A 57,671-nucleotide genomic window follows, 5' to 3' on the forward strand; every position below is an offset into this window, starting at 1 on the left:
CTTTAAAAATGATGACCCAAGCTATGCTTTTGCTGGAGCAAATGATATGCAAGCTGGGCAAGCAATTCATGCAAACTTTGCAACAGACTATGCCATTACTGAACAGTTCCGTTTAGGACTAAATGGTTATTGGCTAAAACAAATCACCGACACCGAAGTCGATGGTGAAAAAGTCAAAGGTAGACGTGAGCAAGTGTGGGCAATTGGCCCGGGTGCGATGTATAGTTTTTCTAAAAATGATCACTTGGTTGCAAATGCTTATTTTGAGCAAGATGCTGAAAACCGCCCAGAAGGTACGCGACTACAAGTTCGTTATGTTCATCATTTTTAAGTCATAAGAAAAGCCTTTTATATCAACAAATATAAAAGGCTTTTATCTATTTTTAGTTTACGAAAAAATTGAAGTAATTAAGCCTGAACCTTCAATGTGACCAGAACGGCGAGTAGACGAAGGTAACTCACCATAACGGCGTTTATATTCTTGAGAAAAACGACCTAAGTGAGTAAATCCCCATTTAAATGCAACGTCAGTGACAGATAGATTTTCATTGTGCATCAGCTCTAAATGAGCCTGTTCAAAACGTAATTCTTTAAGATAAGACATTGGGGTTGTCCCCAAATAATTTTTAAAACCAGTAAATAATGTTCTCACACTCACGCCTGCATGTTCAGCTAAAATTTCGACATTAAGTGGCTCATGTAAATGTTCTTTAATATAGGCTTCTGTACGTTTCACGAAATAAGGAGAGACGGTTTTTTCTTTATAATGATCAATTCTATGTAATGCACTATTGGGTTGACCATAAATAAGTGCATTAAATAGATTTGACTCAAATTGTTTAAAGGCTAAAGGATGATGAAGCGGGTGTTGCTCACATGCTAAAGCATCCATCAGTGTTCTAACGAGCTGTAAAAAGTAGCCTCCACTTTGTGTAGCAAAGTCTAATTTAGGATCAAAAACGAGTAAGTTATTTTCTGAATCAGCAATGTGCTGACGGCAATGGTAAGTAAAATCATCCTTTGAAACTTTTAGAATGAGCTGTGGTGAGTTCGCATGCCAGCGCATACGTAAAGATTGCTGTGGAGAAATAAGAGAAGCAACTTGAGAATAAGAAATAAACTTTTGTGAACCAAACTCGATTTCTGCGTAGCCTTGAGTTGGAATTTGAATTAGGTAAAAGTTATCAAGCTGATCTGGTTCAATAATGACATCTGCGCCATATTCCAAGCGACTAATAGACAGTGCGCCTGTTTTAACATGGTGCATGGTTGCACTGAAATCTCGCTTCTGCTGAGAGATTTTAAGATCATGCGGTTTAAAAATTTGTCCTACATTTCGGCAGGTTTCGCTTAAATCATGGTGATCAAACACCAGATTATGATTGGTAAAGATAGACTCATTTTGAAAATGACGCCCACTGAGTTCTGGGGAGTTGGCTTGGTTCATATTTATCCCTTTTGGCTCACTCCTGTATTTACTGTGCAAAATGTGTGAAGCCTTAGCTTTGCAACACGTAAATACGGCACTTAAAAAATTAAGTTACTCGCAAATTACAATGAGATATAAGCAAAATACAGACCAATTTAACCGCTAGTTAATGTGATTTTCTCAAATTTTTACGTCGGATTTTGTCCATCCATTTAATACATTCGAGAAATAGAATAGAGGGATACAAAAGGTGCTATAAGTTAATCTCATCATGATCTTATTCCTTAAGATCTATCAAAATTTATAGCAAATCCGAGTGAAGCGGTCAATTTATTTTATCGGAATTACTTATTTTATGTGATTGAATGTAAAAGACTTTTATTTTTTAAAAATAAAAAAACAATATACCCTTTACAGAGTATATTGAATGAGTTGGCTTATAGTAGTTTAGCGAACAACCTTAAAACTTTTAGCGTGATGTATTGCTTTGTAAAAACTTTTCGCTGTAAATACGATAATTTTGCAAAGATTGTTCATCTAACCAATTTTTCACGGCTTCAATCATTGGCGGTGGACCACATAAATACATATCAAAAGCCTGTTCAGCCAGTTGATCTTTATTCAAGTGCTCATGAATATAGCCCGCTTTGCCTTGCCAAGCTTCGGTTGCTTTAGTCACAATCGGGTGATAACTAAAGTTTGGAAGCTGCTCCGCGTAGGCATGTAAACGCTGTTGTTCGCATAAGTCGGTTTCATTATTTACGCCGTAGTACAACTGAACGGCAGGTGAGTTAGGCTGCTCAACCAAGTTATCAAGCATTCCCAAGAAAGCAGATAACCCTGTTCCACCAGCTACAAAAACCAGTGGTCGCTGTACTTCACGTAAATAGAAACTACCAAGCGGTGCTTCAATAAGTAGGGTTTGCCCGACCTGACAACGATCACGCAAATAATTACTCATAACACCGTCTGGCAAAAGACGAATTAAGAATTGCAATTGATTGGTTGCATTTGGTCTGTTTGCAAATGAATATGAGCGCCAATCTTCAGTATCTGGAATTTGCAAACGAGCATATTGACCCGGTAAAAACTGAAGTTGTGCAGCATGGCTGCTTGCATCAAGATGCAAAATTGCTGTTGTTTCAGAAACCAGCTCAACAGCGGTCACTTTGGTTTCAATTTTTAAAGTATCACCAGTGTTACAGATCGCAGAATCATGATCGAAATAAAAAGCTGCATCTGATTTCACACGCGTCTGGCAAGCTAACATTTTACGCTCAGCCAAATCACGCTCACTTAATGCATCTTCATCAACATATTCTTGTTCATAAATTCCAGTTTCACACTGCCCCTGACAGGTACCACAAACACCTTCACGGCAGTCTAGCGGTAGGTTAATTCCTTGGCGAACTGCTGCATCAAGCAACAATTCGTCGTTATTTACCGAAATGAAAAAGGTTTTACCATCGGCAAAGTTAAGTGCAACTGAATGTCCCATTTTCATTCCCCTTAAACGTGATAGAAGTCTAAAACGGAATCAATTTTGTCATTAAGCAAAATGCTGTGCTGACGACGAATACGGAAACCATCTGCTGTTTGGCGTAAAAGATAAGTGGTATGCCCATAAAAACAGCCTTCTAAGCCTTGACGGTTATAGAGCGTTTGCCATGCAACTTTTGCTTCAATTAGTCCGTCATCCAGTGTTTTAACTCGAATGTTGTTTATGCTGTGCAAAGTACGTGGTAACGGTGTTGCAGACGCAGCTTTACCTGTACGAATACGGAATACGCGGTCTTCGAGTCCAGTACGGTCCGCATAATAAATATAAGACAAGCCCTGATTTGGATCTTGAACATAGTTATGGTCATCAATCCACTGAGGAATATGATATTCACTATCTTCATCGTAAAGCTCTAGATAAGCATCCCAGTCATAAGCATCACAAAGTTCTGCTTTTTTGTACAAAAACTGAGATACAGCAAAATTAAGTTCTTGTGACATGGTTACACCTCATCCATTAGGGCATTGTTTTCAAAAGTAATATCTTGCATTTTCAATGCTTTCTTGTTTAATCCGTCGAGCATCAGACGTTGCCAGTGTCCATGCTGGTTTACATAGAGTCCTTCATGGGTAAACTCTCGGCCAGTAATGACGGGTTGAATGCCTAAATCTTGTGAGTTTTTGGTTGCACCGTATTCCCAAGACTGACAGCCACGAGAAATATCGCTCCAACGCTCAAGTCGTGCCTGAAAACCTTTTTGTTGCTCACGGAATTCAACTAAATCGTCTGGTGTACCAAGGCCCGACACATTAAAGAAATCTTCAAACTGGCGAATACGGTTACGGCGTGCTTCAGCAGATTCACCTTTAACACCAATACATTGACTAATGACTTCGGTTTTATTCCATGCCACTGGACGAACAATACGAAGCTGTGAACTAATTTGATCCATAAAGAATAGACTAGGGTACAAGTTTAAGTTCCTTAAACGATGCATTGCCCATTCAGCATATTTGTCACCATATTTTTCGACCATATATGGCATAACCGTGCTGTAGCCCGGACGAACAGTTGGGTTCGGCATGTCACTAAACAATACGCTATGACCATTTTTAAAACTAAACCAACCATCATCAGTTTCTGAGTCACCGGCACCTAACTTGCTATAGTCAAGCGTATCGAGTTCTTCACCTTTTGATGCATTGACTTGTTGACGGTGTTGGACTGTAGAGACATAGTTATAGTGAACAGTACTGACATGGTAGCCATCTAAGCCATTTTCATTTTGTAGCTTCCAGTTACCTGCAAAGGTATAAGATGACTTGCCTTGAAGTACTTCGAGTTCACCTGTTGGCGACTGATTAACCATTAAATCAAGAAACAGTTTTGCATCGCCCAAAAAGTCTTCTAGAGAATCTGTTGCTTGAGTATCAAGGCTTACAAATACAAATCCACGATAGCTGGCAATACGGCCTTGTTTTAAGCCTCGGCTTGATTTATCAAAATCTTCGCAATATTCACCAGGTGCTTTGACTTTCACCAAGCGGCCATCTGACTTGTAGCACCATGCGTGGAATGGACAAGTGAATGTAGATTGGTTGCCTTTAGCAACACGGGTTAAGGTCGCGCCGCGATGCTCACAAGCATTGACCATGGCGTGTAATTCGCCTTTACCATCACGGCTCACAATAATCGGTTGACGACCAATTTGAACTGTTAGGAAATCATGATTGTTTGGAATCTCACTTTCGTGACATGCATAAATCCAAACCTTTTCAAAAATAAGTTCCATTTCCAAGTCAAATAGTTCAGGTTCAGTAAACATATTTCGTGCAATACGAAACACGCCATCGTTAGGACGGAAGTCGATACATCCATCTACAAAATCATTCCATTGTTTTAAATTAGATGAGGTCATTTGCTCAATCCTATTCATTCAGCTTTTAACTGATTGAACCGCGATTAGGTTTTGGGCTCTATCCGTTTTTTCCAGATCTTTATCCACTTTGTGCAGTTTTGATTTTTTAATAAGACTATTTTTAAGAGCTAATCGAGATTTAAATTTGTATATGTCTTAGCTTGTTAAACTTCCCTATAATGTTAGCGAGCATAAAATAAACTTTTGTGAACTAAGTCTATGAAAGAACAAAACTTAAAATTAAAGATTAGAATTCTTTTAGAGCAGAACATTGCGTTTGGTCCAGGTAAGGCAGACTTACTTGAAGCAATTGAGAAAACGGGTTCTATCTCACAAGCCGCAAAATCTATGAATATGAGCTACCGCCGTGCGTGGCAGTTGGTAGACACCATGAATCAGTGTTTTGAAACAGCTTTAGTTGAAACTCAAACAGGCGGAACACATGGTGGTGGGGCAGCCGTTACAGCTTTGGGAGAGAAGGTTTTACAGCATTACCGCCAAATGGAAATCAATGCTAGACAAGCCTTAGAACATGACTATCAAATTATGAGTAGCTATTTAAAGAAATAAGATGAGAAATATTTTATAAATCAAAGAATTTAAGAGCGAATCAGTTTTGCTTAACTATAATTTTTAACTGCTTAGAAAAAATATCTATCTTTATAAATAATTTCTACTTTTCATCGTCTATGCTTATCGCTATATTCTTGAGTATATATCGCTGCAAAAAACGACAAAAAGGTAAACATAATGGTAAGTGATACGAAGATAAAAAAGTTGGCTTTAGCCTGTTCAGTCCTCAGCATAGGATTAGTCTTTAATGTTCCAGCCAAAGCTGAATCGGTTACCGTTTATGCAGCAGCGAGCTTAACGAATGCGATTAACGATTTAGAAAAAATTTATGAAAAACAAAATAAAGTAGAAGTTAAAACTTCATATGCAGGCTCATCGACATTAGCCAAACAAATTGAAGTTGGGGCACCAGCCGATGTATTTATTTCAGCAGATACCCAGTGGATGGATTATCTGCAAAATAAAAAACGAGTTGCAACAAATGACCGTATAAATTTATTAGGCAACCGTCTGGTTCTAATTATACCTAAAGGGCAGTCACTAAATATAAAACTAGATAAAACGACCGATCCCAATAAAGTATTTACAGGCAAGATTTGTACAGGGGATACCAAAAGTGTGCCTGTAGGCAAATATGCTAAACAAGCTTTTACCAATTTGGGTTGGTGGAGTCGTATTGAACCAAAGTTAGTTGAAACAGAAGATGTTCGAGCTGCATTAAACTTTGTTGCGCGTGGTGAATGTCAGGTTGGCATTGTCTATGCAACCGATGCTGCAATTAGTAAAGACGTAAAAGTAGTTGGTGTATTTCCAGAAAATACCCATTCGCCAATTACTTACCCTGTAGGGATAGTTAAAAAGAATCCAAACTCAACAAAGTTCTATCAATTTTTACAAAGCAACCAAGCCAAAGCTGTTTTTAAAAAATATGGCTTTAGCGTATTGGCTCCAGCAAAACCATGATGTTCTCTTTAACCTCAGAAGAACTCAGCGTGCTACAACTTTCTTGTAAGGTAGCGGCAAGTTGTCTTGTGGTCAGCATTATTCCTGCAATTTGTGTGGGATGGTTTTTGGCACGTAAAGAGTTCTGGGGGAAGTCATTCATTGAAACATTGGTGTTTTTACCTTTAGTGCTACCGCCGGTCGTTCCTGGTTATTTGTTATTACAAGTTTTTGGGAGCCGAGGCATTATTGGACAATATTTGGCACCGCTCGGAATTGATTTTGCATTTAACTGGAAAGGTGCCGTTCTTGCTTCAGCAGTAATGGGTTTTCCGCTATTGGTACAATCTATTCGATTAGCGATTGAACTGGTCGATCAACGTTTAGAAATGGCAGCAAAGACATTAGGTACCTCATCTTTAGGGGCATTTTTTCATGTCACTTTACCGCTTGCCAGCAGTGGTATTTTAATTGGTGCCATTTTGTGCTTTTGCCGGAGTCTAGGTGAGTTTGGAGCCACTATTACTTTTGTAGGTAATATTTCAAATGAGACACGCACTTTACCTTTGGCTATGTATAGCTTAATGCAACAGCCCGATACAGAGGCCGCTATTCAACGGCTTATAGTTTTATCGTTAAGTGTGGCTTTTTTAGCTCTATGGTTTGCACAGTGGTTTCATCGTTATCAAAAGAAGCGTTTAGGACGGTAAGGTTATGTTGATTGATTGCCGTTTTCAGCTACAGATGGGTCAGTTTCATATTGAACCTAGTTTCCAGTCAGATGCTGCTGTTATTGGATTATTTGGTGCCTCTGGATCAGGTAAAACATCAATTCTACATGCCATTGCAGGACTGAACACACCGCGTAGTGGACTCATTAAGATACAGGACCAAACATGGTTTGATTCAAATCAAAACATTAACTTGAGTATCCAAAAGCGACATGTTGGATTGGTTTTTCAAGATGCTCAGCTTTTTCCGCATAAAACGGTAAAGCAAAACTTATTATTTGGTCTTAAGCATCTTTCCCAACAAGAACGTCACTTTGAAGCAGATTATATTATTGAGTTATTAAAGTTAGACCACTTATTACAACGTATGCCTATCAAACTTTCAGGAGGTGAAAAACAGCGCGTGGCACTGGGTCGAGCATTGTTATATTCACCTAAGCTGTTATTACTTGATGAGCCATTATCTGCACTAGATGCGAATCATAAAGCTGAAATTATTCCTTTTTTTCAGAAAGTAAAAGAGGAAATAAAAATTCCGATGATTTATGTGAGTCATGATATTCAAGAAATTAAACAACTGACCGAAACAATGTGGATTTTATAATTTTTCATATTTCACACATTATTTCAGTCTAGTTAGTTCATGGTTGTTAGTTAGCCCATAAACTGCCTGTTGGAGCAGATTTTCGGCGATCTTGGGCTTGTTGATAAAAACGCCAAAAAGCAAAAGCAAAAATGATAGCTAAGAAATCAACCACTAAGATTTCTCCGCCATGTACCCATAAGCCACTTTGAGGAATGAAGTAGGCTAAAAGGGATGTAAGCGGAATCGCAAATAACACCAAAACCAAGATTAACAACAATTGTGGTAAAGCTTTTGCATAGCCAATCACAAAGGTATAAATCAAACTCAGTAGGAAAATCGCATAATAACCATACATAAAGAGGTGATTCATGCTTTCAATGTTGAGCGCTGCGAAAAGCCAACGACTAACCAACATTGTGCCTACGACAGCTAAAACACACCCTAAACATGCACCTATAGTTAAATTCGCAAGGAACACTACATCTTTACGTTGAACAGGAACAGGATCTTCAGCGCGCTTTTGTTTACGTGCACGAGTTTCAACCCAAAGAATATTGCCCGTATAAAATAAGAAAGCACCACCGACACCTAACACAAAATAAATCCAACGTATGCCTGTACCACCAAAACTTCCAAAATGTAGGCTAAACATGGCGTTGATTAACTTATTCCCAGCATCAGTCTGTGTGTTAATGCCTTTATGATTAAAGTGCTCAACCGCGTACGGATTCATACGCATAAAGTCTTGATTCGCACCGCGTAACATCTGATCTGAACTATATAAAGCTATACGTGCATTGGCTTTTTCGGGTTTATCTAAGCCACTGAACTGGATATAGTCAACTGAATATTCAGGCGCAACTTTTTTGGCTTGAGCTAATATTTGCTGCACATCAATTTGTGTTTGTTTTGGTTGAATAAGCGCGGGAGGCGAACGTTGAAAAACAGGTTGTCCTTTGAGTGCAAGTTGTCCAATCGCATCATAAAAAAAGTCATGAAAAGCAAAGACAATCACGCTAATACTAATAATGATGTGGAACGGTAGGCTGGTAATTCCGATTACGTTATGGGCATCTAACCAAAAGCGCTTTTTATTCTTACCAGGGCGAATGACAAAGTAATCTTTCACTAATGTTGGTAAAAGTATAATTACGCCCGAAAGCAGAGCAAGAAAATATAAAATCGAAACGACACCCATCACATAGAGACCTAAACCATGATGGCCTGCCATGCCTGGTATACCTGCTGTTTCATGCAGCTGTTCTATCAGCCAACCTGCTTTAGATAGATTTTCTTGGGCAACAATTAACTGACCTTTTTCGTCTAAGCTTGCCATCCACGTGGACTGAGCAGTATTAAAACCATCTCCACGCTCATGTTCACTCCATGTAATGGGTGCATAGTGAAATTCGTTCGAAGATAAATTCAGTGTGAAGTTCTTTTGTACAGCAGGATAAGCAGTCTGTATTTTTTGGATAAGCTCATTATATTGGTCGGGTGAAACTTTCGGTAAAACTTGCTGCGTTGGCGTGGCCCATTTACTAATATGGTGCTGAAACATGCTGAGGCCGCCAGCAAAAAAGCAGATAAAAAGCAAAATCCCTGCACATACACCCACCCAAGTATGCATGCTTTTAGCTAGTTTCATGATGTCCGAACGTACTTTCATGTTTAACCCCGTAATACAAAAACACAGCTATACGCTAGAACATTAGCAATGAATAAATAGATAACCGCTTTTCGTCCAGTCGTAAAAAAATAACTGCCAAACATAATGAACATCCATGACCAAGGAACACTCCACATACCCAATTGCACCAATAAATCCATAGCAATATAAGGCTGGCCGAGTAAAACAAGCAGATTGCCAATCGCGATAGAAAGACTTAGACCTAGAACACCACCAGCAAAAGTTTTACTCCACCAGTCTGGCTGAATAGGAGACTGAATTTTAGCTTTCATGAAACCAGTTTCCGTTTAAAAAGCGCCATAAAAGGAAGGAAGGACCACGCAAAAATGATAAGCATGAACCAACAAAAAGCGGCAACAACTTTCGGTAAGCTTACAAAGAGTGCAATTAATCCTATGCCTAGCAATACTAGACCTAAATATTTAAAGAGAGCAGGAAGATGTTGAGATAACAGGCTTTGGTTGCTATGACTACAATAGATACTGACCGCTCCCAACAAGGTCAAAAAAAGTCCTATAAGTTTCATAATCGATGTTTATAAGTAAATTAAAGTCAAAATTTACCCAACAGTGTAAGTAAATAATAATTATTATCAAATGATAAATATAATTATTTATCTATTTGCAGTGAGTAAGTTAAGATAGGAGATAACTCATTAAAAATATTTATTTTGAAGTCGAATACAGTGAGTCATTATCTATATATTCCTGAACAAATCAGTACATCAATTTATGAAATTTCGAGCCCTATTTCTTTTACATCAGAGCTATTTTGTTATGGGCTAGATTTATCAAAAACGCAACATTTGCATATAGACCAACAATTAGAGCAACCCCTAAAAATTGCTCAAGCGCGTGTCGAACGTAAAAATGAGTACTTATGTGGCAGGGTCTTAGCTCAGGCTGTTTTAAATCATCATTTCGGTTTAGATCAGCCAATAACCTCGATGTACGAACCTTTGCCCATTTGGCCATCCCATGTTTTGGGGAGTATTAGTCATTCACAAAATAATTTAATTGTTGCGTTATCTTGTAATGCGATTTATTTGGGAATTGATATTGAGCACTGGGTGACCCCAGAATTTGCTCAAGAGAGTGCGCATCTTATTTTAACGCCATCTGAGTTTAATTTATGGAAAAGTAAAGCCTGCGAGTTTTTTGATTTTTCCCGTTATGTGAGCTTAATTTTTTCTATAAAAGAAAGTCTATATAAAGCGGTTTATCCCACTGCAAAGCAATATATCGATTTCTTAGAAGCATCTATCGTTGATATTAATTTTGAAAATCAAACATTAACGCTAACTTTTTTGCCAGAAATTCAACAACGCTATCAACTCTTAGAACAATATCAAGGTGGCTGGGCTGTAGAACAAGACTATATTATGACTTGGGTTTTTCAAGCACATCATTCTGCTTAAAACAAAAGAAGGCAACGAATTGCCTTCTTTTTTATTTAGGGTTTAATTTTCTTGTAATTTAGGATCTTGGAATCCTGTTTCACGCATATCTTGAGAGTTGAATAAGAACATAAACCCTACTGCAAAGCTTAGTATGCCAAAGAAGAGGATACTTCCTGATATTGGTAAAAAACGAGTTAAAAGACCCAAAGTTGTAGTGGCAATCGAATCACCTAACGCATCTTGTGCGAGCCAGATTGCATTAATACGCCCTAGATATTCATCAGGTGTATGTCCTTGCACAATGCTGTATTGAAGCAAGTTGGCAATCGACATCAAATATCCAAACACACATAAAATGGGTAAAGTCACGATTAGCCAAGGTGAAAGTCCAATCATAATCATGCAGCTAAAAACACCTAAGCACGTATAGAGCATGACTAAGCCGGGTTTGAGTAACCTTGTTGTCCATCCACTCAATAAGGCGCCTAAAGTCGAGCCTAACGGAACGGCCGAATACATAAGTCCCAGTTCAAATGCGCCGCCGTGAAAAATTTCATCTGCCATTTGCGGAAAAATAATGCGAATAGCACTGCTAAAACTGAGCAATGTTCCAATTAAAATGGTACTACCGACTACTTTATTTTTAAAAACAAATTTAAACCCTTGAGCTAATTGGCGAAGAGGACTTTCGCCATTTGATGCATGTTGTGGTTTAAGCGCAGGTAGCCCCATCAATAAAAACACAGTAAGTAAAGTACCCACCGTTGAGACCCAATACACGGTCGCAACACCGCTAGCAGCAATTAAAATACCGCCGATTGCTGGTGAAATAACGGTTGCAAGACGTACGGATACCATACTAATTGCACGGGCTTGTACAATATTTTCGCGCCCTACAATCACAGGCATGATGGACATCATTGCCGTTACACCCAGTGCACCAAAGAAACCATCCCATGCCGATAAAAAATAAATAGCATAGAGCGACGGGTGCTCAAACATGGCGTTGATGGCGAGGCCTGCAAAGCCTAAACCACACACACCACGTGCCAATAAAATCAGCCATTTTCGGTCTTTGCGATCTGACAGCAAACCACCAAGTAACAAGCCAATAAACATGGCAATGCCTTCAAAGGCCATTGCAACGGCAACATTTAACGAACTACCTGTAATGTCATAGACTTGTTTTGGAATAGCCACGACTAACATGCCAATCGTTAACAATGACAATGTGCGGGCAATAAATACATGTCTGAAATGGGCATTACGTTTTAAAAGACTAAAATCGGTCAATAAAGATTTGAAACTCATGGTGTACGCTCCTCTAAACCGCGCGCCTGACAAATCATGCGGTTTAAAATCGGACCAAGTGTTTCAAGCTGCTGCGGAGACAAGATATCGGTATGGTCCGCTTCACTTAGTCGAACAATATTGAGTTTTTTAACTAAAGGCGACCATTGTTGTTCTGGTTGGATATATGGCAACAAGTCTTTTTCAGCAACAACTAAGTGTAGTTCACCATCAAAGTGCGGCATTTTATAAGGTTTTAATAAACGGACGGCATCGCGATAGTTTGCAAAAATATCCTCTTGTAAACGGCGGGTTTCTTCATTTAATGCCGTATCTGCATCGGCTAAAATATCATTGAAGAATTGAAGCTGTTCTTGTTCAGCTTCAGCATTCATTTCCTCGACAGATAAATCTAACCACTGATGAATTTCAGCAGGGTAAGTGTCTAATAAGCCGAGATAATCAACTTTTTCACCTTGTTCAGTTAACTTCGCTGCGACCGCATAAGCGACTGTGCCGCCCAGTGAATAACCTAATAATGTATAAGGTCCTGTTGGTTGTTGCTTGCGAATAATCTCAAGTTGTTTTTCAACCAACTCATCCATATCAGTAGTATTTGCCAATAGACCATCTGGTCGAGGGGACTGCAATCCAATAATGGGTAAATCAGAATGCAAATAACGATTTAGCACCGTATATTGCCATGCTGAACCAGAACCTGGGTAGAAACAGAACAATGGATGCCCCGAACCAGAACGGATTGGTAAAATAGGTTGCATGCCAGTTTGTTCAACTTCTGCCAAACGTTCTTGTGTAAGAAGTAAAGCTGCTAAACGTTGAATTGTGACATGACTCATCAATTGACCAATTGGAATAGTCCGCTTAAATACTTTTCGGATTTCAATTGCAAGCTTCATCACCAAAATGGAATGTCCACCAATCGCAAAGAAATCTTCGTTAACACCAATATTTTGATCGGTGTTTAAAACTTGCTGGAAAATACGTGTCAGTTCATGTTCAAAAGCAGTGGTGGCGTACTGTTTTTCTGTATTTGAAGGAGTAATTTGTGGTTGCGGCAGTGCTTTACGGTCCAGCTTACCATTATGACTTAATGGAAATTGCTCGACCAACATATAGTGTGTCGGCACCATATATGCAGGAAGCTGTTTCGCCAATTGTTTCTTTAACTGCTCGATGTCCAAAGGTGCTGTTGTTTGCAAGTAAGCGACCAATTGAACATCTGCTTTATTTTGCTCAGAAGATATAGGATGTATAACCACATCAAGACCGCTGAGTAAGCATAATTGTTGTTCAATTTCACCCAGTTCAATACGTTGCCCACGTATCTTTAACTGGTCATCAGCACGGCCCACATATTGAATACTACCGTCTGCATGCCAACGGGCAATATCACCAGTGCGGTACATGCGTTGACCTGCTGCGAATGGGTTTGCGACAAAACGCGTTGCTGTTAAGTCTGCTCGATGCAAATAACCCATGGCCAATTGATGACCTGCTAAATAAAGCTCACCGTCCACTCCAACAGGGACAGGGCGTAAGTATTGATCTAAAATATAAAGCTGCGTATTCCAGACTGGATATCCAATCGCAACGCTACTTTCTTCCGGATGTAGTCCCAGTGTTGCATCCATATAACTCACATCTACCGCAGCTTCCGTTGGGCCATATAAATTATGTAGCTCACAGCTAAAGTGCTCGGTAAATGATTTTGCTAAAGCCGTTGGTAATGCCTCACCACTACAGAACACTCGGCGGATTGGCAAACTTTGACGCTGAGCAGATGACAAAATTTCGGTAGCAGCATTTTCAAAAACAGCCAACATTGACGGTACAAAATGTAATGTTGTTACTTGGTATTTTTGAATGAGGCTTAATAATGCCAATGGATCACGGTGTGCATCCACAGGTGCCATAACCAATCGTGCACCCACTAAATATGACCAGAAAAACTCCCATACTGAAACATCGAAAGTACACGGTGTTTTTTGCAAAATCGTATCGTTGGCTGACAGTGGATATTCTGATTGCATCCATAAAATACGGTTCACAATGGCTTGGTGAGAAACCATGACGCCTTTTGGCTGACCTGTTGTACCCGATGTATAGATTAAATATGCCGGATGCTGTGGGGTAATCACTGTCGTTTTATAGCTGCTTAAATCAATCTTTGTTTCATCAAACAATTCATTAAAAGCAAAGATGGCTATTGATGGAGGGGCAATAGTAGCTAGATCTTTTTGTTCACCAATCACAAGTTTAGATTTGGCATCCTGCAACATAAATTTGATGCGTTTAGACGGATGTTGTAAATCAATAGGTAAATAAGCTGCACCTGCTTCAATCACCGCCAAAATAGCGATACTCAATTTGACTGATCTTGGTAGGGCAACGGCAACAATATCTCCAGCCTGTACGCCTGCTTTTTGCAATTGCTGTGCTAAAGCACAAACTTGCAAACGTACTTCACTGAAACGGAGCTGATGATTTTCATCTGATAACGCCGTTTGTTCAGGAGTAATTCGAGCTTTTTCTCTGAGTAATTGCTGTAACGTGCTCTGGCGAACATAGTATTGGGTTTGATTTGTCTTCTGGATTAAATCGTGTTCTTCGGGTAGTTGTAATCGATATTGACCTAGAGAAGTCTCTGGTTCATTTAATGCAATTTCAATCAATTGAACCATTCGCTCAAGGAAGTGTTCAGGCTGATCAATTACACCACGCTGTTCGAGTAATAGCTCAATTTGATGATCAGGAATAACCAACAAAGCAAGCGGGTAATGGCTATAACCACGATTTGTGAGTTTTGAAATTGCAGCATCACCAAGTTTTTGCTGTAAATACTGGTTATCAGGGTAGTTTTCTACGACTAACAAACTATCGAAAAGATTGCCTTGCCCCACTAGTTGCTGAATTGCGCCTAGTCCTAAACCATCATGCTCTAAATGTTCAACATGTAAGTGTTGTAACTGAGTCAATTGTTCCCAAAGTGTTTGCTGCATGTTGAGCTTTACACGTACTGGAATCGTATTTAAAAACAATCCGATCTGCTGATCTAAGCCATTGATAGGTGCTGAACGCCCAGAAACAGGAGTACCAAACACAATGTCTTCTCGGTGGGCATAAATATTTAAAGTCATTGCCCAAATCATTTGCATGAAGACATTGAGTGTGATGCCTTGCTGGCGTAATTTGTGTTGAAGTTTCGCGCCCAACTCAGCACTTAAACGATATGAAGTTTCCTGTACAGCTTGCTGTGGTTGATTAAATAAAATAAGTGGCTGTAAATCTGCTAAATCACGTTGCCATATAACTTTTGAGGTTTCATGGTCACGTCCAGATAAAGCTTTAATCACTGTTTCATAACTATATTCAAGCACAGGTAATTGCTGATTAGTTTGCTGATAGGCTTTAATAAAGTCTTGTAAAAACAGCGGAGTTGACCAACCATCTGTTAATAGATGATGCACTATAATCAATAGTTCTGACTGTTCAGGAGCATATTGAATTAAAGTTGCCCGAATCAGACCATAAGGTTGGTCGAGGTGAATCGGTTGCTGTAATGCTTCTTGAATAGTTTGCTCAAGCAAATCGGGAGTGATCGAACAAAACTGAACTGGCCAAGCTTGAGTAGGATGTAATGAATAGATAAAAACAGGTTCTTCAGCTAATTCACTATCAAAATGCCCACCTAATTGAGGGTGACGTTTTAATACGGTAATCAAGGCTTGCTGTAAACGTACTGGATCAATGTCTCCATTTAAACTAAGACGAGTAAAGGCATTATAGTTCGATTGATTTTCTACTTGAGATAAGAATAGCATACCTTTTTGCAAAGGAAGTAAAGGTAAAATGGTGCTGTTTTTGCCATATTTTTCTTGAAATTTTTGTTCTAGATCTGCTGAAAATAAAGGTTTTGAAACGGCCGCTTGTTGTTCATCTAAACGGGTGAGTTGCGGTGCGATAGCGGCGACTGTTTTAAATTGGAATACATCACTTGGTCTTAAGCCGTAACCACGTTGGCGTAATTGAGTACAAAGCATAATGGCCGAAATACTATCGCCACCTGTCATAAAGAAGTCGTCATCAATCCCAATGGCGTCAAGCTTAAGAACAGATGCAGTAATTTGACATAAAAGTTGTTGTTCAGACGTTTCGGCCATTCGGCTATGGGTACGAATTTGAGGCTTTGGCAGTGCTTTTTTATCGACTTTGCCACTTACATTTCGTGGAAATTCGGACATAACAGTCAGGGCAGATGGCACCATATATTCAGGTAAGTTTTGACGTAACTGACTTAAATATTGCTGACTTAATTGCTCACTGGTTTTTTCATCAAGTTCAATGTCTTTGACCACACAATAACCGAGTAAACGATGACTGTTGTTAATCGGCTCTGCAATCACGACTGCGCTTTCAACAGTGGCTAAAATCGAAAGTGCATTTTCAACTTCACCAATCTCAACTCGATAACCACGAATTTTGATCTGGTCATCACAGCGCCCCATAAATTCAAGTTTACCCGCGTTATTCCAACGGACTAAATCACCCGTGCGATACATGCGCTGTCCATGTTCAAATGGATTCGCTACAAAACGGGCAGCACTTAAATCAGCTCGACCTAAATAACCATTGGCAATACCAAAGCCAGAAATATAAAGCTCACCAATTACGCCAGTCGGACATCGTTGCAAGTGGCGATCTAGTACATAGGCTTGTGTATTACCAATAGGGTTACCAATGACAGGGCGAGCTGTCTGCTTTAATTCTGCTCGGAAAGTATCAACCGTATATTCTGTTGGGCCATATAAGTTATGAGCAAAAAGCGCTGGCTGAGCATTGAGTTGCTGCCATAAAGCTAACGGTGCAGCTTCACCACCAATCAAAATAAGACTTGGTTGATGTTGATTTTCAGCAAATAAACCATTCGTCATCATTTGCGCACAAAAAGATGGTGGTAAATCAAGTGTATCGATTTGTCGTTGCTGAATTTCTTGCACTAAACCAAATGCATCTCGACGCATTTTTTCATCAAAAATATGTAGCTCTTGGCCCAATACCATCCAGAAAACTTGCAACCAAGATGAGTCAAACGAGAAAGAGTGTGTATGCGCTGCACGTAACGGACGCTCAGGGAAACGCTCATTTACAGCTTCTAATACTGGCCAGTAAATGGTTGGTTTATGTGACAAAATGAGGTTGAGTAAGGAACCATGTGTGTTTATTACCCCTTTAGGACGACCAGTACTACCTGAGGTAAAAATTACATAAGCAACATCTTGGAAATCAAATTTACGATTTTCGGCAGGAATATCGCTTGCATCTTGCTTTCGAATTTGTGTTTGGATGTCTTCATTATCAAGATATAACCGCTGAATATTTTGTGGTAGTTGCTGTGCAAGTGCTTGTGTCGTTAATACAAATAATGGATTGGCATCTTCACACATCATCTGCATACGATCGATTGGATAATCTAAATCGAGAGGCAAGAAACTTGCACCAGAATTGAGTACAGATAACATCACCACAACTGAGTCAATTGAACGAGGAATAGCTCCAGCAATCACAGTTTGCTTTTTGGCTCCATTTTCTTGTAAAAAACGAGTCAGTTGATTCACTTTTACTGCAAGCTCAGCAAAACTGAGATGCCGAAGGTCTAGACGTTCACCACTCACAATGGCGGTACGTTCAGGATATTTTTTCACTTGCTCATAAAAAATATCTAAAACATTATTATATTGTTCAGGGTGACTAACACGCGGACCAATACCACTTTGAGTTAGGGCAGCAAGCTCTTGTGGTGTCGTAATATTAAAATTGCTACATGCCTGTTCTGGACGAATTAGAGCCTGTTCAAGCAATAAAGTTAAGCGTTGACCATGGTTAAATAGTTCATCTTGTGTATAACGCTGCGAATCTGCACGTAGTTCGATAATGAGTTCATGATCTTGAACAATAAAGGAAAACTCAAAATCATCAATTGGTCCTGTAGAAATATGGTGTGTTTTGACCTTTTCACCATCTAAGATCAAGTCTTGATCAAAAGCTTTATAGTTTAAAATAGGACCGTACATTCGTTCATGAATATCGATACTATTTAAATCTCTTAAAATTTGTTCAGCATCGTATTTTTGATGTGGACGAATTTGTCGTAATTGCTCTTGTACATATTGAGCCAAGCTTACCCAACTGTCTTTTTCAGCAACTTTAAACTTCACAGGCAAGACATTTACCGTCGGTAAGGTTGAGCGAATCGCCTTTGAACCTAAACGACGCATAAATGGAATACCGTTAACCAAATCGGCTTTATCGGTCATTTTGTAAATATAATGTAATGACAATGACATCATCATGTCATTCAAAGCTAATTTAGATTGCGCAGCTAAAGCCTGAATTTGCTCTAAAATTCCTGTCGAAAAACGGAGTTGATGCTTAATAAATGTCGCTGTGGTTTTTGCCGCTAAATGATGAGTACTTAAACTAACCGGACTAGGTAAATCCTCACAGTAAGCTTTCCAGAAAGCTTGGTCTATTTTAAATTGATGGCTATTTTCATAAGCCTGACGCTCAGAAATAACATCATTGACGCCAATGAACGGAGAAGCTGAAAGGTCTTTTTCTTCTTGTAATTGTTGATAGAGTTCAACAATACGTTTGGTCAGGTTAATCATGCTAAAGCCATCAAGCATGATGTGGTGATAGCGTTGATACCAATACACTTTATCATGCGTCGTAAATAACACCTGACGAAACAGTTGAGATTCACCCGTTTTAAGTGATTTAGCACATTGACGATCTGATGGCATCCAGTCCCATAAACGTTGCTGAGCTTTTTTGGGAGTTAAATGACAAAAATCAAATTCTTCAATTTTAAACTGAATTTGGTTGCTAAGCTCAATAAACGGTTGAGATGGGTCAGATGAATATGAAGCAATGACCGTATCAGCTTCACTCAAGCCGATTTGAATTGCTTTTTTAAATATTGGGAGGTCGACAGTTTTTGGTAGTTCCAAACAATGCGCAATGGTATATAAATCTTCAATTGAACTTAAATGATCGGCAAGAAAAATACCGAGCTGAGTAGATGCCAATTCAAAGCGAGCTGGTTGAGAAATATCTGGAGTAAATTCATTGTTTAATGCTTGATTCATGACAATACTCCTTTACGCTTGTTGAAAGGGGTTAATAGCAACCCAATGCTTTTCTACATATGCAATACACGAAGCTCGTGTATCCGGTCCATGCTGAATATCCCACCCCGATGGCACCTGATGTTGAGCAGGCCATAAACTGAACTCACCTTGTTGATTTTTTAAAACCTGAAAAGACAAACTTTCATTATCGAAAGGATTAATATAGTTTTCCTGTAAGTTGCTCATGATATTGTTATCCTTGATGAAACAAATGGTTATAGTGAAAGAGTTTTTTGCAATGCCTTAAGCAAGTCAGTACGCCAGTTCACCGCATCATGTCCGCCCTGAAAAGTGTGAAAACTCACTTGATTGAATGATTGCAATTGTTGATAAAGCTGAAGGGCATCGTCCCGCATATCGGTTTCATACATGCCGGCACTGATATAAATTTGAGTTGTTTTTGATAATTGATGAGATAGGTTTTGAAGCAGTTCTAAAATATTACCTTTATGCTTTTGCCCTAAAAAACTGTTTGAAAAATCTGACCACCAATAAGATCCAGATTGCAAAATCAGGGAAGTAAAAATGGTCGGGAACAACAAAGTACTATGTAAAGTGCATAAACCACCTAAACTTTGACCACATAACGTAATGTCTGTTTTAGAAATAAAAGAATATTTTTTTAAGAGCGGTTCAATAAGTTCATCCACCAACGCCTGACTAAATACATCATTGCAACCATAATGTTGTTGGCGTTGTTGACTATTTAAACTATGAACAAAAACATAAATTGCTGGACGAATCTTATTTGAATCAGTCAAATTTTGAATTTCGGGCAGAATTGAAAGCTCTCGACTCCAGATTTGTCCATCAAGCAAAATAACTAATGGCAGATTTTGTTCTGCTGATTCACCACTAATTAAAATATCGACCAAATAGTCCTGTTGGCATAAATGACTTGACCATTGAAATGTCTTTGTAATTGGGCAATCGTCTATGAAAGATTTTGTGTTTTCGAGTTGAATCTGATTGATATATCGAGCCAGATGGCCCGTGTAAAACTGATGTTGATTAAATGAGTCAATTTGAGCATTTTGTTTAAGCTGGGTTTGCCACCACGCGCGTCGCGTTGCTGCACAATCTGTTTCTGGGGCTTCCTCACTAGATGTCACGACCACGTAACTACCAGCCCAAGCTAGAGGCAGCTCTATTTCAAAGAAGTACACATCTGTCCCTGCTATATGGCTAAAACGATTCCACTTTTGATAGATAGAAGGGCTCTGTGAATAGATATCAATATAAACAAAGGTACTTTCTTTAGGCTCAGGACTACGCCAAACAAAGATACAGAGCGCTTTATTTTTTTGTAGATTAACTAGCGGACTACCTATTTTTTTTACGGTATTCCACCAGACCTCACTCCCAACATTGAGTTGTTGAAATAGGGGATGTAAGGGATGAAAAAATGGCTTCATTTTGAGTCCATCTCGACAAGAAAGCGCGGTCAAATTATCAAAATGATTCGCATTAGTAAATGAAAACAATTATCATTATAATCAATAAAAAAAGACGGGTTTTCTTAAAATTATTAAAAATCAATCAAATAGATCGGATTCTTGGTTAATAAATAACTTGATTTAGATTGTAATCTTATGTTTGATATTTATCGCACTTGATAATAATGATAATTATTTGCAATTATGTGGCAGAATTTACTATTCGAGTCAAACTGGAGTAAAACATGAGCTCTACCATCGTAGTCACAGGTGCTGCAAGAGGTATTGGAGCTGCTATTACAAAAAAATTATTGCAGCAAGGGTATCAAGTGATCGGCATCGACCGACAGGAAAATCCCGAACAATGGGAAATCACACAAAAGATAGAAAGCAGTGAAATATCGCGTTGGCAAGGCTTTCAGCAAGATATTACTGATCAAGAAACAACAGCGAAGCTCATTACAGATATTTTAAACAAACATAGCGTAACGGGTTTAGTGAATGCGGCGGGCGTTTTGATTATGCGTTCTATGCTTGAAGCAAAAACAGAAGACTGGCAAACACTTTTCGCTGTAAATGTCATGGCACCCATTGCGATTAGTCAACAACTTGCTAAGCATTTTTGTGAAAAAAAGCAGGGAAGTATTGTCACGATTAGCTCGAACAGTTCACGTATGCCACGTATACAACTTGGCATGTATGCAACGAGTAAAGCTGCACTGAGCCATTACTGCCGTAATCTTGCACTTGAAATCGCACCTCACCAAGTAAGGCTTAATATTGTTTCACCAGGCTCTACTCTAACTCAAATGCAGCAGCAGCTTTGGACAGATAACTCACCTCCACCTGCGGTAATCGATGGAGATTTAAGCCAATACCGTACAGGCATTCCTTTAAGAAAATTAGCCCAACCTGAAGATATTGCGAATACGGTCAGCTTTTTACTTTCTGATCAAGCTGCACAAATTACCATGCAAGAAATTGTGGTCGATGGAGGAGCCACTTTAGGCGTTTAAACATTCATTACAACAAAATAACTGTATAAGGAGTTGCGAGATGTCGGCACAGCATCCGTATTTTATCCAACGAGAAAATTTTACTGAAAGTCGCGTTGCACTAGCTCAAGAAATTTTAAATTGTGGAAATGACGCTGGTTTTATTTTTACCACGCCAGAATACACCATCAATAGTCATCAAAAATTAAGAGATATTCAGGTTACTAAAAATAGCCTTTTAAAAGATTGGTTAGATGAAGCGCGAGCTCAATTACAACTCGCACTTAATGACGGTTATAAAGACGTCAAAATTATGGGTGGATTACCATTTTGCTCTGCGACAGACGTTAATTTAATGCTGATGCAAAATGCAAAAATCTATCAAAAAGTGATTTACGCACAGTCTGATGTTGATTTTGGCTCTTTGTTTTTAAAAAAGGCGGATTATTTTCCTTTAGGTGAACATTATCAGCAGCAAGTTGAGTATTTAGTTCAGCAAATGCAGACAAAAAAACTGGATAAAGCCGTACTTGCTCGTATTTTACAACTTGAATTTGAACAAAATATTCCAGTCTCGGACTTATTTTATAATTTAGCGAAGCATAATCCTGAAGGCTATAACTATGCAGTCGCCAGGCATCCTCAAAGTGAGGGATGGTTTGTCGGTGCAAGCCCAGAACTTTTAATTGCAAAGCAAAATACAAAAATCTGGAGTAAACCCGTTGCTGGTACATTGGCTCGTGATGACGATCCAACCCTAGATCAAAATAACGCCAGAGCTTTACTTGCCTCACAAAAAGATCAACATGAGCATGCACTCGTAATCGAAATGATTGCCGATGAGCTCACACCTTTTTGTAAGGAGTTAAAAGTACCTAAGCAACCATCCCTCATTCGTACTAAACGCCTTTGGCACTTGGCATCACACATTACTGGCGAACTTAAGCAAGCCGATACTCATGTTTTTGACTTAATTGAACGCTTGCACCCAACACCTGCAATTTGTGGGGAGCCTAGTCCGATTGCTAAAGAATTAATTCAGCAACTTGAACCATTTAACCGTGAATTATTTGCAGGAACGATGGGCTGGGCAGATGAACAAGGTAACGGTGAATGGTCGGTGACTGTGCGCTGTGCTCGTATTTATCAAAACATTGCCCGTTTATTTGCCGGTGCAGGAATTGTTGAAGCTTCTCGTCCACAAGCTGAACATGCTGAAACTGCCGCTAAATTCCGTACTGTGCTGGATGGCTTTCAAATTTCACCAGACCAATTACTACGATAAGGAATAAATAGATGAAAACAAAGAATTATTTAGAGGGCGCTGTGCCATATCCAGCAGAATTTGCTGAGATTTACCGTGAAAAAGGTTATTGGCTTGGACAAAACTTGAGTGATTTCTTGCGTGAAAGTGCTCAAAAATACCCGCAAAATATTGCGGTATATGATGGTGACAAAGCCGTTAGTTATGTTGAGTTTGATTATTTAGTCGACTGCTGTGCGAGCCACTTATATCAACATGGACTAAGAGCAGGTGATAAAGCGGTTGTACAAATTCCGAATCACTATCAGTTCTATATTTTATTTTTTGCACTAATTCGGCTTGGTGCTTTACCTGTGATGTCTTTACCTGCACATCGCTATGTAGAACTCAGTAGTTTTTTCAAACAAACTCAAGCAAAAGCTTATTTCTGCGCTGATTTTGGTGCACAAAAATTTGACTACCGAGAGCTTGCCGAAAAGCTTCAGCAAACTGCTCCTTGGTTACAACATATATTTGTCCTTGGAAATGCAGGCAAATTTATAGCCATTCAAGATCTATTAAAAGAAACCAGTATTTTGGATGAAGCGATTTCGCCAACTACGGCAGATCAGGTTGCTTTCTTACAACTTTCAGGTGGAAGTACCGGTGTTCCTAAACTGATTCCACGTACCCATGACGACTATCTATATAGCGTACGTGAGAGCGCGAAAATCTGCCGTCTTAATCAGTCATCACGTTTACTCATGGTTTTACCTGCGGCACATAACTTTTCAATGAGCTCGGCAGGTTCTTTAGGTATTTTTTATTCGGGCGGGGCTGTGGTTTTAGGAACTGATCCAAGCCCTGAAACTGCTTTTTCATTGATCAAAAAACACGGTGTGACTGATGCTTGCTTGGTTCCTGCTTTGGTTCGCCCATGGATGGATAAAGCGGCAAAAGATCAAGATCCAATATTGTCGACTCTACGTTGCTTACAAGTTGGCGGAGCGCGTTTACCCGATGCAGTTGCCACACGCTTGATTGATGAGTTTAAGGTCAATCTGCAACAAGTCTTTGGCATGGCTGAAGGGCTGGTGAATTACACCCATTTTGACATGACAAAAGAGCAAATTATCCATACCCAAGGTTTAAAAATCTCACTAGATGATGAAATTTTAGTGTTGGATGATAATGATCAGCCAGTAGAAGCGGGAGAAGTGGGGCATTTGCTGACGCGCGGTCCCTATACCATTCGCGGCTATTATCAAGCACCAGAACACAACGCTCGTTCTTTTACAACAGATGGTTTTTATCGAACAGGCGATTTAGTACGTATTTGTGAAGATGGTTGCATTGTTGTGGAAGGCCGTTCAAAAGAACAAATCAATCGGGCTGGTGAAAAAATTGCGACCGAAGAAGTTGAACAAGCTTTATTAACTCATCCACAAATTCGCCTAGCAGCATTGGTTGCTATGCCTGATGAAATCATGGGTGAAAAAAGCTGTGCCTTTGTTGCATGGCAAGCACAAACCGATGACCCAAGCCCAGTTCGTCTTGCAATGTCAGTTCGTCAACATTTAAAAGATTATGGACTTGCTACCTACAAAATTCCCGATCGAGTCGAATTTATCGAGCAATTTCCATATACAGCCTTTGGAAAAATCGACAAAAAAAGATTACGTCAACAATTTGAAACCAACACCAATGTTCTTGCTTAAAGATAAAAAAGGAAAAATTTAATGAGTATTCCTAAAATTGCCAGTTACAGCATGCCACAAGCGCACGAATTTACAGCAAATAAAACACATTGGCAGCTCCATACCAACCGTGCTGTTTTATTGGTACATGATATGCAGCAATATTTTTTAGATTTTTATGATCAAACTCAAGCACCTATTCCAGAGTTAATTAAAAATACCAAAGAACTGATTGAAACTGCCCGTAAGTTTAATATCCCTGTGGTCTATACCGCACAGCCCGGTAACCAGACATCTGAACACCGCCAGTTATTAACCGACTTTTGGGGGAATGGCCTAAAAGATGATCCAGAAATCACTCAAATTTTGTCAGAAATTACGCCTCAGAAAAATGATACTGTTTTAACAAAATGGCGTTATAGCGCATTTAAGTTTTCTCCACTCGAACAACTTATGAGTGAGTCAAACCGCGATCAGCTCATCATTTGTGGTGTTTATGCTCATATTGGCTGCCTCATGAGCGCAGCAGAAGCTTTCATGCTAAATATTCAACCATTTTTATGTGGTGATGCACTTGCTGACTTTAGCCGTGAAGAACACGATATGGCTTTAAAATATACAAGTACACGTTGTGGGCAAGTCATGACAACTCAGCAAGTCACACGAGCTTGGGCGCTTGAACAAGCTGCATCACCACTTACTGAAGAAGGTATTGTTTTAGCAGTGAGTGAACAACTTCAGATTCCTGCATCAGATATTCAGTTAAATGATGATTTACTCATGCTTGGACTTGATTCGGTACGCCTCATGACATTAGTGGGTAAATGGCAAGCTTACGGCGCACAGGTAAGTTTTGAAGATTTAGCTGAACAACCAACTCTAGAAGTTTGGATTGATAAGCTAGTCGCTTAAATTGAAAGAATAAAAAATGGCAGATTTAATATCTGCCATTTTTTTATTTTAACAATTAGAAAGAGGTATTATCTTTTTTAATACGGCTATTAAATCTTAAAGTTCGACTCAACCATGGTTTGCTCATTGACCACTGAAAACTCGGTAAACTATGAACTACAACAAAGAAAAACACAGTAAATAGCGGCACTAGTAAAGTACCAAACACGACACTACCAAATACGCTCATGCCAATTTCATATCTGCTCGCAGCACCTGCACCAATTGCGAAAATTAAAGGAACCACACCGGCCCCAAAGGCAAGAGATGTCATCAAAATCGGACGTAAACGTAGCTTTAATGCTTCACTTGCTGCATCGATTTTACTTTTCCCTTGTTTGAGTGCTTGAGTCGCAAACTCAACAATGAGAATCGCATTTTTACAAGACAGGCCAATACCCGTTAATAGAGCAATTTGAAAATAAACATCATTAGGTAACTTAAACATCCAAGCAAAAATAATAGTACCCGTAATTCCTAAAGGTAAACCTAATAAAATAATAAATGGGACTTTCCAACTTTCATATAAGGCTGCCAAGCATAAGAAAATAAACAAAATAGAAATGACATATAAAAAGATAGCCTGCCGATTAGACTGCTGCTCTTGTAGTGAAAGTCCGCTCCATGCGACATCTACACCAGATTGTTTAGCAACCATATCAGTAAGTTCTTGCATGGCTTGTCCTGAACTAAAGCCCGGACTGATATTCGCTTCAAGTTGTATGGCAGCTAATCCCATAAAGCGAGTTAAAGCTTCCGGCCCGCCAGTCCACTGACTTTGAGCAAAATGGGCGAGGGAAAGCATTCCTCCTGTATTGTTTCGCACATGCCAGTAAGCTAAATCTTCGGGTTTAGAGCGAAATTCAGAGTCACCTTGCATAATAATTCTTTTAATTCGGCCTCTTTCCACAAAATCGCCAACATAGTTTCCACCCCAAGCAGTCGATAGTGTTGAACGAATTGCTTGTTGATCAATTCCCAGCATTTTGGCTTTATTTTGATCGAGCTGAATAAATATTTCGGCTTTATTTTCACTCACAAGGGGACTTAAATTTTCAAAGGCCGAATAATTCTGAGACTCTTTTTCTAGGGCTTTATATTGTTTGATTAATTCATCACGCCCTTGACCATTTACATCTCTAAGCCAAAGTTCTAATGCATCAGACTGCCCCAAACCAGATACACTTGGTGGCATTCCTACCATGACTTTAGCTGGCAAGTTTTTTTGTAAATATGCTTGGGCACGTTCACGAATAGCACTCGCCGTATTGGCTTCTCCTTTACGTTCATTCCAATGTTTAAGCGAAACAAAGGCCATACCTAAATTTGGACCGCTCCCTGAAAAGTTTTGTCCATTCACGACCAGTACGGTATTAATATTTTTGCCTTCATGTTCAAAGAAATAATTATTGACGAGTCTTCCAATTTCTTCGGTTTGGCTCATTGAAGCACTGTTATGCAAACTATAGGGAACAGCAAGTAATCCTTGATCTTCATTTGGAATAAAGCTTGTAGGCAAACTGCGATAAATCATAAATAAAATAACAGCAATGCCTACAACCAATAGACTGGAAAATACTTTAAACTGGATTAAACGAACAGATAAAAAACTAAAAGCTGATCTGACTTTTTGAAGAGCAAGCTCAAGCATTTGTCCCCATTTTGGTTTTTTATTATGTTTTTTTAATAAAACTGCGCACATTGCAGGTGTAATGGTCATGGCTACAAATAGCGATAACAACATGGCTGCTGCTAATGTAATAGAGAACTGACGGTAAATCATACCCGTCGAACCACTAAAAAAAGCCATTGGAATAAATACCGCAGTTAAGACCAGCGTAATACCCACCAATGCACCGCTAATCTCTTGCATCGACATTAAACAAGCTTCACGTACACTTAGCTGTTGTTCGTGCATAAGCCGTTCAACATTTTCCACGACTACAATCGTATCATCAACCAATAACCCAATCGCTAAAACTAGAGCAAATAGCGTAAGCGTATTAATGCTCATTCCAAATAAATACAACACCACAAATGTGCCACTAATGACGATGGGAACCGTAATGGTTGGAATAAGAGTTGCGCGCCAATTTTGTAAAAAGAGATACATCACAATAACAACAAGCACAATCGCTTCAAGCAAAGTGATTATGACCTGCTTAATTGATTCTTCAATAAATGGTGTATTGTCTCGTGGATAAACGACTTTATATCCCGCTGGTAAATGCTGGCTAAGCTGAGCCATTTTTTCTTTAATAAGAGCAGAAGACTCGATTGCATTGGCATCAGGGCTTAGAGAAATCCCTAAACCTGCCGATGGGTAGCCATTAAGCGTATTAATACTTTCGTAATTTTCTGCCCCTAATTCAACTCTCGCGACATCTTTTAAATAAACAAGGCTACCGTCAACATTTGCTTTAACCACCACCGATTTAAAGTCATCTATTGTTTTTAAACGCGAACCTGCTTTTACTTTTGCATAAATATTTTGGTCAGCAGCAGAGGGCATTGCACCAATCGAACCCGCAGCAATTTGGGTATTATAATCTTCGAGGGCCTTTTCAATATCACTCGGCACAAGCTGGTAATTTCTAAGTTGATTTGGATTTAACCAAATGCGCATAGCATAGCTTGAACCAAAAACATTAACTTCACCAATGCCTTGCAACTGACTTAAAGGTTGTTCAAAGTGATTCACCATATAATCAGACAAATCAATATTGCTGGTTTTACCAGTTTCATCATATAGCCCCACAATAAGTAGCATATCGCCCGTGGTTTTCCATATGTTTACGCCTTGTCTTTGAACTTCCTCAGGTAAGCGGTTTAATGCACCATTAATTCGGTTTTGTACTTGGAGCTGTGCTTTATCAATATCTGTGCCAATTTTAAAATGAATATCAATGCTACTCGTTCCAGATGATTCACTATAGGACGTAAAGTAAAGCAAATTATCCAGACCTTTTATTTGCTGCTCTAAAATTTGGGTCACGCTTTCTTCTACAGTGTCAGCAGCTGCACCACGGTAGTTCGCCACCACAGAAACACTCGGTGGAGCAAGGTTTGGATAGCGTTCGACAGGCATGGCTAAAGTGGCAAGAAAACCAAAAATAAGAATAGTGATTGCAATGACAGAAACAAATATAGGGTGATAGATAAAAAATCGAGAGAGCATTGTTATGTCTACTTTAAGATTGTTTTAAATAGGTTTTTAGGCACACGAAAGTGTAATGGTAACGCTTTTTTAAAGCACAAACAATAATGATTATCATTATATAACCAATAATTATTTTTATCTTGATCCGTAAAAGTCATGCGTATATGATGCTCGGCACATCATAAATGATAATAATTATCATATGGTAATCATTATCCAGAATAAGGGCTGAGAAATGACGTTAACGAAAAAGGCGCTGGTGGTCGCCATCTCAACACTGCTTCCTTTCGCCGTTCAAGCAAATACAGATATTGAACAGCAGGGTAATAGTGAACCAGTTCAAAAACTTAAAACTATTGTGGTTTCTGCTGCATTAAAAGAACAAGACGTAGATAAAGCACCCGCATCCATTAGTGTGATCACGAGTGAAGAGATTGAACGCAGTGCAGCGCTGAGCCTTGCTGATGTTTTACAAAAACAAGCTGGGGTTTATAACTATAATAGCGGTCAAGATAAAATCGTTATACGGGGAATGCTAAATACATCAGGTAATTACACACTCATTTTACTTAATGGAAAACGCATGTCATCCAATGGTGCCATGTGGCGTGGTAATGACTTTGACTGGAGTGCAATTCCTTTAAATAGTATTGAACGTGTTGAGGTTATTCGGGGGCCAATGTCATCTCTCTATGGAGCAGATGCTATGGGTGGTGTAATCAATATTATTACCAAGAAAGCCGAAGACGGGCAGCTTCATGGTTCAGTCTTTGGGCAATATAACCGAGCCGACCGTGGGAATGGTAAAGATCAATTCCGTTACGGATTTAACTTATACGGCGGTTTAACCGACAATGTAAGTTTTACTTTGGCTGGAGATGCTTATAACCGCGATGCGTGGTATCGAAATGGCAAACCAGATCCAGATGGCGCTTACTTTGTAGAGAAAGACACCAAAAATGTAAATGGTACATTAAGTTGGAATATTAATGACCAACAAACTTTAGACCTAGATTTGGGCTATAACAATGATAAACGCCCACTTACTCAAGATGCTGCGACCTCAATTCAAGAATCGGAAATGAAGCGTACCAATGTAGGAATTGCTCATCGTGGAAAATGGGGATGGGGGAAAACAGAAGCTTATATTGGAAAAGAAACCGCTAAAATTTATGACTACGACAGCGAATATGATGCACCACAAAGTCGTAATTATAAGCAAGAAAATTTAATTGGCCGTGCTTTCGCGAATTTTGACTGGCTCATGAATAATGCGACAGCTGGTTTTGATTATAAAGATCAGAAAATTACAGATGTTGTGAGTTATATCGGTACAGGTAAAAACCAGCAAAAAAGTTACGGTGTATTTGTTCAAAACGATACCCATATTAATGATGCACTGACCTTAACTCTAGGTGGCCGTTACGACGACTTTGATGACTTTGATGGTAAATCGACTGGTAAAGCCTATTTAGCTTATCAACTAGCTGAAGGTGTTGTTTTAAAAGGTGGTGTAGGCCAAGCTTATAAAGTTCCGGCTCCTGCTCAGTTAGATATTAACTACTCAATGATTTCATGTGGTGGTAGTTGCCATATTCGAGGCAATCCAAACTTAGAACCAGAAGAAAGCACCAACTATGAAGCATCTTTAATTGTAACCCGTCCAAACTGGAATGCTGGAGTTACCGTTTTCCAAAATGATGTAAAAAACTTAATTGAAGCGATTACTTTAAGTGATGGTGACCCACGTTTAGTTGGTGATTTTAGAAAAATCTGGACCAATGTAAGCCGTGCAGAACTTAAAGGAGTTGAACTCACTGGTGGTTATGATTTCACGGATAATTTAGGCGTTAAGGCAAATGCCACTTACCTGGATGCAAAAAATAAAACTACAGGTAAAGACTTAACTGAACGACCAGAATGGCTGGCTAATGGTTCAATTTCTTGGGCACCCGTTGAAGACTTCCGTATAAATGCAGGTGTAAGCTACGTTGGTAAGCAAATGTACTCTGCAACTAAAGAATTACCAGCCTATACCACTTACGATGTGACATTTACGTCACCACTTTCACCACGTTTAACATTGGACTATGGCGTAAAAAACCTGACCGATGTTGATCTGGAAGATAAAAACAAAACCTTTAACACCAAACTTTATGGCCGCAATTACTTTGTAAAAGCGACTTATAGTTTCTAAGTTAAAACCAAGTACAAAGCCTATTCGTAGGGGAATAGGCTTTGTTTTTTATTAAACAAATATCCATAATTTTCAAACCAGTGTAGACAAAATAATTTTAAGAATTTCTATACTTTTCAACATTAAGGCTAATTAATCATGACGGCAACTTCAAAATCATTATTAAATGGACTACCCATAAAAAAATCGAGAATACAGGTTTTTGAAATTTTAAATCAAAATCCACAAGGCTTAAGCGCAGTGAGCATTTATGCACAAATTAAAAATGAACATAAAATTACGCTCGGAACGATTTACCGAATTTTATCGGAGTTTGAAAATCGTAAACTCGTCAAAAGAGTGTTTTTGGGAAAAAGTAAAAGTATCTATAAGCTTAGAAAAGATAAAATGAGCTGTAACTTGATTTGTCTAAAAACCGCAGAAGCAACTAGTTATGAACATGAAAAAGTGAAAGAGCTACTGCATGAAGTCATAGATGTCATTTTTGCGAATACAGGGACTAATATTAGTAGCATTGAACTTAATCTCTATACAGAATAAAAGTTCAGATAGAAAAAAGGACAGCCTAAACTGTCCTTTATTTTATCAAATTTGCTATTTGAGGACTTTAATTCTAGTCGTAGCCGGAATAATTAACGGTGAATTCTTAGCGACATAGCTCTCAAAGGCATCAATATCTTGACCACCACCGACACGGTTTTGACCATCTTTTAATACCGTAAAGTTGTCACCGCCATCTGCTAAGAAGCTATTGACTGTGACACGGTATACCTTAGTGTCAACTAAGGGTGAACCTGCAACCATGATGTTGCTTGCTCGTGGTGAAACAGTAGCATTTGCCGCATATTGATAACTTAACTCTTTAGACGGCTGTAAAATTTTAGCTGAGTTTGCATTTGCACCAGACCACTGCTGTTCAAGGACATCTCTAATTTGCTTGCCAGTTAGGCTCAAAGTCACAATAGAGTTACCAAAAGGTTGAACCGCAAAAACATCGCCAAAGGTAATCTGGTTACTACTATTAATCAGTAGGTCGGCACGTACACCACCTGGGTTCATTAAGGTAAAGTCAGAGCCTTGGTTACTTGCTTTTAAGGCAAACGCTTGCTGAGCATCGGCAATCATATCACCTAATGGACTTTCGCCACTTTCGACTTGAGTACGACTCACCACAGCAGTTGCAGTTCCAACCACACGACTTGAAATGGAGGTCACTGCTTGGCGGTATTTGTCTAAAATTGCTTCAATGCTTGGGGTCTTACTAAATTTTTGATATAGATCTGTAAGGCTTACAGTAGTTGTTCCAGATGTGTAGGCTTCACTTTGGATAGGAACTTGTTTAGCATCTTTTTTAATCACATCACCAGTTTTACCATCAAGTTCAATCTTGATGTCAGTAATGAGTGTTCCGTATTGTCCAGCTGAAGTAAGTAAGAATGGTTTAGCCGGATTTTTAGTTGCATAATCACAAATATAAGATTGATGTGTATGGCCTGAAACAACAATATCAACTGCCGGATTCAACCTATCTAAAATACCTAAAATAGGTCCACTTAAACCATCACAAGTTTTTTGATTAAGTTTAGTACTCTGTGCCGCACCTTCATGTACCACAACCACAAATGCTTGAATTCCTTGTTTTTGTAACTCAGGAATTAAGGCATTTACAGTATCTGCCTCGTCACGGAACTCAACGTCTTTAATACCAGCTGCAGAAACAATGCTTGGAGTCGATTTAAGGGTTAAACCAATAAATGCAACTGGAATCCCACCATAAGTTTTGACTTTATAGGCAGGAAAGATTGTTTTGCTTGCATCATTTTTCATTGCTACGTTAGCTGCAAGGAAATTAAATTTTGCACCACTAAAATTTTTATTAATTTGGCAAGGTGCTGTACTTGTATATTGTTGACAACCGCCATTTTGCAAACGACGTAATTCATCTGTACCACGGTCAAATTCATGATTACCCACAGCATTAAAGTCAATTTGAATATCATTCATGACGTCAATGGTCGGTTCATCTAAAAATAAAGAAGAAGTGAGTGGGGACGCACTAATTAAGTCACCCGCTGAAACCACAGCATTATTCGGATTTTGCGCTCTAAGTTTCTTAATTGCGTCAGCAAAGTAACTTACACCGCCTACTGGAATACGTACTGTTTGAGATGCATCATTTGGGTTCGCTGCATCAACGTAGCGTTTAGGCGGTTCTAAATTTCCATGAAAGTCATTAAAGGCTAAAATATCGACAGTCTGGTTACTTCGTGGCGCAGATGTATTTGAGTCACTGTCATTGCTATCATTACATCCAGCCAATAACGTTACGGCCAGAGAAAGTGTTGTTACTTTAAATAGTGTTGTTAAATTTGTCATTTTTTATCATTTGATCAATTAAGATGGATAAAAAATACGCTTCTAGTATGAATGTTTGATGAAACATGCAACAAGCAAATATGTTGGAAATATTAAAATATGGACAAAAAACACAATTATCGAACAATATCTTAGCTAGCGGTGGTCTACAAACTCATTTTTTTTATTTAGAATAAATTTTTAATGACCTTATAAGATTTAATCAAGTGATTAATTTCACAAGATTAATATGAACCGGAGATAATTTATGCAATGGACTAAACCAGCTTTTACTGATTTACGCATTGGTTTTGAAGTTACGATGTACTTCGAAGCACGTTAATTCAGTTTCATCCAAATATGTCATAAGCCCTAGTCTTGTTCTAGGGCTTATCTCTTTCTAATAAGAAATTAATTTTATGTATATTTATGTTTTAGGTTCAGCTGCCGGAGGCGGGTTCCCGCAGTGGAACTGTAATTGCCCGAATTGTCATGGTGTGCGCACAGGTACAATCCAAGCCAAAGCCCGTACTCAATCATCAATTGCTGTTTCGGAAAATGGGACAGATTGGGTTTTATTAAACGCATCACCTGATATCCGTCAGCAACTTTTCGAATTTAAAGCAGCACAACCCGCGCGTAAATTGCGTGATACAGGAATAACAAACGTTATTTTAATGGACAGTCAGTTAGACCATACGACTGGGCTTTTAACCTTGCGTGAAGGTTGTCCAATGAATGTATGGTGTACAGAAATGGTTCACCAAGATTTAACGAGCGGCTTTCCAGTATTTAATATGCTCAAACACTGGAATGGTGGTCTTCAATACAATGAAATTAATCCTAAACAAGCCTTTAAAATTGATGGTTTCGAAAATTTAGAATTTTTGCCTTTAATTATTAAAAGTGCCGCGCCACCATATTCACCGCATCGAAATGACCCACATGACGGCGACAATATTGCTTTAATTATCAAAGATCATAAGACACAAAAGCAGTTATTCTATGCACCAGGTCTTGGAAAAATTGACGATCAAATCATGCAGATTATGCAGAGTTCAGACTGCGTCATGATTGATGGTACGCTTTGGACAGATGATGAAATGCAGCAAACAGGGGTTGGAACTAAAACTGGCCGTGAAATGGGGCATTTATATATTAGTGGCGAAGGTGGTTCACTGTCTTATTTAAATCAGCTAAACACACCTAAAAAAGTGCTGATTCATATTAACAATACCAATCCAATTTTAAATGAAAACTCTAGCCAATTTGCTGAGCTTAAAGCAAATAGTGTAGAAGTTGCCTATGATGGCATGCAGATTGAACTCTAAGGTGAAATATGACTCAAACACCTGAAGCTTTAACAACAGAACAATTTAAACAAGCCATTATCGATAAAGGCCAGTACTATCATATCTATCATCCATTTCACGTGATGATGTATGAAGGTCAAGCAACTCAACAGCAAATTCAGGCTTGGGTTGCAAACCGATATTACTATCAAATTAATATTCCGCTTAAAGATGCGGCCATTATGGCAAATTGCCCAGATCAGCGAGTCCGTCAAGAATGGATTCAACGCATGATCGATCAAGATGGTGAATATCCAGATGGCGGTGGTCGAGAAGCATGGTTACGCTTAGCCGAAGCTGTGGGCTTGAGTCGTGAACAAGTTATTTCTGAAGAACTGGTCTTACCAGGTGTTCGTTTTGCCGTAGATGCCTATGTGAACTTTGCACGCCGTGCTTCATGGCGTGAAGCAGCCAGTAGTTCTTTAACTGAACTTTTTGCCCCACAAATTCATCAGTCTCGACTTGATTCATGGCCGCAGCATTATCCATGGATTGATGATAAAGGCTATGAATATTTCCGTTCTCGTTTAAGTCAGGCACGTCGTGACGTTGAACATGGTTTAACAATTACGCTTGATTCATTTACGACTTTTGAGCAACAAGAACGAATGCTTGAAATATTGCAGTTTAAACTGGATATTTTATGGAGCATTCTAGATGCTTTAACACTTGCACATGTTCACAATGAAGCACCATATCACACTGTGACGAGCAAACGAGTTTGGCACAAAGGACTATTTAAATGAATAAAGAGCAGTTTGATTTAAACCTTGTGCCGACATGGCGACAGGGTTACCGTTTTCAGTTCGAGCCAGCTCAAAATGGTTTTGTGATTTTATATCCTGAAGGCATGATCAAGTTAAATGAAAGTGCAGGGGCAATTGGGCAATATATTGATGGGCAGCAAAATGTTTCTGCAATTATTGCTCAGTTAAAGCAGAAATTTGGTGATATTGCTGAGATTGATCAAGATGTAGTGGACTACATGCTGGTCGCAAAGCAGCAACACTGGATTGATTTAGTATGACAGAAGGTGTTGGCCTACCTTTATGGTTATTAGCGGAACTGACTTATCGATGTCCGCTACAATGCCCATATTGCTCAAACCCATTGGACTACGCTCAGCATAAAAATGAGCTAACCACTCAAGAGTGGTTTGATGTTTTTGATCAAGCACGTCAGATGGGTGCTGTTCAACTCGGTTTTTCGGGTGGCGAACCACTGGTACGTCAAGATTTAGAACAACTCGTTGCACATGCTCATCAGCAAGGGTTTTATACCAACTTAATTACCTCAGGTATGGGCCTTACCGAACAACGTATTGCTGATTTAAAACAAGCGGGTTTAGACCACATTCAAGTGAGCTTCCAAGCGAGTGACCCTGTGGTAAACGATGCCTTGGCAGGTTCAAAGCATGCTTTTGAACAAAAGTATGAAATGTGCCGATTGATTAAGAAATACGATTATCCAATGGTGCTTAACTTTGTTATTCATCGACATAACATTGACCAGATTGAACAAATCATTGAACTTTGCCTTGAGCTGAATGCCGATACAGTCGAGTTAGCAATTTGTCAGTTTTATGGTTGGGCTTTTTTAAACCGCCAAGGTTTATTACCCACACAAGAGCAACTGACACGTGCAGAACGGATTACCAATGAATATCGAGAAAAATTAAAAGCGCAAAATCATCCTTGCAAACTTATTTTTGTAGTGCCTGATTATTATGAAGAACGACCAAAAGCCTGTATGAATGGCTGGGGTAAAATCTTCTTTACAATTGCTCCAGATGGTATGGCACTGCCTTGCCATGCAGCACGACAATTGCCAATTTCATTTCCCAACGTCCGCGAACATAAATTGTCAGATATCTGGTATAAATCAACTGGATTTAATCATTTCCGGGGTGATGCATGGATGCCAGAAGGTTGCCGTAGTTGCCCAGATAAAGATCGTGACTTTGGTGGATGTCGTTGTCAGGCCTATATGTTGACTGGAGATGCGGCTAATGCCGATCCTGTATGTGGGAAATCGCCATATCATCAAATGATTGAACAAGCACGTACAGAAAGTCAGTTGGCTGCACCACTGCAAAATTTAGTATTCCGTAATAGTAGAAACTCTAAATCTTTAAGTGCCACACAAAATATTCCAGTCCACACGATTACAGATATATAGCAAGTAATAGGAATGCTCATGAAGCCTAGCCATATTCCAGTTTTTGATGGACATAATGATGCTTTGACACGCTTATGGCTAAGTGATCACCCAGATCCTGTACATGCTTTTATTCATGAACGATTAGCGGGTCATCTTGATCTAAAACGCTGTCAACAAGCTGGTTTTATTGGAGGAATGTTTGCGATTTTTTTACCTCCTTATGGCTATGTTCAACAGCATCATCCTAATAAGCTATTTGATCAAAATGCTTCTGATTTTACACAACAGCAAATTGAACAAATTTGTTTGGAACAACTCGATTTAGCTTACCAACTCGCTCAGCGCTCTAAAAATATTAAAATTTGCACATCAGTTCAAAATATTCAGGATTGTTTAGCAGAGCAAAAGCTAGCAATTATATTGCATATGGAAGGTGCTGAGGCTTTACAACACAACCCTGATTTACTCGATGTGTTCTATGAAAGAGGCCTGCGTAGTATTGGTCCACTCTGGAATAGACCGAGCCGCTTTGGACATGGTTTAAATGCCAAGTTTCCGCATTCGCCCGACACCGGAGCGGGTCTTACCAGCGATGGCAAAAACTTTATAAAACGCTGTGCCGATAAAAAGATGGTGATTGATGTTTCACACATGAATGAACAAGCTTTTTGGAATACGGTAGATATATTGCAGCAGCCAATTGTAGCAACGCACTCTAATGCACATGCTTTATGTCCTCAAGCACGCAATTTAACTGACCCACAACTCAAAGCAATACGGGAAAGTAAAGGTATGGTAGGCGTAAATTTTGATGTCGCGTTTTTACGATCAGATGGACAACGTAGTGCAGATACATCAATAGATGTAATTTTAGAACATTTAGAATATTTAATGGATCATTTAGGCGAAGAACATGTAGGTTTTGGTTCAGACTTTGACGGCGCACTCATTGGCACTGAACTTGAAGATGTAACGGGGCTACATCGCTTAATTGAGCGTATGCAACAGCGTGGTTACTCTAAAACACTGATTGAAAATATATGTCTTAATAATTGGATGAGGGTGCTTTATAGAGTTTTTGGTCAGTAATGAATGACTAAACAGAGTTAATCTACAGAATCATAACTGTTTTTTTATTGGCCGAAATGACTAAAAAAACACAAATAGTTTAATTGTCAACCATTCGGTATATTCACTACACTCAACCTTACTGAATGTAAGAACATTTGGTATTTCAGGTCTTTTGTGGTTTTCACATTACCCATTTCTTTATGAGAAGTAGAAATGGGTTTTTCTTATCCCAATCAAATAAACGTGATTTTCATCACAAGAATCACTAATTATTGGTAAAACCCCTCAATCCCATCTTGACTAAAAGTTCAGCATTAAATACATTTATAGTGTATTCAAAGATAATAAGATTGCTTAAAGCAATTCATAATACTGCTTAATCCTGAAATACAGTAAAAAGCCTATTCAACAAACAGAATAGGCTTTTTGCTTTGTATCAAAATTTATTTTTTTAACTATTAGGCTATTTAATTAACATAAAAATTAAATACCTTACAAAAGCGGAGCAAATGAAAGCCCTTAAATAACAAATTATATGCTATTAGTTTAAGTTGATTTCTCAAAAGTTACTCCATCAATCGAAGAGGTGCAAAATGTTAAAGTCAATTTTAGTGATAGGAACAGGTATTGCGATTGGGATGTGTGTCTACAAGAAGAAGCAGAAGAACAGTAATAGTTTTAACACGGATCACGATACTGACTCAGTAAGTAGTAAAGATAGTGCTAAAACTAAAGATGATGGCTCAGTTGATAACGCTGTACGAGTTTAGAATTAAATAAAAAGGGTTCAGAAAATGAACCCTTTAATTTTTATTAAAATCAATAATTATTTTATATAGATTAACTTAAAGATAATATTTAAATTAAATAATCACTCAACTATTCATTTAATTATTACAAAAATGTGATTAAAACAAAAAAAACACTTTCATTATTAAAATTTACATATTGTATCTGTGAAGGCTATATTATTAGCGATGCGGATAATAAAAATGGATACTAGAATGTCAAAGCGCCATATTTTAAAAGAAGTAAATGCCAAAAGTATGTGTGGTATGGAAATTGTTGTTGAACAAATTTATGAAAATATTTATGAAAAAAAAATTGTCGAAGCTGGAATAGAGCAAAATTGGTTACCACTTTCTAAAATTGTGATTTCGGATAAAGTCATTAATTTAGATCAGGATAATACCTTTGCTCACCCAAGAACAGGCAAGGTCTTTAAAGTCCTGAACTTTTAATAAGTTTGAGTTCACCAGATCACTTACACGTTATAAATAATTGAGGTGATTCCTACAGAGGTGTCGCCTCAATGTCTTTCAGTAAGAGCTGATTTTTCCCATTAACGCTTTAATTAAGAGAAATTGCATTTCATGACTCGTGATTAACTAAAAAATAGGGTAATTTGTTTATAAAGTTTTTAAGTAAACACTGATTTTTTATGATAATTGAGATAGAAACACATCCACTAGAACCCTTTTTACCTGAAAATGCGCGTTTACTCATGTTAGGTAGCTTCCCACCACCGCGTAATAAATGGAAGATGGATTTTTACTATCCAAATTTCCAAAATGACATGTGGCGAATTTTTGGCTTAATCTTTTTCCAAGACAAAACTTACTTTTTAAGTGAAAACCAAAAAAACTTTAATGAAGAACGTATCCGAAATTTCTTAATTGAAACAGGCATTGCAATCTTTGACACTGCTTACCAAATTAAACGACTAAAGGGGAATGCCGCCGATAAATTTCTGGAAATCGTAACACCAACAGATCTTACTGTTTTGCTTCAGCAGATTCCTCTGTGTCAGACCATCATGACCACAGGTGATAAAGCCACTGACACTTTAATTTCTGTGTTACCAGAGAACACTGAAAAGCCGCTTATAGGAACATCTACGTCGACTTACTTTGCAGGAAGAGATATTAATTTATACCGCTTACCATCTTCGTCTAGAGCTTATCCATTGGCACTAGAGAAAAAAGCAGAAGCTTATCAAAAATTCTTTAAAGATATTGGTATTTTATAAGCAGAGGTAGGGCGCTCTTACTTACATCATCCATTCAACTGGCAAATATGAAACGGCTTTAATCATTGTACGTTGGAAAAGACTCGTATCTGGGTCTTTTTCATATTCAATAACTTTTCCATTCGACTGATGATCTAACCAAACGATTTTTCCTTCACTGTTTAACTTAAGTTGATAGGCGACTTGTGGTAAATGCTGATCAAGCATGACCGAAATTTGAGCTTGTAATTGACTCGATTCAATCACAAGGCCAACCTCAGTATTTAAGTAAGTTGAACGTGGATCAAAGTTAAAAGAACCAATAAATACTTTACCGTCTACATCAAAAAATTTGGCATGCAAGCTCGATTTATTTTTACCTTTTGCTGGAATCACACTTCCAGTCACCACTTCATACCATGTTCTACGTCTGCGTTCTAAAAATGGCTTAAACTCAAATAGTTCTACACCGCTTTTCAGCATTTCAGCTCGGTATTTACTATAAAAAGCATGCACAATTGCCACATCATTTGCAGCAAAAGAATTGGTTAAAACCCTGACTTTAACACCTTGAACTTTCAACTGTTTTAAATAGTAAGCGCCTTGCTGCGTAGGAACAAAATAAGCTGAAGCCAATTCGATGTGCTGCTTTGGCTCACCCATAATGGCCATAACTTGACCATAAAGCATCTCTTCTTTAGAGGCGGTTCCTAAGATCTTTTTCGGTGAATCTGCAACAAAATATGCTTTTGACCATTGAATTGGATAGTGCTCTAGAAGTTCTTTTAAATAAGTTTGAGCATCATAAAGTTTATCTTCGGTTTGAGTATGATTTTCGCTTTCATGAAGCAAATTATGATAATGCTGTCGTAAAGATTGCAAGTGGTGGACAGCGCAAGTCCCAACCAGTTCAGTAGCGTCTTGGCTTAACTCACTTTGCCAGAAATCATTAAAAACTGCTTGAGCATGCTGTACTGTATGCCCATAAAATAGAATATCTAGATCTGTAAACTGAAACTTACTACTTGCATCAAAATACTCACTACTGATATTTCGACCGCCTGTTACTGCAATCAAGCCATCTGCAATAATTAATTTATTATGCATGCGATGATTTACTTTCTTGAACCGGAAAATATAGTCCAAGATTCTTATATATCTGAATTTGTATGGATTAAATAAACGAATTTCAAAGTTAGGATGGTGTAGAAGGCTTCTTAGAACACCATCAAGTTTTACTCCATTTTGATCGTCAATGAGTAACCGAACTTTTACACCACGATCAGCCGCCGTTAACAGCTCGTGCAGTATTAAGTTTCCAACAAAATCATTTGTCCAAATATAGTATTGTAAATCGATTTTTTCTTTTGCATTTCTAATCAGATACATACGAGAGGCGATACTGATAAAAGCATCATCTAATGCCACAAAAGCAGTTAATCCTTTTTTTGTTTTTTCTGTAGCTTGTTCATCACTCAACCAATTAAAGCTATTCGTCACTGTATCATTCTCATCAGGGTCGTATGTATCTTTATACGACGGTGTATTTGTAAAGCCCCAAGCATTTAATGCCATATTACTGTACTGCTGATATAATTGATGAATTCTAAGCATATTAATTTTTCAAACTTATAAATTAATTAAATATCAGAATTTTAGTTAAATTTTTTCACTACCCCCGATATCCAATCAACTATATGTACGCCAAATGGTTATTTATATAGCTATATTTGGCATAAAATTGTTAAAATAAGAAGAAATATGCACCAAATCTACACCAGAAAAAATGGAGCTTCCTAAACCGATTAAACGTGCCGAAACTTATCGTATCACCGTGACTTTTAACAAACAAAGATATTCTTGTACACAAGATCCAGCAAAAAAATGTGAGCAATGGGTAGCAAAACTACTTGAATTAAAATCTGAAGAGGCTCAAATAGAAAAAGGTATTAAACCCAATTCTTCATTTAAAAACGGTTGTCAGAAATATTATTTAGAAAAGGGCATAAAGTTAATATCTAAAGATATAGGTACTTAAGCGTTCCATCCCCCATGTCCTTTTTTATCAATTTTACTTAAGTTGTTAAAAAAAGGCGCTGCTGATCACTTTCCTGCATGGAAAAAGGCAGGCGGTAAGATCTTGAATAGTTTGGCTCACCATCATGTAGCTAAAAAGAAGTTGTTTCTGACATGAAAGTCTTTCACTGTAAGCGGACTAGGTTCGTGCTTCTTATAAGTGTAATGTGCATTCTGTTATCAAGATGCACAGCTCACACGAATATATTTCTATTTGGATTAGGGCAATTAACAAAGGCCCTGAAAAATAAGGGCCTTTGATTGACTTTTACTAAGGTATTAAAACCTAAAAAGAGATTTTTTGGCCATCTAATGGAATCAATACTTTATTATCAATTCCTTTTTCTTTTACATAATCCGAAAGCTGCTTACGAGTCACAGACATATGATTAATTGCATCCATATGAACTGCAATAATCTTAGCATAAGGTGCCTTCTTGATAGCATGAGCTGTATCTTCTTTTCCCATAATAATAGATTCTTTGAATCCATTAATTAGTGCATTACCCGTATTTAAGACAATAAGGTTAGGCTCAAAATTTTCTATCGTTTGACCAACTGCAGTGTTCCAGATTGTATCGCCAGCAAGATAAATCGTTTCATGTCCTTTAGCTTCAAAAACGATACCCATCGTTTCTCCCAAACCTTTCTTTAGCTCTGGGTTTTTATACATCTTATCTGTGCCATGCTGACCAATGATCTTTGTTAAAGTAACCCCTTCAAAAACAGTCTTCGTTAAAATGCGAACATCTTTGAAACCTTGTCCTTCAACAGTTTTTTTGTCTTCAGAATTTTGAACAAATATAGGCAATGTTTTAGGAGTTACTTTTTGAGCAATATCATCCCAATGGTCTAAATGCGTATGTGTAATAATAATGGCATCAACGTCTTGTAAAATTATTTCTGCTTTCATAGGTAAATCTACAAAAGGGTTACGTAAATAGCTTCTATAAGTGTTAGCAAACCCATCATAGTATCCTTTAGGTGCAAACATGGGATCTACAAGGAACATAGTATCGGCATACGTAATTTTTAAAGTAGCATTACGTATCTCTTGTACTTCAGTAATTTTAGAAGTATCTCGTTGAGTAACATCATTGGCAAAAGTAATTGAGGAGCCGAATGTTAATAATAGGGTGATTAAGGAGTGTCTTAAAAAAAAATTCATGATTTAACGCTCATTTATTTCAATAAATACTATTATTATCAAATTAAATTATCTTAATACTGTCCTTTAAGACAATATTCGATGAGATTAGGTCAAAAGTTTAAAGTTAATTAAATTATTTAAAACTCATTTTTTTAATTGTATAAATACTTTCTATTAAATCATTAAAATGTTATTTTTTTTAAAGACATCGAATATTCTCTTGATTTATAAAAAAATCTAAACATGATTAAAACATTTTTAATTGGCCTCATTCCATCGCAATATGATCATGTGTCGACTCGCTTTCTATTACTTATCTTCCATAAAATAACTAATCAATTATTGAAATGAGTAGTGGTTTTAGTTCGATATAAAGCACATTACCCCAAACCTGGTTTGGTCAACGATTTCATTAGCAAAGGGAAGCCTTGGTACAGCTTTGGTTGTGTTTCCAACATCTATCATAATGAGCCGATGAGAGCGTCGGTCAGGTTTTATATTAGATTCGGAGTTATACTTTTACCTATATTAAGAATGAATTCCCACTAAACTGAATAAGGAAAATTTAAATACTTCATTATGGTTAGGGAAAAGAAGATGAGCTATGATAATTAATAGCTGATTTACTCTAGTTAAATAAAAAGGTTAATTCAATCTTGAATGAACCTTTTTATAAAAAATAAATTTAACTAAGCTAGTAGCTCTGGTCCCCTGAAGCTTCTTCTCCATTCACTAGGACTAACATTAAAACGTGCTTTGAAGCTTTGGCGAAAAGATATAGGCGATTGATAACCTACCATTTCAGCAATCGTTTCAATACTGGCGCTGGTAGTTTCAAGTAATTCTTGGCTTTGCTGAAGACGCTGAGTATTCAGCCACTCTCCAACAGTGATTCCTGTAGCTTTTAAGAAATGGCGAGTAAAGGTTCGTCTGCTCATATTGGTAAAATCTGCAAGAGAATCTAAATCGTGGGGCTTTGATAAATTACGACGAAGATAGTCAAGTAATTCGTTGATCTTCTCATCTTTAGTATTCATTGGCACTGGATGCTCGATAAATTGGGCTTGTCCACCTTCACGGTATGGAGGGACGACCATTTTTCGTGCTACATGGTTTGCCTCACTACTACCATAGTGTTCACGAACAATATTGAGACAGCAATCAATTCCAGCTGCTGTACCTGCAGAGGTAACTAATCGCTCATCATTGGTGTATAGAGAATTACTATTGAGATGTATATCAGGAAAACGTTCTCTAAAGTCCTGTTCAAATTCCCAATGTGTTGCTGCACGGCGGTTTTTAAGTAGGCCTGCATAAGCAAGTACATAAGCTCCCAAACATAAGCCAACAATTTCAGCGCCCCGTTTCCATGCATTAGAAAGCTCATCAAGAAATTGCTGTTCAGGCTTTTGATCTGGATGACTCCAATACGGAATAATAATAATATCAGATGTTCTTAAAAGATCTAAACCATGTTCTACCTCAATGTGGAATCCCATATCTGAACGAACAATTCCTGGTTTTTCAGCACAAACTTTGACATCAAATAAACCAGGAGTGACAGCTTGTCCAAAAATCCAAAAGGGAATGGAGAAATGAAATGGGCTTACTCCTGTAGTGGCTACTACGGCTACGGAAAGAGAGGGCATATTATTTTTCCATCTTAATTCTGACTATTAAAAGACCAAAGTTTCACCGTCTTCAGGAGTTAAAACTTTGCTTTCTATTCCATGTAACTGCGTAAACTCACATAATGTCTTACGTTTTAAAAGACAATGATTAATTACTCCCATATGTGAAGCACAACATGAGTTAAAACAATACCATACGCATCGCCTTCAGTTACATTGGTAAAAATAAGTATATTCTGAATAGGAGTTAAGGATAATTAGGTTGCTGGTCAACCTACGATGTAATTAGGTCAATCTTAACCGCCTTCTGGGGCGGTTTTTTAATCGATATAAAATATTTAAGGTTCTTGTCTAGGCGCTGAATTCATATCATGTCGAACTCTACTTATGTTTTCATAAATGATTTTACGCATTCTATTTACTGCACCTAGTGGTTTATGTTCAGGTAGGGCATGCCACGGTGTAAAAGACAGATTTTCACAGAACTTGTTTTGTTCAGGGGTATCAAAGTTTTGCTTTGGAATGTGAATAGTTGCTACTTGATAGAAAGGAGCTGCTTTTTCATCCCATTCTGTCATCGCATCTTCTACTAGCATTTTACTTGAAGTTCTCGGTTGAATAAGGAACTCCATACAGGCGTCATTATTTTGCAAAGTATTTTTTAAAGCTTCTCTTAAAAAATCATGACTAGGGTTTTCAGGTAGATTATTGGGTGTTACCGAACAAGCACGAACTGAATATTTAACTGCTTGTCGATCATTACCAAGTCCTAACTGATAGGGAATCATAGACCAGTAACGTGCATAGAGTGGATTTGTAATTTTTGAGTTACGTGCTCCCAGTGCATTCATAGTTCCCTTAAAACCTAAGGCAAATGGAATATGAAGTTTTCTAATCATATTGTTGCTATTCACATCATTTATAAAAGAAAGGTATCGTTTAGCATCATTGGCAAAAAAGACAGGGTGATTAATCATAATAAAATCTTGGGTAGTTGCTTGCTTTTCACTTTCTAAAATTTTCTCTCCAGATACACCTAAAAGTTTTATGGCGATTCCTCGTGCATCTTTGTCAATGTCAGCACTAGAGGCGTCATTAGAAGCATTGGAAAAACGAATCCATGCTTGATAACTTTGGTTTGGGATAAAAACGCCTTTAGCAAATTGAGCAGGTATATTTTTTGAGACATGAAACTCGGCTCGCACACACCCATGGGCTTTAGGATGTGCATCACGTAAAGCATTTCCTGCTGTATATTGTTCACGAATTGACTTTTCAATGACTTGAGCTATGTTTTGGGCTAAAGCTTCCTCATTGGGCTGTAACTTTTCCCCTAAAGCTGTATCAACTTTTGAGTAAATGAGACTTTCTGGAGATGTCTTTAATGGTGTGGTTCTTTGGGAATGTAAAGTTTCACTACAACCTGTGATTGCAAACACAAGAGGAGTAAATACAAACAACACCCTAAAATGTATAGGCTGTATAAAATTTGACATTTATTATCTCCTCAGTGCACAAATATTTTTGGATAATATTAAGTTTAAGTGTTTAACTTTATTTTGAGCTTTATAAAAACTATTAACTGTAAATAATTTAAACCTCATTGTTACTTATCTGAACAATAAAATAAGAATTATTATTTAATATAAAACCTCTTAATACATTAAGAGAATGGCGACATGATAACTACTCCACAAAATGTGCAAGATAATTCTAATTCATCACCCTCACCAATCATTCAAAATACACTTATTGATCGGTTTAGTCCTATTTATTGGCGAATAGACGGGCCACAAACGATGTCTTTTGCCATTACGAATTATGGCAATGGTTTTGAAGCATCTTTTAGAGCACGGATGGCAAATGATCTGGTAGGAATTAGTTGGGATTCTTCTGACACTAAAGACCATAAATTTTTAGCCTATGAAACCCAATATAGCTATGCAGGGGTGGTTTGGGACTTTGATATTGAATTGTCAGCCTCTATGCCAGTGCTTAATAATCCAAGTTTAACGCCGACTTTAACGGTGTACTATAATGACAGTGGTGTAGATAAAGTTGCATATATTGTCCTATTTAATTACGCAAATAATCCTTCCTCGCGAACGGCACATATTCATATTAACTGGGATACCGTAAAAGCCGGATTTTCTGCTACAGATAGCTTTCCGGTGACTAACATTCAGCGGATCTCATTTTCTGGTTTCACTAGCGATTATAATGGCCAATCAGCCACACCTCTAAGCCAACCAGAAGATGGCTACATTCGTCTGACCAATTCCGTTGTAACAGGAACAAATGCAAAGTTAAATTTGAGTCGTGTTGTTGTACCTCAGCATAACTATGGTATTTGTACAAGCTATGATGACCATTACGATTTAAACCCACAGCGTTTAGTCAATAATATGGCCGCTTTGGGATATCAAGGTTTGGTTAATCACTATTGCGGAATGTCGCATTACCCTGAAATGACATGGAAAAGCGATATTAATAAATGGCAAATACCAAATACATTGGTTACAGGTGAGTCAGTTGTTAACCCATGTACACGTAAATGGCATGAGAAATATGCTCAGGCTTTACATAGCGCTAGTATGCAACCCATCTTTGGCGTAAGCTTTGAAATGTATTCCTTGGGAGCCAATGAGTATTGGGCACAACGTGACTGGAATAGTAATTTAGGTCGTACAGGTTATGAACCACCAAGTTATTTCTTTAGTTTAAGTGACCAAAATGCTTTGGCATATCTACATAAAGTCTTTATTGAGTTTGCAGATGCAATGGTCGTAGGGGGATGTGATGTAAACATGCAGATTGGTGAACCGTGGTGGTGGTATAACACTGGCACAAACTTACCTTGTGTGTATGATTATCCAACAAAGCTGGCCTTTAATGCAGATACAGGTTTATATGCACCAGATTTAGGCACAATTTATGAAGCAATGAATAAAACAGGAACGCCATATGATGAGTTTAAAACATGGCTTAGAAATAAATTAGGGCAAACCTGCCAAGATATTCGCACTGTTATCAAAGCAAAATATTCGACTGCCAAGGTTAGTCCGCTCATTTTCTTTCCTTCGATTCAATCTCCAATTCAGACTTTAGCCACTTATATTAACTATCCAAGTGAGCATTATTCGTATCCTAATTTTGATTACATGATGACAGAAGCTTATGACTGGCTTTTAGAAGCTCGATTAGACTTGGCACATCAGGCAGTTTCCCAAATACCAATACAAGGGCTAGGTTATCCTGCAAATAAAGTTGTTTACCTATCAGGTTTCGTTCCTGATGCATCTATTGCTTATATTTATGGATTTGATAAGACCAAACCCTATCGAACACCCATTTGGCAACGAATTTTTGGTGACATGAAAAATAATGTTTCTTTGGGTTTAATGAAGCAATTTATCTGGGCATATCCACAAGTCATGCTTGATTCAATTACGATCGATACAACTCAAGCTCCAAATGGCTTCTTTGTTGAAAATATGCTTTATTCACCAATTAGTGATAACACCCCATATCCACCAGATATTTACCTATAAGTAAATATAACTCCTTTATAAGATAAGTGATTTAATAAAAAACCTCTTCTAGTAAGAGGTTTTCTTCTTTTTGAAACTGAGGCTTGCTTAGACGTACCTGACTGGCTATGCTGTGATGGATTGTCATGAAAGCCAATTTTAATTTAAGCAAATTAAGCTCTTGTATTACAGTTACATCATCTATTTTGCTCGACTATAAATACCGAATGATTTAAAGGAAACCCAAAGATGAAATCTCGTGCAGCTGTCGCCTTTGCCCCAGGAAAACCTTTAGAGATTGTTGAAGTTGATATTGCACCACCTCAAGCAGGTGAAGTTTTAATAAAAATTACCCATACAGGGGTATGTCATACCGATGCTTTTACATTATCTGGCGATGACCCAGAAGGTGTTTTTCCTGCAATTTTAGGTCATGAAGGTGCAGGTGTTGTGGTTGAAGTGGGTGAGGGTGTAACAAGCGTTCAACCTGGCGATCACGTGATTCCACTTTATACAGCTGAATGTAAAGAATGCTTATTCTGTAAATCTGGAAAAACCAACTTGTGTGTTGCAGTACGTGCTACTCAAGGTAAAGGTCTAATGCCAGATGGAACCACGCGTTTTTCTTATAATGGTGAACCGATTTATCATTACATGGGTTGTTCAACATTTAGTGAATATACGGTAGTTGCAGAAGTATCTTTAGCAAAAATCAATCCTGAAGCGAATCATGAACAAGTATGTTTACTTGGATGTGGTGTGACTACTGGTATTGGCGCCGTGCATAACACAGCTAAAGTACAAGAAGGTGATTCTGTTGCTGTATTTGGCTTAGGCGGTATTGGTTTGGCTGTTGTACAAGGTGCGCGTCAAGCAAAAGCTGGGCAAATTATTGTGGTAGACACCAACCCAGATAAATTTGAACTTGCTAAGCAGTTTGGTGCTACAGATTTCTTAAACCCTAAAGATTACGATAAACCAATTCAACAAGTTATTGTAGAAATGACAGGCTGGGGTGTAGACCATTCATTTGAATGTATTGGTAACGTCAATGTTATGCGCTCAGCTCTAGAGTGTGCACATCGTGGTTGGGGACAATCCGTTATTATTGGTGTTGCTGGTGCCGGTCAAGAAATTTCAACTCGTCCATTCCAGTTAGTTACAGGCCGTAAATGGTTAGGTACTGCTTTTGGTGGGGTAAAAGGCCGCTCACAACTTCCAAAAATGGTCGAAGATGCTATGAAAGGTGATATTCAACTTGAGCCTTTTGTTACTCACACCATGCCTTTACAAGATATTAATACTGCTTTTGATTTAATGCACGAAGGTAAATCAATTCGTACTGTTATTCATTTCTAATTGAAATAAAAAGGGCTGTGATTCAGCCCTTTTTTACAACTTATAGTTTTATATATTAAATGGCATTACCGCACATATCAGTTGTGCCTTGAGGATAGTTAAACTGTAGGGCATTATGGTCGGTAATGAGTCCATTGGATAGCTCTTGTCCAAATAAATTTGTAGATAGAATTTCTATATTTCCATTCATTGAGAAAGCTAATTTTTGTAGTGCGCCAGGTAATATAAATTGATATCCTTCATCAATACCATTAGAAATAAATCCGACTTGCTTAGTATTCTGATTAATGTAAACACCTAAGCGTTGATATTCATTTTTGTTATCTGTCATTTTTTTGTTTTTAAAATAATGATCGATAAGTTCATAATCTCCCACCTCTGATGATAAGCTATGATATAAACGAGGTGGATTCTCACCAAACTCAAAATCCTGAGCACCAATATCAAAATGATAATTTGATCTAATTGTATAGTTATTATCAGTTATACCATTAAAACTAATGTCAGCTGAATAAGACGAGGTGCTTGAAGAAAGTGTGGGTACTTTAAGCTCCATCTCAAAAGCAATAATACCTTTATTAGGTAATAAAAAATCACCTTCATAACTTGTTGAATTCATTTTTGCCTTACTTTTTGCATTATAATCAAGATAACCGTAATTATCTTCCGTGACAGGCTCCACTTTAAAACCAAATTTTTGACCATTTATCAATGGAAATATTTTCATAGGCGGTCGATCAAGGTTCTGAGTGTTAAATAAATCATAATCTTTTTGAGTCGCGTCAAAATTATATTGGCAGACTGGGGCAGAATTAAGGGAGTTGGTTTGGGGTAAAAGCATCTGAGGCGCTACTTTGTCACTCTTTGCAGATGATGAGATGCTTTTAGATGTTACTTTTTGGCTTGATTCATTACGCGATACGGTAGTCGTATTATCAGAAGATACCTCATACATAGCCCAACATAATGTAATTGCACTAACAACAACTATGCCTATTTTTTTCATAAAATATTCCTATCGAGTTAAGTATTAAATTTTTAGAAAGACATTGATAAAGTAAAATTTATTATTAAGAATTAATTATTTGAAATTATTTAATTTATGAACTATTGAATATGATTAATCATATTCAATAGTTACAGTAGCCATTGCACGTACTTTACCAACAGTCACATTTGTGGCTGTTTGATAGTAGCGAGCAGTCATTGGTACGTTATATTGAAGTGTCTGGTTAGAAGACAATGTACCTAAGGCTAATTTGTCACCTTTTTTGATGACCTGATTATTATTTTGATAATTCCAAAGTAGTTGTACGCCCACACCATTAGCTTTTTCAGATGCAGCAGCTGTATTTGTTAAAACCTGATTGTTTGTTCCGTCTTGGGTAAAGTCGTAAGTTAAACTAATGAGGTTTTTCTCTTCATAACCTGTCGGGTTGATACCCCCATTACATAAGATGTTCATATTAAAAGTTTGTTCACCTTGAGTAGAACCAACGCCTTTGAAACCTGCTTTTGTTACTGTTGGAAGCTGTACAACTTTATTAATATTACCTTGAATTTCACATGAAGAAGAAGCAATGGTAATTGCATTACCATAAACTGTACTGGTTAAAAAAGGGCGGTTCATATAACCATTTACATAGTAACGACTATATAAGCCAGGAACCAACGTGCCAGAACCTGTTTGTGGAGCAGTTTTTATGATTTCAACAACGAAATAGCCTTGATCAAGTCTGTAAGTTGTATATGGCGTAAGCGAACGCGTATACGGATAGAAACCAGAGAAGTTGGTCGCATTTTCAGCTTCTCGATACAGCCGAATACCAATCCCAGGAATATTGGTAGAATAGATACTGTTCCCTAGAGAACTTAAAGGATAATTTTGAGTTAATGCTGCGGTAATAGTGTCACTATAAGAAGTACAACTTAGTGTGGAGCCATTAGGATTAATAGGAAAAGTTGCTTTTGTTAAAACTTTTCCCACGGCATCACTTGGCCGCACCACAACTCTCCCAACAGCCATAGAAATATCAAGTGTAGTAAACCCAGAACTAAGTGTACAATAAGCATTAGCTTCACTATATACACCAAGGCCAGCCGTAAATAAGAAACCTGTTAATAATATTCTTTTCATTTGCAGACAGCCTCAGTCATTACCATGCTTTGTTGCTTATTTTGCAACTGATTACTAATGTTGTACTCAACTGAACAACGCTCATTGCTTTCATCGCCCCATTTCACATAGAGACGATCTTGAGCAAGTGGAGTACGTAAGTAAATCATACTACCTTGTGCAACAATACCTACTGCTTCATCTTTCTGATTAAAGACTTGAGCTGCAAACGGTAAACTGTTGCCATCTACAGTTTTACTATTAATGTAAACTGCATAACCTGTTTTAGTTGCAAAATCTACTTTAGCGATTGCACCCGCAAAAGGAGCAATACGTTGACTTGTTTCTTCAAGTTCTACTTTGCTAGACATCTCTTGTGGGTCAAGGGTAATGTCATTAAGACGATAAGGAGTTACATAAGGAACTACCGCGTAACCTGCTTTATTCACGCTTAAACCAACGGCATTATTAACTTTTGCTCCAGCAGCTTCTGGTGCATGCACAAGTACCATCGTTTGGCCTTGCTCAGGTCCAAATAAAATACCTTCTGAATGTGCAACCACGCTACCAGTTAAGCTAACCATTGCTTGTTGGTAAGAATCAGCCACACTATAAGAGCCGCCAACAGTTGTATAGTTAGTACGATAACGACCATTTACGTTAAATGACGGATTTGCATAGTCTTGATGAGACATTGAAGCGCCGTAACTAAAGCGATCTCCAACCATTCCACTTGCACCAACAGTACGGCTATTTTCAGAAGCAGTAACGTTAACGTTAACCGAATTCTTTTTGAAATCAATCGGGAACGATAATGTCATTAAATATTCAGTATCGTGTTTTTGATTCGTTGAGCCGTAATCAACTTTACGATTAATTGCAGATAAACCGTAAGTTAAGCCATGGAAATTATTACTATAACCAAGCTGATATTGTTTAGTACTTTCACTACGGTTCCAATAGTCAACCCACGAACCCACTACATAGAAGTTACCCCAACCTTCAGGTAACCCTTGGTTTAGGGTAATTTGGAATTCACTACGTTGGTGACCAGCAGAGTAGGTATTGATACCTTTTTCTTCTAAATCACGGATAAGTAGAGCGTCACGCAATTTATAGAAGTTTTCTGTCGAGTAACGATAAGCTGCTAGTGTTAAGTTTGTGTTAGTCGGCGTAATTAACTTACTGTAGCTTAAACGGAAACTTTGTCCCGACTGTGATGACTGTTTTTCAAACTCAGCTTCAGAATGTGTAACGTCAAATGCAATCGCACCAATTGGCGTAGCAAAAGCAGCCCCTAATAACACAGCGGCATAATTTTCAGAAGCTTGAAGTCCGGTATAACCCGTTAAATAGTTATTAATACCTTGTTGATACTTACCCTGAACCACCCAAGGATTAAGATCAATATCACGATCGCGAAACTGACCTACAGTTAAAGAATAACGATTCATGCCCGGGCGTAACATCTGCACAACAGATGCATAAGGTACAGCAAATTTCTGTATTTCACCGTTTGCCTCAATAACAGTAACTTCAATTTCACCACCAAAACCAGTAGGGTAAAGGTCATTAATTTCAAAGTTACCTGGTGCAACAGTTGTTTGATAGATAAGTTGGCCTTGTTGGCGAACTTCAATTTTTGCATTGGTTTTCGCATTACCACGAATACGCGGAGCGTAACCCAACATACTATTCGGCAGCATTCGATCATCGCTTGAGAAATCGATACCACGGTAGCCATAAGAGTCAAATACTTCGCCGTTTGTAAAGCTATCCCCGAGTGTTAAAACACCACGATATTTCGGAAATGCACGTTGTAAGTAAGTACTTGTTTCTTCATAACTCGATTTAGATTGATTTTCAGCAGGAGTATCTTGCCATTGCCACTGACCATTGTGGCGTAATTGCCAGCCGCCTAAATTTAACCCAGCAGTGATTCCCATAAATGCATTTGACGTTTCACTTTTGTCACTAGAATGAGTAAACGTCTTATACGCACTACCGTTATAAGATAGAAAAGCGGCATTAATTCCACGATCCCATAAACTTGGGTCGACATAGCCTTGCGCATTTTTTTGCAAAGCAACTTGCGGAATCGAAATATCTACACGTAAACGAGAGTTATCAAACTCATAAAATGCATTTTCAACCCACTCTTCAATTTTATAACAACTGCTATTTTCTTTTTGAAGAGGAGCGTGCTGCGCTAAAATCTCTTGTTTTACACCATATTCAGCAAGAGTATTTCCAGTAAAGCAGGTTACAGCATTTTTATTTGATTCTAATGCTTTAAAAAACATACGACGTTTGCCAAACCATTGGCCATTTACATAAACGTCAACATTATATTCACCCGGTAAAATAGGATTACCGTATTTAAAACGAGAAATATCAACTTTTTGAGCATCACCAATTAAAAAAGCAGAATCAAATTCAGCTTCTACAGGAGCACTCGCGACTGTTTCTTCAGCGTGCACGAATACAGGCATTGTCATTGTGACAACACCAGAAGCCAAGTAATAACAAATATGGCGTTTTAATAATTTATAAGATTCTTGCCTTTTTTTTGGCATAACTAAGTCCGCCTACTCACATAATAGGTGCTTAAATTTATTAAAAAGATAAATCTGATTACTGAAGTTTTATTTGGTGTTCGACTCGACCACCATAGTCATTGACATTCATAAAACTCATATCTTGAAGATTGCCGTTCTTAAGCTGAACAGATTCTTCAGAAAAAGGTTTAATCATTAACCCTTGAGGTAATAAATCAACTTTTTTATCACCTGCCTTTTGGTAAACAGAGGTCATCGTGATATGAAAAGGAGTTGGATTTTTTACCGTTAAATTTTGACCAGATTTAACCCATTGAAGCTTATCAGCTGCTAAATTCGCATCGTCTTTAATCGAAGCCGGACGATAGAAGAATTTAATTCGTGAACGAATCGCAAGCTGTAAGAAATTATCAGGTGTCGTATCTTCACTTTTTGAAGTTGGTCTTGGTGGAATATCTAAAATATTCAACCACAAAACCGTTTCTTGCTTTTGATTTAACTGAGAAGCAGTGGGTAAAGCAGTAATACGCAGAGTCTGACTTTTTGTAGCTTCAACACGAGAAATAGGGGGAGCAATCATAAAAGGAACTTTTGACTGATCCGGAGTGCTTTTTGAGTCGCCTTCATCAAGCCAAGCTTGAACAAGGGCTGGTTTTGAACCGTTATTGCTAACTTGTAGCGTAATTTCTCTAGCATCCGAAGGATAAATTACACGGGTACCATGAATTACAATTTCTGCGTGAGTAGCAGGTGCCCAAACTGCTGAAGCAAATGCCAAACCTAACAAAAAATTATAACTGTTCAATTTCATTTCAGAATTCTCAACCAAGAAAGATTCGGGAAAGCGCCACAAAAAGAGGGTTTCTATAAATTATAGAAACCCTATCATCCATCAATTATTGATAGATAATTGTGTATTGAACAGAAGTATTTACTTTACCAGCTGTAGAAGCACCAGTTGCATAGTACTCAGCATAGTAGTTAAGGTCCGCGCTACCAGCAGCAGCTACGTCAACCCATTGAGAGTTCGCTTGAGCACCGTTTGCACCCGCAGCAAGAACTGGGATGAAGTTGTTGTTACTACCTAAAAGTTGAACATTAACGTTTTTAGCACCAGTAGCGTCTTTGTTAAGTAAACGACCAGTATTAAAGTCAACGTTAGCACCTGGTTCGAAGTAAGTAGCTACTTTACCTTCAGAACAGTTAGCTAATTTAATTTGGAAAGGAGTACGACCTGCAACAGCCCCTGCAACAGCTAAAGTTTGTTTAGAAACAGTTGGAAGAGTAACTGTGAAATCTTTACCAGCTGGGGTAACGATGTCACAAGTTTTGTCTGTAACTAAACCATTAATTGTAATTGTACCATCAGCAGCTTGAGCATTCGCAATCCCTACAACCGAAAGAGCAGCGATCAAAGCAAGTTTTTTCATAGTGTTTTCTCAAAAGTCTGGATATAAAGTTTAATTCCTTACTTTTCCAGTGTTTGACATCTTGAAAAGTAATGCGGCGATACTAACATTTTTTAAACAAAATGCAAACTGCATCACACTATTTTTGGGTATAAGAAAAACTCTGATCCGTTTACGGTACTACGACGAATATATAATCTTGCACTAAGTATTTGTTTTTAAAACTGAATTTTACAACGCAAGATCTGCAAGAATAATTGCAAAAGAAATAATACAATTAAGAAAAATTTAATCGAGCAATTGTATAGGAAAATTTATCTTTATAAATAAAAAATGTGAATAATTTATCATTTTTTAAGCAAAAAAGAGCGAATTGTTAACTTTAGCTACTACTGGCTGGAGTGTAAAGTCAAAAAGTCGCTCTAAGCTACCTATACCATTAAAGATAAAGCCATAGGTCGTAATTGATGTGAAGTTCAATGATAGTTAACAAGAACCACCTTCTTATTAGCACTTATGGTCTCGATACTTGTGTCCATTTTCTCAGTATGTCTTGCTAAGTTAAATACATTATCTTTGCTTAAATATTGAGTATCAATAGTCGCATTTAGAGTGTTGATTTGAGCACACTCTTGTTCAATATTTACTGTAGAACAAGTATCTTCAACAATATTTCCATTAATCATTATTGTGTTATTTGCATAACAAAATAGTGGGGAAGTAGAGAGTACAGCTAAAACTACAATCTTAAATATATTATTTTTCATTTTATATATACCTATTTATTAAATAGTTAATATAAGAGATACAATATTTTTTATTTAAAAACAATATGAAAATTCATTTTAATAAAAATTAATAAATAACATGTGACATATATCTCAATAATTATTTTATTTATATAAATAGTTAATACTTTTCAGATACTTGTTGAAAAATGACAATTAAATCACATTTCCATTAAAAGAATGAATCTTAGTTTGTTTAAAGTAAAATTATTGATGAAAATTACCTTAATTAAAATATTCTTAATTTTATTAAAGATAAATTAAAATTTACAATACATTAACAACCAATATTATCTAATATAACAATATATAATTATTAAAAATAAATTTTCAATTATAATTACAGCCCAAATTTTTATATTTATAACAATTAAAATGTAAAATCTTGAATTAACCAAAATTCATACTGAATATATTTTAAACAATTGTTGAGAATATTTAGTCGTGTTTAATAATAGTAGCTATAGCAGCTGTAACTTAAAGTAAATTTAGAGAACTTAATTCTTAAATTATTTACTTACAGTGAAATTGGAGAAAGATGGGCCACAAAAGATTATTTTTATAGTTTTAGAGAAGATATGAGTGTCCAAATTTAGCTAGCCAGCTAATAGCTAAATTTCACATCTATAATTTAAATTTTCACGCAAAAGGTGATCTAGGCGTTTACGCACAGTAAAAGCTAAAAAATCTAGAAAAACGTCACAAGGATTTTAAGACATACTTTAATAGCCTAAATCTAAATAGAAGAATGAAACGTAATATTTTTATCAACCAGTGGTAAAGAATATTCAATGCAGGCTGAGCAACACAAAGTGCTAGAGCGGGAAACTCAGTAATACTAATGGCTTAATAGTTAATTATGTAATAGTTCGTATAATGTATATTATGTTAAATAAGATATGTGAGAATCTACCATATATAAAGCTCTGGCTACTCTGCGTTGCTACTACGCCGTTTATTCTTTACTACAGTAAATTCTCAGCTTGGTATCTGTTGCTCAGGCAACTTACTAGCGCTTAACGACTTAAACTGACTAACCCTATTTCTAATTTTAGCCAGAAAAACACTCTAGGCAGCCTTCTACAAAATGTCATTACATTTTTAATTTTCCTCTAGCTAGAACGCGTAAGCTACTTACCACCTTTACAGGCTTCATTTT

46 protein-coding genes and 1 pseudogene (1 of these 47 only partly in view) are annotated in these 57,671 nt (G+C 37.7%); 25 read left to right on the forward strand and 22 right to left on the reverse strand.

Translation table 11 applies throughout. From position 1 onward, the window contains the following. On the forward strand, positions 1 to 331 hold the 3' end of the coding sequence (locus WA249_RS10595) for a SphA family protein (protein ID WP_336168567.1). It extends 617 nt beyond the left edge of the window; 331 of the gene's 948 nt are visible here — the last part of the coding sequence; its start codon lies beyond the left edge, outside the window; the stop codon is at positions 329 to 331. 57 nt (positions 332 to 388) lie between these two features. Here WA249_RS10595 and WA249_RS10600 read toward each other — a convergent pair whose 3' ends face one another. The 4 genes from WA249_RS10600 to antA all read right to left on the reverse strand — a co-directional run bounded on the left by WA249_RS10600 (position 389) and on the right by antA (position 4,848). After that, a complete protein-coding gene (locus WA249_RS10600; RefSeq protein WP_336168569.1) occupies positions 389 to 1,447 on the reverse strand; it encodes an AraC family transcriptional regulator in 1,059 nt (352 codons plus the stop codon). Between the two features lie 451 nt (positions 1,448 to 1,898). Further along, positions 1,899 to 2,933: an anthranilate 1,2-dioxygenase electron transfer component AntC gene (antC, locus tag WA249_RS10605; protein ID WP_077165400.1), complete on the reverse strand. Its 1,035-nt coding sequence runs from the start codon at positions 2,931 to 2,933 to the stop codon at positions 1,899 to 1,901. Between the two features lie 5 nt (positions 2,934 to 2,938). After that, on the reverse strand, positions 2,939 to 3,430 hold the full coding sequence (gene antB / locus WA249_RS10610; protein WP_336168573.1) for an anthranilate 1,2-dioxygenase small subunit: 492 nt from the start codon (positions 3,428 to 3,430) through the stop codon (positions 2,939 to 2,941). 2 nt (positions 3,431 to 3,432) lie between these two features. Next, positions 3,433 to 4,848 (reverse strand): anthranilate 1,2-dioxygenase large subunit, encoded by a 1,416-nt coding sequence (antA, locus tag WA249_RS10615; protein ID WP_004701687.1) that lies wholly within the window; start codon positions 4,846 to 4,848, stop codon positions 3,433 to 3,435. A gap of 219 nt (positions 4,849 to 5,067) precedes the next feature. Here antA and WA249_RS10620 point away from each other — a divergent pair, with 219 nt between their 5' ends. The 4 genes from WA249_RS10620 to WA249_RS10635 all read left to right on the forward strand — a co-directional run bounded on the left by WA249_RS10620 (position 5,068) and on the right by WA249_RS10635 (position 7,698). Next, a complete protein-coding gene (locus tag WA249_RS10620; protein WP_336168576.1) occupies positions 5,068 to 5,418 on the forward strand; it encodes a winged helix-turn-helix domain-containing protein in 351 nt (116 codons plus the stop codon). A gap of 180 nt (positions 5,419 to 5,598) precedes the next feature. Next, positions 5,599 to 6,384 carry a molybdate ABC transporter substrate-binding protein gene (modA, locus tag WA249_RS10625; protein ID WP_336168578.1) on the forward strand — a complete coding sequence of 262 codons (786 nt, stop codon included), beginning with the start codon at positions 5,599 to 5,601 and terminating at the stop codon, positions 6,382 to 6,384. Beyond that, positions 6,381 to 7,073 (forward strand): molybdate ABC transporter permease subunit, encoded by a 693-nt coding sequence (gene modB, locus WA249_RS10630; RefSeq protein ID WP_336168580.1) that lies wholly within the window; start codon positions 6,381 to 6,383, stop codon positions 7,071 to 7,073. The genes modA and modB overlap by 4 nt, the downstream gene beginning before the upstream one ends. Before the next feature lie 4 nt (positions 7,074 to 7,077). Next, positions 7,078 to 7,698 carry an ATP-binding cassette domain-containing protein gene (locus tag WA249_RS10635; protein WP_336168582.1) on the forward strand — a complete coding sequence of 207 codons (621 nt, stop codon included), beginning with the start codon at positions 7,078 to 7,080 and terminating at the stop codon, positions 7,696 to 7,698. A gap of 46 nt (positions 7,699 to 7,744) precedes the next feature. Here WA249_RS10635 and WA249_RS10640 read toward each other — a convergent pair whose 3' ends face one another. Beyond that, complete coding sequence (locus tag WA249_RS10640) at positions 7,745 to 9,349, reverse strand: PepSY-associated TM helix domain-containing protein (RefSeq protein WP_336168583.1); 1,605 nt, start codon at positions 9,347 to 9,349, stop codon at positions 7,745 to 7,747. A gap of 2 nt (positions 9,350 to 9,351) precedes the next feature. Then, positions 9,352 to 9,642 carry a hypothetical protein gene (locus WA249_RS10645; RefSeq protein WP_336168585.1) on the reverse strand — a complete coding sequence of 97 codons (291 nt, stop codon included), beginning with the start codon at positions 9,640 to 9,642 and terminating at the stop codon, positions 9,352 to 9,354. 413 nt (positions 9,643 to 10,055) lie between these two features. On the opposite strand from WA249_RS10645, the gene WA249_RS10650 reads away from it, so the two are divergent. Further along, entirely contained in the window at positions 10,056 to 10,787 is a 732-nt protein-coding gene (locus WA249_RS10650) for a 4'-phosphopantetheinyl transferase family protein (RefSeq protein WP_336168587.1), read from the forward strand. A 42-nt stretch (positions 10,788 to 10,829) separates the two neighbouring features. On the opposite strand, the gene entS is transcribed toward WA249_RS10650, so the two are convergent. The 4 genes from entS to fes are packed head-to-tail and all read right to left on the reverse strand — an operon-like array spanning position 10,830 to position 20,685. Next, the gene (gene entS, locus WA249_RS10655; RefSeq protein ID WP_336168589.1) at positions 10,830 to 12,080 is read right to left on the reverse strand and encodes an enterobactin transporter EntS; all 1,251 of its coding nucleotides are present in this window, start codon (positions 12,078 to 12,080) and stop codon (positions 10,830 to 10,832) included. After that, positions 12,077 to 19,228 carry an amino acid adenylation domain-containing protein gene (locus WA249_RS10660; protein WP_336168591.1) on the reverse strand — a complete coding sequence of 2,384 codons (7,152 nt, stop codon included), beginning with the start codon at positions 19,226 to 19,228 and terminating at the stop codon, positions 12,077 to 12,079. The genes entS and WA249_RS10660 overlap by 4 nt, the downstream gene beginning before the upstream one ends. 12 nt (positions 19,229 to 19,240) lie before the next feature. Beyond that, complete coding sequence (locus tag WA249_RS10665; RefSeq protein WP_016138145.1) at positions 19,241 to 19,456, reverse strand: MbtH family protein; 216 nt, start codon at positions 19,454 to 19,456, stop codon at positions 19,241 to 19,243. A gap of 29 nt (positions 19,457 to 19,485) precedes the next feature. Beyond that, entirely contained in the window at positions 19,486 to 20,685 is a 1,200-nt protein-coding gene (gene fes / locus WA249_RS10670) for an enterochelin esterase (RefSeq protein ID WP_336168593.1), read from the reverse strand. Between the two features lie 266 nt (positions 20,686 to 20,951). Between fes and WA249_RS10675 the strand changes: the two genes are divergently transcribed. The 5 genes and pseudogenes from WA249_RS10675 to WA249_RS10695 all read left to right on the forward strand — a co-directional run bounded on the left by WA249_RS10675 (position 20,952) and on the right by WA249_RS10695 (position 25,553). Further along, positions 20,952 to 21,722: an SDR family oxidoreductase gene (locus tag WA249_RS10675; RefSeq protein ID WP_192454325.1), complete on the forward strand. Its 771-nt coding sequence runs from the start codon at positions 20,952 to 20,954 to the stop codon at positions 21,720 to 21,722. Positions 21,723 to 21,762: 40 nt separating this feature from the next. Further along, on the forward strand, positions 21,763 to 22,986 hold the full coding sequence (locus WA249_RS10680) for an isochorismate synthase (protein ID WP_336168596.1): 1,224 nt from the start codon (positions 21,763 to 21,765) through the stop codon (positions 22,984 to 22,986). An 11-nt stretch (positions 22,987 to 22,997) separates the two neighbouring features. Continuing rightward, positions 22,998 to 24,662, forward strand: a complete 1,665-nt coding sequence (locus tag WA249_RS10685) for a (2,3-dihydroxybenzoyl)adenylate synthase (RefSeq protein ID WP_336168598.1) — start codon at positions 22,998 to 23,000, stop codon at positions 24,660 to 24,662. Between the two features lie 21 nt (positions 24,663 to 24,683). Continuing rightward, positions 24,684 to 25,334 (forward strand): annotated as a pseudogene (locus WA249_RS10690) (isochorismatase family protein); the annotation flags it as partial. Positions 25,335 to 25,364: 30 nt separating this feature from the next. Next, positions 25,365 to 25,553 carry a phosphopantetheine-binding protein gene (locus tag WA249_RS10695; RefSeq protein WP_235823111.1) on the forward strand — a complete coding sequence of 63 codons (189 nt, stop codon included), beginning with the start codon at positions 25,365 to 25,367 and terminating at the stop codon, positions 25,551 to 25,553. Between the two features lie 55 nt (positions 25,554 to 25,608). Here WA249_RS10695 and WA249_RS10700 read toward each other — a convergent pair whose 3' ends face one another. Continuing rightward, positions 25,609 to 28,770, reverse strand: coding sequence for a multidrug efflux RND transporter permease subunit (locus tag WA249_RS10700; RefSeq protein ID WP_336168600.1), 3,162 nt, complete (start codon positions 28,768 to 28,770; stop codon positions 25,609 to 25,611). A gap of 217 nt (positions 28,771 to 28,987) precedes the next feature. Between WA249_RS10700 and WA249_RS10705 the strand changes: the two genes are divergently transcribed. Together WA249_RS10705 and WA249_RS10710 are read left to right on the forward strand one after the other, a co-directional pair. Further along, entirely contained in the window at positions 28,988 to 30,949 is a 1,962-nt protein-coding gene (locus tag WA249_RS10705) for a TonB-dependent receptor plug domain-containing protein (protein ID WP_336168602.1), read from the forward strand. Between the two features lie 138 nt (positions 30,950 to 31,087). After that, positions 31,088 to 31,489, forward strand: a complete 402-nt coding sequence (locus tag WA249_RS10710; protein ID WP_199988094.1) for a transcriptional repressor — start codon at positions 31,088 to 31,090, stop codon at positions 31,487 to 31,489. A gap of 54 nt (positions 31,490 to 31,543) precedes the next feature. Here the strand turns inward: WA249_RS10710 and WA249_RS10715 are convergent, their stop codons facing one another. Further along, entirely contained in the window at positions 31,544 to 33,325 is a 1,782-nt protein-coding gene (locus WA249_RS10715) for a bifunctional metallophosphatase/5'-nucleotidase (protein WP_336168605.1), read from the reverse strand. A 247-nt stretch (positions 33,326 to 33,572) separates the two neighbouring features. Here WA249_RS10715 and pqqA point away from each other — a divergent pair, with 247 nt between their 5' ends. The 9 genes from pqqA (at position 33,573) to WA249_RS10760 (ending at position 39,916) form a co-directional block, all read left to right on the forward strand. Next, positions 33,573 to 33,647, forward strand: coding sequence for a pyrroloquinoline quinone precursor peptide PqqA (pqqA, locus tag WA249_RS10720; RefSeq protein WP_001982218.1), 75 nt, complete (start codon positions 33,573 to 33,575; stop codon positions 33,645 to 33,647). 76 nt (positions 33,648 to 33,723) lie between these two features. Continuing rightward, positions 33,724 to 34,635, forward strand: coding sequence for a pyrroloquinoline quinone biosynthesis protein PqqB (pqqB, locus tag WA249_RS10725; protein ID WP_336168607.1), 912 nt, complete (start codon positions 33,724 to 33,726; stop codon positions 34,633 to 34,635). Between the two features lie 8 nt (positions 34,636 to 34,643). Next, complete coding sequence (gene pqqC, locus WA249_RS10730) at positions 34,644 to 35,402, forward strand: pyrroloquinoline-quinone synthase PqqC (RefSeq protein WP_336168609.1); 759 nt, start codon at positions 34,644 to 34,646, stop codon at positions 35,400 to 35,402. Continuing rightward, positions 35,399 to 35,683, forward strand: a complete 285-nt coding sequence (gene pqqD / locus WA249_RS10735) for a pyrroloquinoline quinone biosynthesis peptide chaperone PqqD (protein ID WP_004792407.1) — start codon at positions 35,399 to 35,401, stop codon at positions 35,681 to 35,683. The genes pqqC and pqqD overlap by 4 nt, the downstream gene beginning before the upstream one ends. Further along, complete coding sequence (pqqE, locus tag WA249_RS10740; RefSeq protein WP_336168610.1) at positions 35,680 to 36,834, forward strand: pyrroloquinoline quinone biosynthesis protein PqqE; 1,155 nt, start codon at positions 35,680 to 35,682, stop codon at positions 36,832 to 36,834. Before pqqD ends, pqqE begins: the two co-directional genes overlap by 4 nt. An 18-nt stretch (positions 36,835 to 36,852) precedes the next feature. Next, on the forward strand, positions 36,853 to 37,905 hold the full coding sequence (locus tag WA249_RS10745) for a dipeptidase (RefSeq protein WP_336168612.1): 1,053 nt from the start codon (positions 36,853 to 36,855) through the stop codon (positions 37,903 to 37,905). A 575-nt stretch (positions 37,906 to 38,480) separates the two neighbouring features. Further along, entirely contained in the window at positions 38,481 to 38,657 is a 177-nt protein-coding gene (locus WA249_RS10750) for a hypothetical protein (protein ID WP_336168614.1), read from the forward strand. A gap of 234 nt (positions 38,658 to 38,891) precedes the next feature. Continuing rightward, positions 38,892 to 39,128, forward strand: coding sequence for a hypothetical protein (locus WA249_RS10755; RefSeq protein ID WP_336168616.1), 237 nt, complete (start codon positions 38,892 to 38,894; stop codon positions 39,126 to 39,128). 200 nt (positions 39,129 to 39,328) lie between these two features. Further along, positions 39,329 to 39,916: a uracil-DNA glycosylase family protein gene (locus WA249_RS10760; RefSeq protein WP_336168617.1), complete on the forward strand. Its 588-nt coding sequence runs from the start codon at positions 39,329 to 39,331 to the stop codon at positions 39,914 to 39,916. 21 nt (positions 39,917 to 39,937) lie between these two features. On the opposite strand, the gene WA249_RS10765 is transcribed toward WA249_RS10760, so the two are convergent. Then, the gene (locus tag WA249_RS10765) at positions 39,938 to 41,509 is read right to left on the reverse strand and encodes a phospholipase D family protein (RefSeq protein ID WP_336168618.1); all 1,572 of its coding nucleotides are present in this window, start codon (positions 41,507 to 41,509) and stop codon (positions 39,938 to 39,940) included. 172 nt (positions 41,510 to 41,681) lie between these two features. On the opposite strand from WA249_RS10765, the gene WA249_RS10770 reads away from it, so the two are divergent. Next, complete coding sequence (locus WA249_RS10770) at positions 41,682 to 41,933, forward strand: hypothetical protein (RefSeq protein WP_336168619.1); 252 nt, start codon at positions 41,682 to 41,684, stop codon at positions 41,931 to 41,933. A 324-nt stretch (positions 41,934 to 42,257) separates the two neighbouring features. Here the strand turns inward: WA249_RS10770 and WA249_RS10775 are convergent, their stop codons facing one another. The 3 genes from WA249_RS10775 to WA249_RS10785 all read right to left on the reverse strand — a co-directional run bounded on the left by WA249_RS10775 (position 42,258) and on the right by WA249_RS10785 (position 46,248). After that, the gene (locus tag WA249_RS10775; RefSeq protein WP_336168620.1) at positions 42,258 to 43,139 is read right to left on the reverse strand and encodes an MBL fold metallo-hydrolase; all 882 of its coding nucleotides are present in this window, start codon (positions 43,137 to 43,139) and stop codon (positions 42,258 to 42,260) included. A 671-nt stretch (positions 43,140 to 43,810) separates the two neighbouring features. Continuing rightward, positions 43,811 to 44,770 carry a GlxA family transcriptional regulator gene (locus WA249_RS10780; RefSeq protein ID WP_336168622.1) on the reverse strand — a complete coding sequence of 320 codons (960 nt, stop codon included), beginning with the start codon at positions 44,768 to 44,770 and terminating at the stop codon, positions 43,811 to 43,813. 320 nt (positions 44,771 to 45,090) lie between these two features. Further along, on the reverse strand, positions 45,091 to 46,248 hold the full coding sequence (locus WA249_RS10785) for a catalase family protein (protein ID WP_336168624.1): 1,158 nt from the start codon (positions 46,246 to 46,248) through the stop codon (positions 45,091 to 45,093). Between the two features lie 183 nt (positions 46,249 to 46,431). Between WA249_RS10785 and WA249_RS10790 the strand changes: the two genes are divergently transcribed. Both WA249_RS10790 and WA249_RS10795 read left to right on the forward strand, forming a co-directional pair. Beyond that, positions 46,432 to 48,303: a non-contractile tail sheath protein gene (locus WA249_RS10790; RefSeq protein ID WP_336168626.1), complete on the forward strand. Its 1,872-nt coding sequence runs from the start codon at positions 46,432 to 46,434 to the stop codon at positions 48,301 to 48,303. Between the two features lie 228 nt (positions 48,304 to 48,531). Beyond that, positions 48,532 to 49,641 (forward strand): S-(hydroxymethyl)glutathione dehydrogenase/class III alcohol dehydrogenase, encoded by a 1,110-nt coding sequence (locus tag WA249_RS10795; protein WP_336168627.1) that lies wholly within the window; start codon positions 48,532 to 48,534, stop codon positions 49,639 to 49,641. Between the two features lie 55 nt (positions 49,642 to 49,696). Here the strand turns inward: WA249_RS10795 and WA249_RS10800 are convergent, their stop codons facing one another. From WA249_RS10800 to WA249_RS10825, 6 genes are all read right to left on the reverse strand, one after another. Then, positions 49,697 to 50,647: a DUF4882 family protein gene (locus WA249_RS10800; RefSeq protein ID WP_336168629.1), complete on the reverse strand. Its 951-nt coding sequence runs from the start codon at positions 50,645 to 50,647 to the stop codon at positions 49,697 to 49,699. Between the two features lie 114 nt (positions 50,648 to 50,761). Continuing rightward, positions 50,762 to 51,778, reverse strand: coding sequence for a fimbrial protein (locus tag WA249_RS10805; protein WP_336168630.1), 1,017 nt, complete (start codon positions 51,776 to 51,778; stop codon positions 50,762 to 50,764). Next, positions 51,775 to 54,333 carry a fimbria/pilus outer membrane usher protein gene (locus WA249_RS10810; RefSeq protein WP_336168632.1) on the reverse strand — a complete coding sequence of 853 codons (2,559 nt, stop codon included), beginning with the start codon at positions 54,331 to 54,333 and terminating at the stop codon, positions 51,775 to 51,777. The genes WA249_RS10805 and WA249_RS10810 overlap by 4 nt, the downstream gene beginning before the upstream one ends. Positions 54,334 to 54,391: 58 nt before the next feature. Next, positions 54,392 to 55,126 carry a fimbrial biogenesis chaperone gene (locus tag WA249_RS10815; RefSeq protein ID WP_336168633.1) on the reverse strand — a complete coding sequence of 245 codons (735 nt, stop codon included), beginning with the start codon at positions 55,124 to 55,126 and terminating at the stop codon, positions 54,392 to 54,394. An 85-nt stretch (positions 55,127 to 55,211) separates the two neighbouring features. After that, complete coding sequence (locus WA249_RS10820; protein WP_336168634.1) at positions 55,212 to 55,745, reverse strand: fimbrial protein; 534 nt, start codon at positions 55,743 to 55,745, stop codon at positions 55,212 to 55,214. Between the two features lie 455 nt (positions 55,746 to 56,200). Next, positions 56,201 to 56,491 carry a hypothetical protein gene (locus tag WA249_RS10825; protein WP_336168635.1) on the reverse strand — a complete coding sequence of 97 codons (291 nt, stop codon included), beginning with the start codon at positions 56,489 to 56,491 and terminating at the stop codon, positions 56,201 to 56,203. Positions 56,492 to 57,671 lie beyond the last annotated feature (1,180 nt).

Origin of the sequence: Acinetobacter sp. 161(2023) (genome assembly GCF_037027805.1) — a bacterium.
In the GTDB taxonomy this organism is placed as follows: domain Bacteria; phylum Pseudomonadota; class Gammaproteobacteria; order Pseudomonadales; family Moraxellaceae; genus Acinetobacter.

What these genes read in the sequence shown, in the direction of transcription:
- WA249_RS10600 (WP_336168569.1), bottom strand. Translation starts at nt 1,447, where the DNA reads ATGAACCAAGCCAACTCCCCAGAACTCAGTGGGCGTCATTTTCAAAAT.
- antC (WP_077165400.1), bottom strand. Translation starts at nt 2,933, where the DNA reads ATGAAAATGGGACATTCAGTTGCACTTAACTTTGCCGATGGTAAAACC.
- antB (WP_336168573.1), bottom strand. Translation starts at nt 3,430, where the DNA reads ATGTCACAAGAACTTAATTTTGCTGTATCTCAGTTTTTGTACAAAAAA.
- antA (WP_004701687.1), bottom strand. Translation starts at nt 4,848, where the DNA reads ATGACCTCATCTAATTTAAAACAATGGAATGATTTTGTAGATGGATGT.
- WA249_RS10620 (WP_336168576.1), top strand. Translation starts at nt 5,068, where the DNA reads ATGAAAGAACAAAACTTAAAATTAAAGATTAGAATTCTTTTAGAGCAG.
- modA (WP_336168578.1), top strand. Translation starts at nt 5,599, where the DNA reads ATGGTAAGTGATACGAAGATAAAAAAGTTGGCTTTAGCCTGTTCAGTC.
- modB (WP_336168580.1), top strand. Translation starts at nt 6,381, where the DNA reads ATGATGTTCTCTTTAACCTCAGAAGAACTCAGCGTGCTACAACTTTCT.
- WA249_RS10635 (WP_336168582.1), top strand. Translation starts at nt 7,078, where the DNA reads ATGTTGATTGATTGCCGTTTTCAGCTACAGATGGGTCAGTTTCATATT.
- WA249_RS10640 (WP_336168583.1), bottom strand. Translation starts at nt 9,349, where the DNA reads ATGAAAGTACGTTCGGACATCATGAAACTAGCTAAAAGCATGCATACT.
- WA249_RS10645 (WP_336168585.1), bottom strand. Translation starts at nt 9,642, where the DNA reads ATGAAAGCTAAAATTCAGTCTCCTATTCAGCCAGACTGGTGGAGTAAA.
- entS (WP_336168589.1), bottom strand. Translation starts at nt 12,080, where the DNA reads ATGAGTTTCAAATCTTTATTGACCGATTTTAGTCTTTTAAAACGTAAT.
- WA249_RS10660 (WP_336168591.1), bottom strand. Translation starts at nt 19,228, where the DNA reads ATGAATCAAGCATTAAACAATGAATTTACTCCAGATATTTCTCAACCA.
- WA249_RS10665 (WP_016138145.1), bottom strand. Translation starts at nt 19,456, where the DNA reads ATGAGCAACTTACAGGAAAACTATATTAATCCTTTCGATAATGAAAGT.
- fes (WP_336168593.1), bottom strand. Translation starts at nt 20,685, where the DNA reads ATGAAGCCATTTTTTCATCCCTTACATCCCCTATTTCAACAACTCAAT.
- WA249_RS10675 (WP_192454325.1), top strand. Translation starts at nt 20,952, where the DNA reads ATGAGCTCTACCATCGTAGTCACAGGTGCTGCAAGAGGTATTGGAGCT.
- WA249_RS10680 (WP_336168596.1), top strand. Translation starts at nt 21,763, where the DNA reads ATGTCGGCACAGCATCCGTATTTTATCCAACGAGAAAATTTTACTGAA.
- WA249_RS10685 (WP_336168598.1), top strand. Translation starts at nt 22,998, where the DNA reads ATGAAAACAAAGAATTATTTAGAGGGCGCTGTGCCATATCCAGCAGAA.
- WA249_RS10700 (WP_336168600.1), bottom strand. Translation starts at nt 28,770, where the DNA reads ATGCTCTCTCGATTTTTTATCTATCACCCTATATTTGTTTCTGTCATT.
- WA249_RS10705 (WP_336168602.1), top strand. Translation starts at nt 28,988, where the DNA reads ATGACGTTAACGAAAAAGGCGCTGGTGGTCGCCATCTCAACACTGCTT.
- WA249_RS10710 (WP_199988094.1), top strand. Translation starts at nt 31,088, where the DNA reads ATGACGGCAACTTCAAAATCATTATTAAATGGACTACCCATAAAAAAA.
- WA249_RS10715 (WP_336168605.1), bottom strand. Translation starts at nt 33,325, where the DNA reads ATGACAAATTTAACAACACTATTTAAAGTAACAACACTTTCTCTGGCC.
- pqqB (WP_336168607.1), top strand. Translation starts at nt 33,724, where the DNA reads ATGTATATTTATGTTTTAGGTTCAGCTGCCGGAGGCGGGTTCCCGCAG.
- pqqC (WP_336168609.1), top strand. Translation starts at nt 34,644, where the DNA reads ATGACTCAAACACCTGAAGCTTTAACAACAGAACAATTTAAACAAGCC.
- pqqD (WP_004792407.1), top strand. Translation starts at nt 35,399, where the DNA reads ATGAATAAAGAGCAGTTTGATTTAAACCTTGTGCCGACATGGCGACAG.
- pqqE (WP_336168610.1), top strand. Translation starts at nt 35,680, where the DNA reads ATGACAGAAGGTGTTGGCCTACCTTTATGGTTATTAGCGGAACTGACT.
- WA249_RS10745 (WP_336168612.1), top strand. Translation starts at nt 36,853, where the DNA reads ATGAAGCCTAGCCATATTCCAGTTTTTGATGGACATAATGATGCTTTG.
- WA249_RS10750 (WP_336168614.1), top strand. Translation starts at nt 38,481, where the DNA reads ATGTTAAAGTCAATTTTAGTGATAGGAACAGGTATTGCGATTGGGATG.
- WA249_RS10755 (WP_336168616.1), top strand. Translation starts at nt 38,892, where the DNA reads ATGTCAAAGCGCCATATTTTAAAAGAAGTAAATGCCAAAAGTATGTGT.
- WA249_RS10760 (WP_336168617.1), top strand. Translation starts at nt 39,329, where the DNA reads ATGATAATTGAGATAGAAACACATCCACTAGAACCCTTTTTACCTGAA.
- WA249_RS10765 (WP_336168618.1), bottom strand. Translation starts at nt 41,509, where the DNA reads ATGCTTAGAATTCATCAATTATATCAGCAGTACAGTAATATGGCATTA.
- WA249_RS10770 (WP_336168619.1), top strand. Translation starts at nt 41,682, where the DNA reads ATGGAGCTTCCTAAACCGATTAAACGTGCCGAAACTTATCGTATCACC.
- WA249_RS10775 (WP_336168620.1), bottom strand. Translation starts at nt 43,139, where the DNA reads ATGAATTTTTTTTTAAGACACTCCTTAATCACCCTATTATTAACATTC.
- WA249_RS10780 (WP_336168622.1), bottom strand. Translation starts at nt 44,770, where the DNA reads ATGCCCTCTCTTTCCGTAGCCGTAGTAGCCACTACAGGAGTAAGCCCA.
- WA249_RS10785 (WP_336168624.1), bottom strand. Translation starts at nt 46,248, where the DNA reads ATGTCAAATTTTATACAGCCTATACATTTTAGGGTGTTGTTTGTATTT.
- WA249_RS10790 (WP_336168626.1), top strand. Translation starts at nt 46,432, where the DNA reads ATGATAACTACTCCACAAAATGTGCAAGATAATTCTAATTCATCACCC.
- WA249_RS10795 (WP_336168627.1), top strand. Translation starts at nt 48,532, where the DNA reads ATGAAATCTCGTGCAGCTGTCGCCTTTGCCCCAGGAAAACCTTTAGAG.
- WA249_RS10800 (WP_336168629.1), bottom strand. Translation starts at nt 50,647, where the DNA reads ATGAAAAAAATAGGCATAGTTGTTGTTAGTGCAATTACATTATGTTGG.
- WA249_RS10805 (WP_336168630.1), bottom strand. Translation starts at nt 51,778, where the DNA reads ATGAAAAGAATATTATTAACAGGTTTCTTATTTACGGCTGGCCTTGGT.
- WA249_RS10810 (WP_336168632.1), bottom strand. Translation starts at nt 54,333, where the DNA reads ATGCCAAAAAAAAGGCAAGAATCTTATAAATTATTAAAACGCCATATT.
- WA249_RS10815 (WP_336168633.1), bottom strand. Translation starts at nt 55,126, where the DNA reads ATGAAATTGAACAGTTATAATTTTTTGTTAGGTTTGGCATTTGCTTCA.
- WA249_RS10820 (WP_336168634.1), bottom strand. Translation starts at nt 55,745, where the DNA reads ATGAAAAAACTTGCTTTGATCGCTGCTCTTTCGGTTGTAGGGATTGCG.
- WA249_RS10825 (WP_336168635.1), bottom strand. Translation starts at nt 56,491, where the DNA reads ATGAAAAATAATATATTTAAGATTGTAGTTTTAGCTGTACTCTCTACT.